Origin of the sequence: Halomonas saccharevitans (genome assembly GCF_900116405.1) — a bacterium.
Taxonomy (GTDB): domain Bacteria; phylum Pseudomonadota; class Gammaproteobacteria; order Pseudomonadales; family Halomonadaceae; genus Halomonas; species Halomonas saccharevitans.
On sequence record NZ_FPAQ01000008.1, the window covers coordinates 1 to 57671 of the forward strand.

At 65.6% G+C, this 57671-nt stretch carries 50 protein-coding genes and 1 pseudogene (1 of these 51 running past the window's edge); 27 read left to right on the forward strand and 24 right to left on the reverse strand.

Going from position 1 to position 57671, the window contains the following annotated elements; translation table 11 throughout:
• Window positions 1-337, forward strand: a pseudogene (locus BM388_RS05335) (integrase core domain-containing protein); the annotation flags it as partial.
• Window positions 338-834: 497 nt separating this feature from the next.
• On the opposite strand, the gene BM388_RS05340 reads toward BM388_RS05335, so the two are convergent.
• The 8 genes from BM388_RS05340 to BM388_RS05375 form a co-directional block, all read right to left on the reverse strand.
• Window positions 835-1347 (reverse strand): peptidase associated/transthyretin-like domain-containing protein, encoded by a 513-nt coding sequence (locus BM388_RS05340; protein ID WP_089847963.1) that lies wholly within the window; start codon window positions 1345-1347, stop codon window positions 835-837.
• Between the two features lie 285 nt (window positions 1348-1632).
• Window positions 1633-3600 (reverse strand): diguanylate cyclase domain-containing protein, encoded by a 1968-nt coding sequence (locus tag BM388_RS17975; RefSeq protein WP_089847965.1) that lies wholly within the window; start codon window positions 3598-3600, stop codon window positions 1633-1635.
• Window positions 3597-4562, reverse strand: coding sequence for an ABC transporter substrate-binding protein (locus tag BM388_RS05350; RefSeq protein ID WP_089847967.1), 966 nt, complete (start codon window positions 4560-4562; stop codon window positions 3597-3599). Before BM388_RS05350 ends, BM388_RS17975 begins: the two co-directional genes overlap by 4 nt.
• 51 nt (window positions 4563-4613) lie before the next feature.
• On the reverse strand, window positions 4614-8363 hold the full coding sequence (locus tag BM388_RS05355) for an FkbM family methyltransferase (protein ID WP_089847969.1): 3750 nt from the start codon (window positions 8361-8363) through the stop codon (window positions 4614-4616).
• Window positions 8364-8572: 209 nt separating this feature from the next.
• Window positions 8573-9766 (reverse strand): FliC/FljB family flagellin, encoded by a 1194-nt coding sequence (locus BM388_RS05360; protein ID WP_089847971.1) that lies wholly within the window; start codon window positions 9764-9766, stop codon window positions 8573-8575.
• A gap of 270 nt (window positions 9767-10036) precedes the next feature.
• Entirely contained in the window at window positions 10037-11431 is a 1395-nt protein-coding gene (gene fliD, locus BM388_RS05365; RefSeq protein WP_089847972.1) for a flagellar filament capping protein FliD, read from the reverse strand.
• A 333-nt stretch (window positions 11432-11764) separates the two neighbouring features.
• Window positions 11765-13630: a methyl-accepting chemotaxis protein gene (locus BM388_RS05370; RefSeq protein ID WP_089847974.1), complete on the reverse strand. Its 1866-nt coding sequence runs from the start codon at window positions 13628-13630 to the stop codon at window positions 11765-11767.
• 437 nt (window positions 13631-14067) lie between these two features.
• Window positions 14068-15933, reverse strand: a complete 1866-nt coding sequence (locus BM388_RS05375) for a methyl-accepting chemotaxis protein (protein WP_089847977.1) — start codon at window positions 15931-15933, stop codon at window positions 14068-14070.
• A 247-nt stretch (window positions 15934-16180) separates the two neighbouring features.
• Between BM388_RS05375 and BM388_RS05380 the strand changes: the two genes are divergently transcribed.
• Entirely contained in the window at window positions 16181-18163 is a 1983-nt protein-coding gene (locus BM388_RS05380; protein WP_245781463.1) for a sensor domain-containing diguanylate cyclase, read from the forward strand.
• Here BM388_RS05380 and BM388_RS05385 read toward each other — a convergent pair.
• The 4 genes from BM388_RS05385 to fliE form a co-directional block, all read right to left on the reverse strand.
• Window positions 18153-19934, reverse strand: coding sequence for a bifunctional diguanylate cyclase/phosphodiesterase (locus BM388_RS05385; RefSeq protein ID WP_245781464.1), 1782 nt, complete (start codon window positions 19932-19934; stop codon window positions 18153-18155). The two genes, BM388_RS05380 and BM388_RS05385, sit on opposite strands and share 11 nt — an antisense overlap.
• 14 nt (window positions 19935-19948) lie before the next feature.
• On the reverse strand, window positions 19949-21655 hold the full coding sequence (locus BM388_RS05390; RefSeq protein WP_089847979.1) for a methyl-accepting chemotaxis protein: 1707 nt from the start codon (window positions 21653-21655) through the stop codon (window positions 19949-19951).
• Window positions 21656-21768: 113 nt separating this feature from the next.
• On the reverse strand, window positions 21769-24246 hold the full coding sequence (locus BM388_RS05395; RefSeq protein ID WP_245781465.1) for an EAL domain-containing protein: 2478 nt from the start codon (window positions 24244-24246) through the stop codon (window positions 21769-21771).
• Between the two features lie 241 nt (window positions 24247-24487).
• Complete coding sequence (gene fliE, locus BM388_RS05400) at window positions 24488-24817, reverse strand: flagellar hook-basal body complex protein FliE (RefSeq protein ID WP_089847984.1); 330 nt, start codon at window positions 24815-24817, stop codon at window positions 24488-24490.
• Between the two features lie 252 nt (window positions 24818-25069).
• Here fliE and fliF point away from each other — a divergent pair, with 252 nt between their 5' ends.
• From fliF to fliR, 13 genes are all read left to right on the forward strand, one after another.
• Complete coding sequence (fliF, locus tag BM388_RS05405) at window positions 25070-26788, forward strand: flagellar basal-body MS-ring/collar protein FliF (RefSeq protein WP_089847986.1); 1719 nt, start codon at window positions 25070-25072, stop codon at window positions 26786-26788.
• Window positions 26781-27785: a flagellar motor switch protein FliG gene (gene fliG / locus BM388_RS05410; RefSeq protein WP_089847988.1), complete on the forward strand. Its 1005-nt coding sequence runs from the start codon at window positions 26781-26783 to the stop codon at window positions 27783-27785. The genes fliF and fliG overlap by 8 nt, the downstream gene beginning before the upstream one ends.
• Complete coding sequence (locus tag BM388_RS05415; RefSeq protein WP_089847990.1) at window positions 27778-28536, forward strand: flagellar assembly protein FliH; 759 nt, start codon at window positions 27778-27780, stop codon at window positions 28534-28536. The genes fliG and BM388_RS05415 overlap by 8 nt, the downstream gene beginning before the upstream one ends.
• Window positions 28536-29927, forward strand: coding sequence for a flagellar protein export ATPase FliI (gene fliI / locus BM388_RS05420; protein WP_281245176.1), 1392 nt, complete (start codon window positions 28536-28538; stop codon window positions 29925-29927). Before BM388_RS05415 ends, fliI begins: the two co-directional genes overlap by 1 nt.
• Window positions 29924-30385 carry a flagellar export protein FliJ gene (fliJ, locus tag BM388_RS05425; protein ID WP_089847992.1) on the forward strand — a complete coding sequence of 154 codons (462 nt, stop codon included), beginning with the start codon at window positions 29924-29926 and terminating at the stop codon, window positions 30383-30385. Before fliI ends, fliJ begins: the two co-directional genes overlap by 4 nt.
• Window positions 30386-30403: 18 nt before the next feature.
• A complete protein-coding gene (locus tag BM388_RS05430; RefSeq protein WP_089847994.1) occupies window positions 30404-31825 on the forward strand; it encodes a flagellar hook-length control protein FliK in 1422 nt (473 codons plus the stop codon).
• 131 nt (window positions 31826-31956) lie between these two features.
• A complete protein-coding gene (gene fliL, locus BM388_RS05435; protein ID WP_089847996.1) occupies window positions 31957-32436 on the forward strand; it encodes a flagellar basal body-associated protein FliL in 480 nt (159 codons plus the stop codon).
• 22 nt (window positions 32437-32458) lie between these two features.
• Window positions 32459-33505: a flagellar motor switch protein FliM gene (gene fliM / locus BM388_RS05440; RefSeq protein WP_089847998.1), complete on the forward strand. Its 1047-nt coding sequence runs from the start codon at window positions 32459-32461 to the stop codon at window positions 33503-33505.
• Window positions 33498-34010 (forward strand): flagellar motor switch protein FliN, encoded by a 513-nt coding sequence (gene fliN, locus BM388_RS05445; protein ID WP_089848000.1) that lies wholly within the window; start codon window positions 33498-33500, stop codon window positions 34008-34010. Before fliM ends, fliN begins: the two co-directional genes overlap by 8 nt.
• On the forward strand, window positions 34007-34447 hold the full coding sequence (gene fliO, locus BM388_RS05450) for a flagellar biosynthetic protein FliO (protein ID WP_089848002.1): 441 nt from the start codon (window positions 34007-34009) through the stop codon (window positions 34445-34447). Before fliN ends, fliO begins: the two co-directional genes overlap by 4 nt.
• 65 nt (window positions 34448-34512) lie before the next feature.
• Window positions 34513-35202 (forward strand): flagellar type III secretion system pore protein FliP, encoded by a 690-nt coding sequence (gene fliP, locus BM388_RS05455; protein WP_089848118.1) that lies wholly within the window; start codon window positions 34513-34515, stop codon window positions 35200-35202.
• Window positions 35203-35269: 67 nt separating this feature from the next.
• Complete coding sequence (gene fliQ, locus BM388_RS05460; protein WP_089848004.1) at window positions 35270-35539, forward strand: flagellar biosynthesis protein FliQ; 270 nt, start codon at window positions 35270-35272, stop codon at window positions 35537-35539.
• 52 nt (window positions 35540-35591) lie between these two features.
• Window positions 35592-36392 carry a flagellar biosynthetic protein FliR gene (gene fliR, locus BM388_RS05465; RefSeq protein ID WP_089848006.1) on the forward strand — a complete coding sequence of 267 codons (801 nt, stop codon included), beginning with the start codon at window positions 35592-35594 and terminating at the stop codon, window positions 36390-36392.
• A gap of 119 nt (window positions 36393-36511) precedes the next feature.
• Here fliR and flgL read toward each other — a convergent pair whose 3' ends face one another.
• The 11 genes from flgL to flgB all read right to left on the reverse strand — a co-directional run bounded on the left by flgL (window position 36512) and on the right by flgB (window position 47255).
• The gene (gene flgL / locus BM388_RS05470) at window positions 36512-37732 is read right to left on the reverse strand and encodes a flagellar hook-associated protein FlgL (RefSeq protein WP_089848008.1); all 1221 of its coding nucleotides are present in this window, start codon (window positions 37730-37732) and stop codon (window positions 36512-36514) included.
• A 17-nt stretch (window positions 37733-37749) separates the two neighbouring features.
• Complete coding sequence (gene flgK / locus BM388_RS05475) at window positions 37750-39684, reverse strand: flagellar hook-associated protein FlgK (RefSeq protein ID WP_089848010.1); 1935 nt, start codon at window positions 39682-39684, stop codon at window positions 37750-37752.
• Between the two features lie 64 nt (window positions 39685-39748).
• Complete coding sequence (gene flgJ, locus BM388_RS05480) at window positions 39749-40810, reverse strand: flagellar assembly peptidoglycan hydrolase FlgJ (RefSeq protein WP_089848120.1); 1062 nt, start codon at window positions 40808-40810, stop codon at window positions 39749-39751.
• Window positions 40811-40815: 5 nt separating this feature from the next.
• Window positions 40816-41937, reverse strand: coding sequence for a flagellar basal body P-ring protein FlgI (locus BM388_RS05485; protein ID WP_281245177.1), 1122 nt, complete (start codon window positions 41935-41937; stop codon window positions 40816-40818).
• Between the two features lie 11 nt (window positions 41938-41948).
• On the reverse strand, window positions 41949-42647 hold the full coding sequence (locus BM388_RS05490; protein ID WP_425431907.1) for a flagellar basal body L-ring protein FlgH: 699 nt from the start codon (window positions 42645-42647) through the stop codon (window positions 41949-41951).
• A 29-nt stretch (window positions 42648-42676) separates the two neighbouring features.
• Entirely contained in the window at window positions 42677-43459 is a 783-nt protein-coding gene (gene flgG, locus BM388_RS05495; protein WP_089848016.1) for a flagellar basal-body rod protein FlgG, read from the reverse strand.
• 27 nt (window positions 43460-43486) lie between these two features.
• Window positions 43487-44230, reverse strand: coding sequence for a flagellar basal-body rod protein FlgF (gene flgF, locus BM388_RS05500; protein WP_089848018.1), 744 nt, complete (start codon window positions 44228-44230; stop codon window positions 43487-43489).
• A gap of 15 nt (window positions 44231-44245) precedes the next feature.
• Entirely contained in the window at window positions 44246-45643 is a 1398-nt protein-coding gene (gene flgE / locus BM388_RS05505) for a flagellar hook protein FlgE (protein WP_089848020.1), read from the reverse strand.
• 63 nt (window positions 45644-45706) lie between these two features.
• Window positions 45707-46420: a flagellar hook assembly protein FlgD gene (locus BM388_RS05510; protein ID WP_089848022.1), complete on the reverse strand. Its 714-nt coding sequence runs from the start codon at window positions 46418-46420 to the stop codon at window positions 45707-45709.
• A gap of 4 nt (window positions 46421-46424) precedes the next feature.
• A complete protein-coding gene (flgC, locus tag BM388_RS05515) occupies window positions 46425-46832 on the reverse strand; it encodes a flagellar basal body rod protein FlgC (protein WP_089848024.1) in 408 nt (135 codons plus the stop codon).
• Window positions 46833-46847: 15 nt separating this feature from the next.
• The gene (gene flgB / locus BM388_RS05520) at window positions 46848-47255 is read right to left on the reverse strand and encodes a flagellar basal body rod protein FlgB (RefSeq protein ID WP_089848027.1); all 408 of its coding nucleotides are present in this window, start codon (window positions 47253-47255) and stop codon (window positions 46848-46850) included.
• A 262-nt stretch (window positions 47256-47517) separates the two neighbouring features.
• Between flgB and flgA the strand changes: the two genes are divergently transcribed.
• The 3 genes from flgA to BM388_RS05535 all read left to right on the forward strand — a co-directional run bounded on the left by flgA (window position 47518) and on the right by BM388_RS05535 (window position 48973).
• Window positions 47518-48117, forward strand: coding sequence for a flagellar basal body P-ring formation chaperone FlgA (gene flgA, locus BM388_RS05525; protein ID WP_245781466.1), 600 nt, complete (start codon window positions 47518-47520; stop codon window positions 48115-48117).
• A gap of 116 nt (window positions 48118-48233) precedes the next feature.
• The gene (gene flgM, locus BM388_RS05530; RefSeq protein ID WP_089848031.1) at window positions 48234-48527 is read left to right on the forward strand and encodes a flagellar biosynthesis anti-sigma factor FlgM; all 294 of its coding nucleotides are present in this window, start codon (window positions 48234-48236) and stop codon (window positions 48525-48527) included.
• Window positions 48524-48973: a flagella synthesis protein FlgN gene (locus BM388_RS05535; protein WP_089848033.1), complete on the forward strand. Its 450-nt coding sequence runs from the start codon at window positions 48524-48526 to the stop codon at window positions 48971-48973. Before flgM ends, BM388_RS05535 begins: the two co-directional genes overlap by 4 nt.
• A 70-nt stretch (window positions 48974-49043) precedes the next feature.
• Here the strand turns inward: BM388_RS05535 and BM388_RS05540 are convergent, their stop codons facing one another.
• Window positions 49044-50732 carry an EAL domain-containing protein gene (locus tag BM388_RS05540; RefSeq protein ID WP_175535037.1) on the reverse strand — a complete coding sequence of 563 codons (1689 nt, stop codon included), beginning with the start codon at window positions 50730-50732 and terminating at the stop codon, window positions 49044-49046.
• Between the two features lie 264 nt (window positions 50733-50996).
• Here BM388_RS05540 and BM388_RS05545 point away from each other — a divergent pair, with 264 nt between their 5' ends.
• The 9 genes from BM388_RS05545 to motB form a co-directional block, all read left to right on the forward strand.
• Window positions 50997-52679, forward strand: a complete 1683-nt coding sequence (locus tag BM388_RS05545) for an HD domain-containing phosphohydrolase (protein WP_089848038.1) — start codon at window positions 50997-50999, stop codon at window positions 52677-52679.
• A 194-nt stretch (window positions 52680-52873) separates the two neighbouring features.
• Window positions 52874-53293: a flagellar export chaperone FliS gene (fliS, locus tag BM388_RS05550; protein WP_089848040.1), complete on the forward strand. Its 420-nt coding sequence runs from the start codon at window positions 52874-52876 to the stop codon at window positions 53291-53293.
• A gap of 2 nt (window positions 53294-53295) precedes the next feature.
• Window positions 53296-53676, forward strand: coding sequence for a flagellar protein FliT (locus BM388_RS05555; protein WP_089848042.1), 381 nt, complete (start codon window positions 53296-53298; stop codon window positions 53674-53676).
• Window positions 53673-54899 carry a flagellar hook-length control protein FliK gene (gene fliK, locus BM388_RS18165; RefSeq protein ID WP_089848044.1) on the forward strand — a complete coding sequence of 409 codons (1227 nt, stop codon included), beginning with the start codon at window positions 53673-53675 and terminating at the stop codon, window positions 54897-54899. Before BM388_RS05555 ends, fliK begins: the two co-directional genes overlap by 4 nt.
• On the forward strand, window positions 54896-55186 hold the full coding sequence (locus BM388_RS05565) for an EscU/YscU/HrcU family type III secretion system export apparatus switch protein (RefSeq protein WP_089848046.1): 291 nt from the start codon (window positions 54896-54898) through the stop codon (window positions 55184-55186). The genes fliK and BM388_RS05565 overlap by 4 nt, the downstream gene beginning before the upstream one ends.
• A gap of 289 nt (window positions 55187-55475) precedes the next feature.
• Window positions 55476-55811 carry a flagellar transcriptional regulator FlhD gene (gene flhD, locus BM388_RS05570; RefSeq protein WP_089848048.1) on the forward strand — a complete coding sequence of 112 codons (336 nt, stop codon included), beginning with the start codon at window positions 55476-55478 and terminating at the stop codon, window positions 55809-55811.
• 3 nt (window positions 55812-55814) lie between these two features.
• The gene (gene flhC / locus BM388_RS05575; RefSeq protein WP_089848050.1) at window positions 55815-56399 is read left to right on the forward strand and encodes a flagellar transcriptional regulator FlhC; all 585 of its coding nucleotides are present in this window, start codon (window positions 55815-55817) and stop codon (window positions 56397-56399) included.
• 143 nt (window positions 56400-56542) lie between these two features.
• Entirely contained in the window at window positions 56543-57415 is an 873-nt protein-coding gene (gene motA / locus BM388_RS05580; protein WP_089848052.1) for a flagellar motor stator protein MotA, read from the forward strand.
• On the forward strand, window positions 57412-57671 hold the 5' portion of the coding sequence (motB, locus tag BM388_RS05585; RefSeq protein WP_089848054.1) for a flagellar motor protein MotB. 697 nt of this gene lie beyond the right edge of the window; only the first 260 of its 957 coding nucleotides appear in the window; the start codon lies at window positions 57412-57414; the stop codon falls past the right edge of the window. Before motA ends, motB begins: the two co-directional genes overlap by 4 nt.

Sequence of the window (57671 nt, forward strand, 5' to 3'; positions counted from 1 at the left end):
CACTCGGGCCGGTGAGCGAAAGCCCAGCGGGAACCATGCATTTGACCAAGAGTGCCAGGCCGATGGTATCGAACATCGTCTGATCAAGCCGGGAAGGCCGCAGACGAACGGCATGGTGGAGCGCTTCAATGGCCGCATCAGCGATGTGCTAGCGACAAGGCGCTATACCTCAGGAGAAGATCTGGAGCAGACGCTGAAACGCTATACGTGGCTATACAATCACCACATTCCCCAGAAGGCGCTGCACCATCAATCACCGATTGCGGTGATGAAGGAATGGCAGGCCAAGCGACCTGAGTTATTTACCAAGCGGGTGGTCAATCACACGGGACCCGACACCTACCGGCGCTTCCTTGATATGCCCAGTGTTCGGGTTTTCCATAACCAACTTTGTGTACGCCACAACGTTCTCCTAGCGCCCCTGGTTTTAATTAACACCTGCGATAACCCAGAGGCATACTTATCGCAGGATGCTCAGCCTACCTGATGATAAACCACCACCACTCATCAAACTCTTTACCTAAGGAAGCTTATCGGCATAAATGGTCGATACTTGAGGCGGCGTCGATAACCATCGATGGGCCACGAATCGCCTCACCACATCCGTCCGGCAACGTGAAAGGCAGATCACGGCAGAGGCGCGCTGAGCACAGACAGGTTGGTCACGTGGAAAATCTCGAGGCAATTCAACCACGGCCCCTCGTCGGTGAGGTCGAGCTCGGTGCGGCACATCTAGAGCCTGGAGCCAGGCTGGACGTGCTTCGTCGAGAGGGGACATGAGAGTAGCGCTACCCAAGAAGACGCAAGGTAGCGCTCAACTCTTCTAGAAAACGATCAGATCTTGCCCAGGTATTCCATCTTATCGACCATGTAAACCGGTACATCCTCAACCAGCACCAGGGTGATTTCAGAGTCGCTTCCGGAGGTGGCCACGACACTCTCACCAAGGGAAGCATTGAGGGTGTCCGGGGAGAGGTTATACATCGCGCCAGTCAGCGGGTCCACGATCAACCAACCGATCAAGCCACCGAAGATCAGGTTGCCACCGATGTACCATCCATTAGGCGTGGAGTTGATCATCATGGTACGGCTCTCATAGCCGTCCTTGGCCAGCTCGACGGTGTAGGTCTTGCCGCCAAAGTAGCTACCATCCGCCTTACGCAGCTGAACGGTGGTAGGCGTGGTGCCCGAGTGCACCTCCATGCTGCGCTCATCGGTAATCAGAACGCTTGCGTTACTCGGGCTGCTGTTGATGGTGACCGTTTGATCCTTCTCCCCCACGATAGAGGCACAGCCTGCCAGCAGCGACAGGGAGGCAACGGCGGCGGTGATCTTCAACTTCTTCATTTCAGTTCCCTTGTTTCCAGATGACCGGCCTTGTTCTTTTATTGCCTATCGGAGGGCCGGCTGCTCCCGATAATCGGTGATGTCGCACTGGAAGCGCCCGCCGTCGACGGATGGCCCCTACCGGGCCAGACGGTGAGTTCAAGCTCCTTTTGGATGGGCACAATTCTATACATCTGCATACACTAAATAAACAAAAACAGCCCTGACACGGCTCGACGATCGTCGCATTCCGTGCAGGCAAGGCGGCACTCAATGCGCCCACGCCACGGGCTCAGGCTGCCACTTTCATCGCGTCTCTTCCGAAATGATCGAGGCTGGCGCCCGGATAGGCCGCTCCTCTTGCTGGCTGGTCACTCCATGGACCCGAAAGCAGTGCTTGCCGGCTTCCTTGGCGCGGTACATGGCCTGGTCGGCATGGCGCAGAAGTTGGTCTTCATCGCCACCGTCGGCCGCGTCGTAGTAGGCCACGCCCAGGCTCGCGGAAACCTGCAGGCGGCGCCCGGCCACCTCCACGGGCGCGGCGGTGGCCGCCAGTAATCGCTCGAGCACCCGCTCGCCCTCCTCGCCGCTCGCCAGATCCAGCAGCACGGCCACGAACTCGTCGCCACCCAGGCGGGCCAGGGTGTCGCTGGCACGCAACTCGCCCTGCATGCGCTCGGCAAGCGCCACCAGCAGGCGGTCGCCCATCTCATGGCCGTGGGTATCGTTGATCGCCTTGAAGCCGTCCAGATCGATGAACACCACGGCGAGGCGCTCAGCGCTGCGGTTGGCCTGGGCCATGGCCATGCGCAGCCGATCGGCGAGCAGGGCGCGGTTGGGCAGGCCGGTGAGGGCATCGTGCTGGGCGGCATGGGTCAGCGCACGCTGGTGCTCCTTGAGACGGGTGATATCGGAGAGCAGGCCCACGTAACGCTGCACCGCCCCCGCGCTATCGGTGACGGCGCTGATGGTGAGCCGCTGGGGATATATCTCGCCGTTCTTGCGCCGATTCCAGACCTCGCCGTCCCAGTGGCCGGTGAGCTTCAGCTGCTGCCAGAAGTCCGCGTAAAACGACGCGGCGTGCCGGCCGGCGCCCAGCAGGCTCGCATTGCACCCCAGCGCCTCGTCGCGGGCATAGCCGGTAATCTGGCTGAAGGCGTCATTGACCTCCAGTAGCTCGCCATTGGGCGAGGTGATCATTACGCCCTCATGAGAGTGGGTAAAAACGCCGGCGAGCAGGCTCAGGCGCTCCCGCTGCTGGCGCAGCAGCCGGTTACGACGGGCCAGCATCACCAGCAGCACCGCCACTAGAAGGCCGGCGGCGGCGAAGCCGAGCAGGACTCCTGCATAGCGCTGCCAGATGTCGCGCCAGGTGAAGTCGGGCATGGCATCGAAAGGGGGCAGGCGCAGGCGACGCGCCAGGTTTTCCACCGGCAGGTAGTCCTGAGGCGGGGCGAAACCGGCGATTTGCGCCGCCCGGGCGGCGGGATGCTCGGGTTCGAGGGTGAAGAGCGCCACGGCGATCTGGCGCACCCTCGACGGCGCCACCTGAGGCATGACGACGAAGGGCCACTCGGGGTAGAGGCGCGTCGAGACGGCGAACGGAAAGCTCGCCAACCGCTGTGGGTTGATCACCTCCAGTCGCCCGGGAGTGAGCTCCTTTTCCCCCATTAGCCGCTCGAGGATGCCGGTGCGCACGAAGCCGGCCTCCGCCTCGCCGGCCAGCACCGCCGCCACTACGGCGTCGTGACTGCCGGTGATCATCGGCGTGATGCCGCGCCGCGGATCGATGCCCGCGTCCATCAGCTCCAGGGCGTGGGTCTGGTAGCCGCCCAGGAAGCGCCGCCCCGGCATGGCGATGCGCCGCCCCTCGAGATCCTCCAGGCGCTGGATCTCATCGTTGCCCGCCGCCTTGATCATGGTGCCGCCCAGGCTGCTGACAGGCTGGCCGTGCTGCACATTGATGACGGTGGCCAGGGCTCCGGTCAGGCTGTTGCGGCTGCGAATCTCGAGGTAGTGGCTGGGGTTGGTCATCAGCAGGTCGAGGCGCCGATGGGCGATCGCCTCCTCGATCTCGTCCAGGCTCATCACCTCGAGCTCGACGCGGTGCTCCGGCAGTTGCGCGCCGAGGTACTCGGCCAGTGGGCGATAGCGCGCCTCCATCACCGCCTCGGGGCGATAGGCGAAGACGCCCAGCGTCAGGGTCTCCTCCGCCAGCAGCGGGGTGGGCAGCAGCAACAGGGCCCCGAAAAGCAGTCGACGGCCGAGGCTCATGCGCGCTCACCAATGTCTGGCAGGTAGCGCGGGGTCGAGAGCGCCTCCAAAGGGTCCGGCCGCACCAGCTGGCCGTTGGCCACCATGACCTCGTTGAGCAGTCGCGCCGCCCTCACCAGATCGCCCTGCGGGCCGAAATAGTCGCGGTTGCCGGCGCGCCCCGGCAGCTCCAGTCCGGCGTAGGAAGCACGCACCTCCTCGAAGCCGAGCCCCCGCCAGGCACCGATGCGACGCATGGCGTCCTGGGGGCTGACTCGCAGATGGTCGAGCCCGTGAAAGTGGCCGGCCACCAGCGCGCTCAGCGCAGCCTTCCGCCCAGTGAGGCGATCCTGGCGCACCGCCAGCACATCGAGGATGACGTCCGGGAACTGACTGCTATCAAAGAGGCGCACCGCCCCCTCCCGCAGTAGTCGGCTGGCGGTGGGCTCATAGGTGATGGCCGCCTCGATGGTTCCCGTCCGCCAGGCCGCGAGCTGCTCGTTGGGCGCCATGTCGATCACCTCCAGATCGTCGCGAGTCAGGCCGGCGGCCGCGAGGAATTGCGACAGCATCAGGTTGCCCACCGCCGTCTGCTCCACGGCGATGCGATGCCCGGCAAGCTCCGTTAACGCAGTGATGCCTGGCCGGGCCAGCACCATATCGGCCCCTACCGAGTCGTCACACACCGCGACCACCGTCAACGGGATGCCCTCCGAGCGCGCCACCAGCACCTCGTCAAGAGTCAGCGCGGCGCCATCGAACTCGCCGCGGCGAAGCCCGGCCAGGGAATCCCCGGCGTTGCCTCCCTCTTGGAGCATGATCTCGTCCGGCAGCCAGCCGAAGGCCCGCGCCAGGTAGAGCGGCTCGTAGCCCGGCCAGGGGTGAAGGCCGATGGTAAGCGGCTCGGCGGGCGTACACCCCGCCAGGCTCAGCGGGGCGGCCGCCAGGGCGGCCAAGGTTATCAGGAGGTCACGTCGGTGCATGGAAGGTCATCCGCGGAGTGTTGTGGTGCTAATGGTGACGAACCAATTTTCTCAACTACCCATATGCGAGATCGGTGGCTTCGATGCCGAAGAATTCGATCCCTCCCCCTCCATGCCCATGATACTAGCGGCAGACCCACCGAACTTCTTCTCAAAAAGCACCGCGATCTTCATTGCCAGATCATGGGATTGATAGACTTCTCCCACGATCACGCCTAATTTTTTCAGCGCATTGCAGCCGAGCGTCTCCATCCTTTCAAAAGTCGGGATATAGACGGCATCAGCCGTCGTCAGCTGATTGATCCCTTGATGAATCTGCCCTCCCAATACCATTGGAGCATACAACCGCTTACGTTCCTCCAGAAGAGTGTGAAGCATGAAGCCGTGATCACGCATCCATTGATCAGTCTCTGCAAAAAGCGGCTGATTTTCATATAAATGAATGAAGTTAACCTCGGTCTGTATCACCAGAGTATCCTTAAGTTTCTTCTCGGCATTCTGGAAAACCGTAAGCTCACCCCCCTGAATATCAATCTTTAGCCAGTCGATCTGTCCCACTTCACCGAGGTCATCCAGCCGCACAGTATCAACGACCTCTACCTGATTGACCTTCCCCCACAGGGGATAGCCCTGAAAATGATTGAGTAGAGTGGTGTTAGGCTTCAAGGTAGATGTCATACCAGGAGCCTGACATAAATACAGACGCGTCGGCTTTCCATCGCCTACCGCATAGGGCAAGTAGAGCTCGTTCGGGCCTTTCATAGCATTGAGCTTGGCTAGCGCCTGTCGCTGGGGCTCAAACCCAACTAGCGACACCATGCCTCGATCAAGGTGTGCCTTATATGGCGGCTCACCATCGATAGGATTCGCCCCAATATCGACGACATGGATCTTCTCATTGAGTCGCCAGTCGTACGAAACATTCAACCTGGGCGTCGCACTGGCTGCGTGCCGATGCCCTCCCCCCGTCACCGATTGGTCAGAACTTTTTTCCGAACGCGATGCCTGGTGAAGCTTATCTTGCGTGCTATACGCCATATAACGTTTGGCAGTTTCCGGGCTAACCGCATGCAACACATCATGCGCCACATCCTTGGCACGAAAGACGACATCCAGGATGAAGGCCAGCTTCGTGCGTTGGTTTTCACTCAGAGTGGTCATCCGTTCATAACTGGGCAGGAAGAGTGCATCGGCGCTTTCCAGCTCGGTAGCCTGGCGATGGTTTGCGGGCACATCGTCGGACAGCTGGCTACGGTGATGCTCATCGTTGAAGCGGTAGAAGCGGAAGCCATGACGACTGGCCCAATGACTGACCTGAGCAAAATCCGGCTGGTGCTGGTGGGTTGGCTGGAAGGCCAGCCGCACCTGCAGCAAAAGGGTATCTTTCAGGGCTTGCTCACCGTGTTCGAGAATCGCCATCGCATCGTGGCGGTCATCCAGAACCAGCCAGTCGAGGCTATCTAGCCCTTCGATGCTATCCAGTGTGACAGTATTAACCGGAAGCGTTGTCACCACCCGGGTTGACTGGGCCTGCTCGGGGCTAAGGCGCTCCGCCGGCAGAGGCTCTAGCGTCGCACTGGCCGCCGGATCCAGGGTGGCATAGAGCGTCGCCGGCTGGCCGTCGCCCAGGGCGGCATGGGGCAGCAGCTGCACATCCTCACTGGTGGCAAAACGCTCGGGATTGGTCACACGGCTGGCCGAGTCAAAGGCGACCACACCAAAAGCACCCAGCTTCAGTAGCCCATAGATGCCGGCACTGCGTTGCATCAGCTTGGCGCCGTTGTCCAGCACGATCACCTTCCCGGTAAAGCTCCAACGGAAGCGGCCCTCATCACTTTCCATCACCTCCGGCTCAACGAGCGCTACCGGCTGGCTGTCGCCGTCGAAGGTAGCCTGCCCTGCCTCATCGAAGGTCAGCGCGGCGGGCGATTTGCCTTCACAGTAGCGCTGCCAGATGGCCCGCATCGCGGTCGTGAAGTGCCGTGCAAAGCGCGGCGCATCGCAAACCGGCGACTCCAGTAGTATCTGCCTCAGGTGCTGGCGGATGATCGACAGGCTCTCGAGATCCGAAGCCAGTTCCAGCGCACGCTCACGGTACTCCTCCCAGCTATGGACAACGAGCTCCGGCATGCCGGCGTTGGCCAGGTGGGTCGCACTGTGCCGACCGGCAAAGGTAGGACCGGGCAAGGTGACGACCGGCACCCCCATCAGGAAGGCTTCGCAGGTGGTCAAGCCACCTGAGTACGGCCAGGGGTCCAAGGCGATATCGACTCGATTGTAAGCGTCCAGCAGATCGACGTGGGAGGACGGCCCCTCGATGATCAGTCGCTCATGATCAACACCATGACTCGCCATGGTGTCCCGAATCTGACGACACCGCTCCTGGCTTTGATACTGCATGCTCTTGAGAAAGAGGCGTGATCCGGGCAGTGCATGCATGATGCCGGCCCACTGCTCCAGCACGACGTCATTCAGCTTGGTGGCATTATTGAAACAGCCTAGGGTGATGTAGCCATTTTCCAGCGCCGGGAGAGGCTGAACACTCGGTTCATAGCCATTCGGTGGCACGTAGCAGATATAGTCATCGGGCAACCGGATCAGCTTCTCGACATAGTCACCGTCCACGCCTGCAGGCGTTTCGATGGCATCACTGATCAGGTAGTCGATGGCTTCCACCCCGGTGGTATTGATCAACCCGCCTACCCATTTGACCTGCAGAGGCGCCAGCCGATCGGCGACGGCCATGACCCGATTGCCGGCATTGTGGCCCGCCAGGTCGATCAAGATATCGATCTCGTCGTGGCGTACCTGTTCGGTGACCTGGGCATCCTTCATCGGCTGAACGCTCATCCAGCGCTCGGCAATGGCTTTCAGCCGCTCGGTGATGCCATCGCTGACATTGTTGGTGCTGTAAAAGAAAAGTGCCATTTGCTCTGGCGCGACCTGCTCGAGTGCCGAGGTGATCATGCGCCCCACGGGATGGCCACGGAAACCGTCGGAGATCAATCCGATTCGCAGCCGTTTATCGGCAACTCGCTCGATGTTGAAAGTGCTTTTTGGCCTAGCCGGGGGGAAAGTGTCATGCCACTGCTTGCAGAGTGCCGTGATTTCGACGGCGCTTTTCGATGGGTGATAGTGGCAGGTTGTAATCAGATTGGAAAACGGGCCGGGTGCGGAGGGTGCCGCACGATGTGCACGGTGGTAGCTGTCGAGCCCGGCGTCCAGGTTGCCCAGCGCATTGTGCACGTTGCCCAGGTTATTCCAGGAGAGATAGTTATCGGGCGCCAGGTTCGCGGCTTTCTCCAGGACATCTCGGGCACGCTCATATTCGAATCGCTGGAGCAAAACATTGCCCAGCGTGTTGAGCATGTCCACATCATCTTGCACCAGCTCGCAGGCACGCTCGGCATGCTCAAGCGCCTGATCGAAGCGTGACTGCGTATAGTAAATATAGCCGACATAGTGATGGGCCTTGGCATAGCCCGGCGACAGCTCCAGCGCTTGTTTCAACCGCACCAGCGCCTGATCAGGATCACCCAGCTGGTGCGTAATGCGCCCCTGCAACGCCAAGACTTCAGCATCTTCTGGTGCTCGTGCCTGCGCTTCCATCAACGCCTCAAGCGCCTCGTCGAGTCGACCGACTTCGGACAGCTTCGCGCTCAACTGCTTCCACGCGGCAGGGCTCTCTGGCTGCTGCCTGGTCAAGGTGATCGCCTGCTTCACGTCACGCGGTCGGCTCGCATCGGCTGCGGCACGTTGAGGAGTGTGGCGACGGGCGCGATGAGACTTGGCACGAGACATGACAGACTTCCTGCAGGTGGCAAAGAGAGTTCGTGGGCAGCCTGAAGCCTACCCGAGAAACCGGCAGGGCAAAGTGTGGAAAAGCGCCGCTATCCCCCTCGACTGCTGGCGATAGCCGCTTGACGCCGAGCACCCATCAAAGAAAACGGGCTCCCCGGAGGGAGCCCGTGCAACGCACCTAATGCGTCGTTGGCCTGAAGCGATATCGCTTAGCCCAGCAGCGAGAGCACGTTCTGCGGCAGCTGGTTGGCCTGGGCCAGCACTGAGGTGCCGGCCTGCTGCAGGATCTGCGAGCGGGTCATGTTGGCCACTTCGGTGGCGTAGTCGGCATCCTCGATGCGCGAGCGGGCCGCCGAGAGGTTGGTCTCGTTGGTCTGCAGGTTGGTGATTGCCGACTCGAAGCGGTTCTGGATGGCACCCAGGTCGGAGCGCAGCTCGTCGACCTGCTTGAGTGCACCGTCCAGCTGCTCCATCGGGTTGGCCGTCGCGGCGCTCAGCAGATCGCTAGCGTCCAGCTCGGCGCCATCGACGCTGAAGGTGGCAGTCGTTGCAGCAGTGGTGATGTCAGCTTCGGATGGGTCCAGCGCGACCTGGAAGGTCACGCCGGTACCGGACGTCGCCTCGATGCCCTGCAGACCCAGCGCTTTGGCTTCGGAGTCTGAAGCGGCGGTGATGGTCACGTCGACGTACCAGTTGCCGCTGTCATCCACCTGAGCAGTACCGGCAGTCGCCACGGAACCGGTTGCCACGCCCAGGTTGGTCGCCAGCTCGTTCTTGAAGCCGGTCGCTTCCACGGCATTGTTAGCAATGCCGGTTGCGGTGCCGTAGGCATCTTCGTAGTCAGCAGTGGCAGTCGCCCCAAGGTTGGCACCCGGGCCGTTGACGTTGAAGCTGTCGAGACTCAGGGTGCTGGCGGTGATCTTTTCCAGGTTGACGTCGATCGACTCGCCGTCGTTCGCCCCTACCTGGATGGAGAGAGTCTGGTTCTCACCCAGCACCTTGACGCCGTTGAAGTCGGTCTGCTCGGAGATGCGATCGATCTCGGTCAGACGCTGATCGATCTCGGCTTGGATGGAGGCGCGGTCGTCGGCGGAGTTGGTGTCGTTGGAAGCCTGAACGGTCAGCTCACGCACGCGCTGCAGGTTGTCATTGACCTGGTTCAGGGCGCCTTCGGCGGTCTGGGCGACGGAGATACCGTCGTTGGCGTTACGCTGCGCCTGGCTGAGGCCGGTGATCTGGCTTGACATGCGGTTGGCGATAGCCTGGCCGGCGGCGTCGTCCTTGGCGCTGTTGATCCGCAGGCCAGAGGAGAGACGCTCCATGGCGGTGGACAAGGAGTTCTGGGACTCCTTGAGGTTCTGCTGGCCGATCATCGCGGTGATGTTGGTATTGATCACGGACATGGTGTGATTCCTTCCCGGTAGTTGAGGGCTCCATTAGCGGGCCCGCTGCGAGTTACCCGAGGCCCAGCGGGCCTGCCACAACGGCGCCGTTGGCCGTTATTTCATTTAACGACCGCCCCGCGCTGAACTTTAGGATTTCATCACTTTTTTTTGGCCAGGTCTGCTTGACATGCCCCATGCCGGAACAGACCTCACTCATGACAGCGCCCCAACCGCAAGGGCAGGGGCGCTGAACAAACAGGCTCGAGCAGGACAAGCGGAGCTGCAGGGTCATCCGCGACCGAGCTGGGCATCCAAGGAGGCGAACTGCTGCGTGAGATAGCTGCTGGTCTGGTTCATGTTAGCGATCATGGCATCAAGCTGGCCAAACTGGGCGCGGTAGCGCTCGACGGTGCGCTCCACACTCGCTTCCATGCGGGTATAGCGACGGCTTAGGCTCTCCACCTGGCTCTCCGAGCCCTCGATCGCACTGGCGATCAACCCCTCCTCGCCCAGAAAGCGCCCCAGGGTAGCCTCCATGCGTCCAGCCAGCCCGCCCGCCTCGTCGGCACCGGCGAAGAAGCTGGCCAGCTGCTCGGGATCTGCCGCGGCAACCTCGTCGAACGTGTCCTCATCCAGCTCCAGGCGCCCCTCTTCATTAAGCGATACGCCGAACTGCGACATGACAGAGATCTCCCCGCCCGCCACCCTGCCGGTCAGGTCGCGCACCATGTCCGATTCGATGTTGCGCACGGTGCGATCTCCGATCAGCTCGCCGGAGGCACCCTCACCGCCGCCATACGCCGTCATGCGGCCGATGGTGGACTGCAGCTCGTTATAGGAGGAGACCAACGTATTCACGGCCTTCTTGAGCCCGCCGGTATCGCGCGATACCTCCAGGCTGAGCGTCTCTCCGGCGGAGGAGGGATTCAGCTCCAGGGTGACGCCCTCGATGGCGCCCTCCACGGTGTTGGTGGGGCTGGTGATAGTGATGCCGTTGATCCCCAGCTCGGCATCATGGCCCGGGCGCAGGGTGACGGCATCTTCGTTCAGCGGACCGCTATCGAAGGAGAGCCCCACGACGGAGGCCGCGGCACCGGTCTCTCTCGAGCTTAACGCCAGTCGGTAGCCGCTGCCGTCATTGACGATGGAGGCGTCCACGCCGGCCTCTTCATTGGCGTTGATCGCATCGCGCACGTCTTCCAGGCTGCTGCCGGCGGCGATATCGATATTCAGGCTGCTCTTGGCCGCGGCGGTATCATCGAAGTTGCCATCGGCGTCATAGGTGGCGCCGAACTCCAGGGTCAGGGTGGAGGCGCTAGCGAAGAGCTCCTCATCCTGAGTGGCAGCAGACGTGGTCGCCAGCGTACCAGCAGTGGCGGTCCGGTTGACGCTGACCTCGTAGCGCCCCGGACTGGCCTCGGCGCTGGCAGTCGCGCTCAGGCCATCGCCCTGCACCTTGGCGGAGAGCCCCTCGAAGAGAGAGGTATCGTTGAGCGCCGCCACCGCGTCCTGAAACTTGTCCAGACCGGATTGCAGGCGACCGTAGGCAGAGATCTTCGACTCCTCCTGACTTTTCTGAACAATCAACGGCTGCAGCTTCTCGCGCTCGGCAGAGCGCAGCTGATCGAGCAGGCCATTGAGATCCAGGCCGGAACCGATGCCGAGAGATGAGATGCTGGCCATGTAAAAGCCCCTCCGTGAGCGCCTATGAGATGTCTGCCATGAAGTATCGACCGCGACAGGGCAAACTTTAACAAGAAAGGCGCCCCACCGACGCGGTCGAGCAAGCGCGACGGGGTAGAGCCGAAGATCGAGTTCGAGCTTGAGTTCTCTACGCTCTGCATAAACCTCGAACATCTGATGCGGCGCTAAGCGCGCCAGCTGGAGGAAGCCGACAGGGATGGCACGTCGCGCCAGGTCGATGGCGATACGACGGCCGAGTCAACGACGAAGCCCGCGGCGGACGCCGCGGGCTTCTTCCATGAGCCGGCCTCATACTCAGGCCGGCGGCTTGCCTCAGGCCGGCGTGGCCTCGCGAGCCGGCGATGCCGACGCGCTCTCCATGCCCTCCGCGTAGCGCTGGCTCAGGGTAAAGCCGCCTACCGTCTGGGCGAGGCGGTTGGCCTGCTCCTTCAACTGCTCGGCGGCGGTGGTGGACTCCTCCACCAGGGCGGCGTTCTGCTGGGTCATGCGGTCGAGCTCGGAGACCGCCACGTTGACCTGGCCGATGCCGTCGCTCTGCTCGCCGGTGGCGGCGGTGATCTCGCCCAGCACGTCGGCGACACGAGTCACGCTCGCCACCAGCTCGGTCATGGTCTCGCCGGCCTGGCGCACCTGGCTGGCGCCCTGCTCGGTGCGCTCCGCGGAGGTATCGATCAGCGCCTTGATCTGCTTGGCGGCGTCGGCCGAGCGGCTGGCCAGCTGGCGCACCTCGCCGGCCACCACCGCGAAACCGCGGCCCTGCTCGCCGGCCCGGGCGGCTTCCACCGAGGCGTTGAGCGCCAGCAGGTTGGTCTGGAAGGCGATGCCGTCCATCACGCCGACGATCTCGCTGATCTCACGGGAGGAGTCGGTGATGCCCTGCATGGTGGTCACCACCTGCTCGACGGCCTCGCCGCCGCGCTTGGCCGTACCGGCGGCCGTCTCGGCCAGGCCGTTGGCCTGGCGGGAGGACTCGGCGGTGTGCTCCACGGTGCTGGTGATCTCCTCCATGGAAGCGGAGGTCTGCTGCAGGCTGGAGGCGGCGTTCTCGGTGCGCCGCGACAGATCCTGGCCGCCCTGGGCGATCTCAGTGGCGGCCACGTGCACCGATTCGCTGCTGTCGCGAATGGTCAGCATCACCGTCTCCATGCGCGAGACGAAGCGGTTGAAGGCATTGGCGATCTGCGCCACCTCGTCGCGGCCGTCCTCGGGCAGGCGCTGGGTCAGGTCGCCGCTGCCGCTGGCCACGCTCTCCATGGCGTCGCGCGCCGCCAGCAGCCGGCTAAATACCACCTTCAGCAGCGCCCCTAGCAGCAGCGCCGCCAGCAGGCCGACGACGACAAGAGTAATCGCGGAGGCGCTCACCACGTCGCGCAGCCCGGCGGTAGCCTCGTGCTCGTCGAGCACGACGCCCAGCTCCCAGTCGCTGCCGGCAATGGGCGTCACGGCGAGACGCTTGTCGGCCTCTTCGACGACCACCCGCTGCCAGGCCTCCTCGGTACGGCCCAGCTCCGCGATGAAGGAGGGCACCATCGTCTCGCTCACCCGGGTCAGCGGCTCGAGGATCAGATCGGCATCGGGGTGGGCGATCAGGGTCTCGCCCTGGCTGCTCAGGAAGGCGAAGCTGGCGGGCGTGGGGCGAATCGCGGCGACCTGTTCGACCAGCTGGTCGATCACCACATCGCCGCCGACCACCCCCATCAGCCGACCGTCGCGCTCGACCGGCGTAGCGACGGTGACCACCATGCCGCCGGTGTTGGCATCAACGTAGGGCAGCGAGACGATGGTCTCATCGCGCTCAGTGGCGTCGAGGTACCAGCCGCGCTGGCGCGGGTCGTAGTCGTCAGGCGGGACCCAGCCGTCGGAGGAGACCAGGGTGCCGTCGGGCCTGCCAAAGTAGGCCGACAGGAAGCCGCCGGACTCGGCCAGCTGGACCAGCGCCTGGGCCGTGGCGTCGCCCGTGACCGGATCGCGAGCCGCCTCGACCATGCGGGTGCGGGCGGCGATCCACTCCTCGATCGCCTGAGCATTGCCGCCGGCCACGGCATCGAGCTGCTGGGCGATCTGGAGATCGTTGTGAGATTTGACGGTGAAATAGCTGGCCGCGCTGTTGGCGATCAGCGCCACGGCAATAACGACCAGGGTGGCAAGGAGGATGCGCAGTCTCAGAGAAGTCAGCATGATCACTCTCGTGGAGGGGTTGTTATTGTGCCGGCCCCGGGTGCCAGATGCCGGCGTCCTCCACGCTATCGGCATGGGCCACCAGGACTTGAATATCACGGCAGCGTTAAACGCCCCTCCGTTGGCGCCTAGAGAGTGACTGCCATGCGATATCGACCGCGACAGGCCAACTGGTCACCAGAAAAGACGCCGCACTAATTCGCATCGAGCAGCCGATGCGGCGCTACTCATGCCAGCTGAAGGAAGCCGCCAGGGCGCGGTGCTGACACTGGACGCCCACGAGATTGTGGCCATCGAGAGTGCGCGCACGCTCTACCAGCGCGCCCAGGCGCTGGCCACCTGACGGCCCCATGAACGACAAAGCCCGCGGCGATGTGAATGAACTGCGCCGCGGGCTTTGTGCTTGAAGCCGACCTGCTTCAGGCCGGTTTCAAGCCTCAGGCCCGCTCGGTCTCGAGACCCGATTGAGAGGGCGAGCCGCTAAACCCCGTCGCGTAGCGCTGGCTCAGCGTAAAGCCGCCCACCGTCTGGGCGAGGCGGTTGGCCTGCTCCTTGAGCTGCTCGGCGGCGGTGGTGGACTCCTCCACCAGGGCGGCGTTCTGTTGGGTCATGCGGTCGAGCTCGGAGACCGCCACGTTGACCTGGCCGATGCCGTCGCTCTGCTCGCCGGTGGCGGCGGTGATCTCGCCCAGCACGTCGGCGACACGAGTCACGCTCGCCACCAGCTCGGTCATGGTCTCACCGGCCTGGCGCACCTGGCTGGCGCCCTGCTCGGTGCGCTCCGCGGAGGTATCGATCAGCGCCTTGATCTGCTTGGCGGCGTCGGCCGAGCGGCTGGCCAGCTGGCGCACCTCGCCGGCGACCACCGCGAAACCGCGGCCCTGCTCGCCGGCCCGGGCGGCCTCTACCGAGGCATTGAGCGCCAGCAGGTTGGTCTGGAAAGCGATGCCGTCCATCACGCCGACGATCTCGCTGATCTCCCGGGAGGAGTCGGTGATGCCCTGCATGGTGGTCACCACCTGCTCAACGGCCTCGCCGCCGCGCTTGGCCGTACCGGCGGCCGTCTCGGCCAGGCCGTTGGCCTGGCGAGAGGACTCGGCGGTGTGCTCCACGGTGCTGGTGATCTCCTCCATGGAAGCGGAGGTCTGCTGCAGGCTGGAGGCGGCGTTCTCGGTGCGCCGCGACAGATCCTGGCCGCCCTGGGCGATCTCAGTGGCGGCCACGTGCACCGATTCGCTGCTGTCGCGAATGGTCAGCATCACTGTCTCCATGCGCGAGACGAAGCGGTTGAAGGCATTGGCGATCTGCGCCACCTCGTCGTTGCCGTCCTCGGGCAGGCGCCGGGTCAGATCGCCGCTGCCGCTGGCCACGCTCTCCATGGCATCGCGCGCCGCCAGCAGCCGGCGGAAGGCCATCTTGAGCAGCAGTCCAAGCAGCACCGATGCGGCCAACCCAACCACCACCAGGGTAATCGCCGAGACGCCCATCACGCCGCGCAGCCCGGCGCTGGCCTCGTATTCGTCCAGTGCCACACCAAGTTCCCAATCGGTGCCGGCGATGGGGCTTACGGCGAGCAGCGTGTCGGCCTCGCCGATGACGACCGGCTCCACGGCATGCGCTTCACTCCGCACGTTCTCAATGAGGGTCGGCGTCAGCTGCGCGCCGACCCGCGTCAAGGGTTCGAGGGTCAGGTCGCGGTCGGGATGGGCGATCAGGGTCTCGCCCTGGCTGCTCAGGAAGGCGAAGCTTGACGGTGTGGGGCGAATCGCACCCACCTGCTCGATCAACGCATCGATGGCCACGTCTCCGGCGACGACGCCTTGCAAGCGCCCGTCGCGCTTCACCGGCGTCGAGAAGGTGACCACCACCTTACCGGAATTGGCATCTTCGTAAGGCAGAGAAACGATGGTGCGATCCTGCTGGGCGGCAGCGAGATACCAGCCGCGCTGCCGTGGATCGTAGTCGTCGGACGGAATCCATCCGTCAGAAGAAAGGTGGCTGCCGTCGGCCTGGCCGTAAAAGGCCGTCAAAAAGCCGCCAGACTCGGCCAGCTGGATCAGTGCTTGCATCTGAGCCTCGCCCTGAACCGGCTCACGGGCCGCTTCAACCATGCCGACACGGGCCGCGACCCACTCCTCGATCGCCAAGGCGTTACCCCCGGTGAACGAGTCGAGCTGCTTCGCGTTCTGCTGATCGCCGTGGGATTTCACGGTGAAATAGCTAGCCGCACCGTTAATGATCAGGGCTACGACGATCACCGCCAGGGTGGCTACGAGGATTCGCAGTCTCAGAGAACTCAGCATGGGCACTCTCATGGGTAGGGGAGTTTTTAATGGCCGACCCCGGGTGCCAGGTGCCGACGAACCGACCTATCGGCCTGCGTCGCCAAGACTTGAGCGAGAACAACAAACTCGACGCCACCGAAAAAAGCACAAACGAAGCCTAATAAATCGTGACACCGGGGATTGGAGCCCGCGCCTCAGGCTGGCAACATACTTTCTTGTATACGTGAACGATGCCTTCCCGCTCGTAAAAACGACTGCAACCTGAGTGGTAGCCAGCCTGACGATCCTCGAGCCCCTGACAGCCGCCCTGCGGCGACACCTGCTTTCCCTACGCGGACGCCTGCTACTGGGCGTCGCGGCGGTGTGGGGCCTGCTGTGCGTGATGCTGCTGGCTTTCGGCTGGCAGTCTGGAACCCTGCTGGTCGAGGAGTCCAACCGCGTGCACCTGCGCTACGAGGCGGAGCTGGTGCGCAATGCCATCACTCAGAAGATCGAGCAGCGCCTGGAGGCACTGGAGCGCATGGCCGACCGGCTGCCGCATGCCGCCGCCGGCACCCTGGCCGAGGGCAACCACGAGGCGCTACTCACCCTCTTCGAGGGCCTGGTGCTGGTCGATGCCCAGAACACCGTCGTCGATAACTGGCCAAGACTGGCGGGGCGCAACGGCCTCGACATCAGTCATCGGGCCTACGCCCGCTTCATGCGCCACGTGCAACGCCCCCACGTCAGCGACCCCTTCATCGGCATCGTCTCCGGCAAGCCGATGGTGATGATGCTGGTGCCCCGCCGGGACGCCCAGGGCCGCTACGCCGGTTTCCTCGGCGGGCTGGTGGAAATCGACCGCAGCGAGCTGTTCGAGGACTTCAAGCGCCTGCGCCTCGGCGATGCCGGCCACGTGGTAGTGGCCACAGCCTCGGGCCAGCTGCTCTATCACCCCGGGCAGCGCGATGACCGGCCGGATTCCGCCGCCGCGTTGAACGACCCCGGGATGAATCTCGCCCTGCTGGGCTGGGAGGGCGAGACCCTCGGGGAGACCGGCCAGGGCCACGAGGCCCTCAAGGCCTATCGTCAGATCTGGCCCGCCGACTGGGTGGTGGGTATCTATCTGCCCATGGAGCAGGCCTATGCGCCCCTGGCCAGCGTGATGAAGCGCATCACGCAACGGGCCTGGTGGGCTCTTGGCCTGCTGCTGCCGCTGATGGGCGCGCTGATCTGGCTGACCCTGCGACCGCTGACGCGCCTGGCGCAGCAGATCAAGGAGCTGAGCCTCGGTCGCCGACGCGAGCTGGTGATCCCCACCCGGATGACCGAGCTGCGCCGCGTCGTCGATATCTTCAACGAGCTGGAACAGCAGCGGCTGCAGAGCCTCGGTGACCTTCAGCAGCGCGAGGCCTTCCTGCGGGGGATCCTCGACGCCTCGCCCCAGGGCATGTTCGTGACCGACACTCGCGGACGGCTGACCTTCGTCAACGAGACGCTCAAGGAGCTGCTTAACATCACCCCGCCGATCCGCCTCACGGCCTGGGCGCAGCGCATCCATGAAGCGGATCGCACGCCGATGGTCGAGGCCTGGCGGGCCAGCCTCCTCGAGCACCAGGACGTCGTGCGCCAGTTCCGCTACATCGACGAGCACGGCGAGACGCTGTGGCTCGACGTGCATACCAATGCGATCCACGTGGAGGGCGAATTCATCGGCCTGGTGGGCGCCGTGCGCGACATCACCCAGCGTCAGCATGAGGACGCGCTGCGCCGCTGGGAGGCGGAGCACGACCCGCTGACCGGCCTGCTCAACCGCCGCGGCTTCGAGCGCCGCCTGGAGGAGGCCTTCGCCGCCTGGGAGAAGGCCGACACCCCCTCGGCGCTGCTGCTGTTCGACCTGGATCACTTCAAGCCCATCAACGACGAGGGCGGCCATGCCCTGGGCGACAGCATGCTGCGTCAGGTGGCCGACGCGATGGGGGCCGTGACGCGCAGCAGCGACCACGCCGCCCGCCAGGGTGGCGACGAGTTCGCCATGCTGCTGCCGGGCTGCGAGTGGCCCCGAGCCATGCGCATCGCCGAGGCGCTGCGGGCCCGGATCGAGGCCAACGGCCTCGAGCATCGCGGCAAGACCTGGCGGGTCACCGTCAGCATCGGCGTGAGCACCTTCCAGCGCGGCGACCAGGCCGTGGAGAACGCCGTGCGACGCGCCGATGCCGCGAGCTATCGCGCCAAGGCGCAGGGACGCAACGCCGTGATCAGCGCATGATCCCGTCCCCGCGCCGATCGACAAACAGGCTATTGCCGGCCTGACGCTTGGCCTGCCCCTTGAGCTCGGCGAGGACGTTGGCGATTTCCATCGCGGTCAGTCCCGAGCCGCTCGCCACCGGGTAGGCGGCCATCGAGAGCGTCATCAGCGGCACCGTCACCTCGCAGTGGTCGCGATCACGCCCGGAGAGTCCACCGGCCCGGCGATGCGCCTGGTCATAGAAGGTTGGGATGAAGCGCGCGAAGCGCGCAAGGATCGCCTCGCAGCTCATCCGAGCGCCGTCGGGGTCGAGCACCAGCATGAAGTCGTCGCCGCCCACGTGGCCGACGAACCCCGCCTCGCCGACCGCCTCCTGCAACAGGCGCCCCACCGCCAGGATCACCTGATCCCCCTGGGCATAGCCGTAGGCGTCGTTATAGGCCTTGAAGCGATCCAGGTCGGCATAGACCGCGACAAAGGGCGCGTCGTCGGCCAGCCGCGCCGCCAGGGTGTCGTTTATCGCCTCGTTGCCGGGCAGCCCGGTGAGCGGGTTAGCCTGGCGGGCGCTGCGCACCTGCAGGGCGGTGATCTCGCGCAGCAGGTCGATGACCTGGCCCAGGCCGCGGTAGCGCCCGTCGGCATCGACGATGACGAAGTCGTCCTGGCTTCCCGAGGTCGAGCCGGTGATGTGGCGGCTGAGCGCCTCCAGCGGCATCGACTCCTCGGCGAGGCGCATGCGCCGATCCATCACCGCGTCGATGGGCCGCCTTGCGTGCAGGGAGTGGCTGAAGGGATTGGTGAACAGCGACAGGAAGGCGTGCTGGCGCACCAGCCCCACCGGTCGCTGCTCGGCGTCCAGCACGACCAGGCAGCGCAGCTCGGGGTCGTCGCGAAAGCGCGCCACCACCTCGGGCACCGGCGTGCCCTGGGCCACCGGCGCCAGGTGGCGGCAGAGCATCGCGGCGCTGGCGCCGAAGGAGCCCGACACCGCCGCGGGCGTCGGCGCGGGCTGCTCGAGCCGGCGCGGCGGCTCGCGGGAAGGCCGCGCGAAGTGGTAGCCCTGCATCAGCGCGCAGTTCATGCCCCGCAGGCAGCGCTGCTCGCCGGGGGTCTCGATGCCTTCGGCGATGACCCGGCAGCCCAGGCTGCGCGACACCTCGAGCAGCGAGTGCAGGAACTGCGCCTTGCCGGGGTCGCGGTCGACCTCCTGGACGAAGTGGCGATCCACCTTGACGAAATCGGGGCGCAGCTCGGCCCAGTGGCGCAGGCTGGAGTAGCCGGCCCCCAGGTCGTCCAGCGCCACCTGGAAGCCCATGCGCCGATAGTGATCCACGGCCTGGCGCATCAGTGCGTAGTCGTGGATCGGCAGATGCTCGGTGAGCTCGATCACCACCCGCTCCGGCGACAGCCCGACGCCGGCGAGGAAAGCGCGGGTCAGCCCCTCGCGGAAATCCTCCTCGAGCAACGAGGTCGGCATGACGTTGAGGAACAGGCGCCCCGGCAGGTCCAGGGCAGCAAAGGCCTCGATGGCCAGGCGCCGACACAGCAGGTCGAGCTCCACCAGGCGGCCCGTCAGCCGGGCCGTGTCGAACAGCGTTACCGGCGAATGCAGCGGCGAGTCGGATGGCCCGCGCGACAGCGCCTCGTAGCCGAAGATGCCCTGGCAGCCGGCATCGACGATCGGCTGGAAGAGCGGCGTGATGGCCTCCTCGCGCAGGATGCGGTCGAGCTCCCAGGCCTCGCGATCGATCATCGCATCGGCGGCGCTGCCCGGGGCGGCGATATCGTGCATCGTGTTCTCTCCCATCAGGCCGTCTGCGCCGTCGGGGCCCGGACGGCACGCGCCTCACGCGCATCGCTCGCCGGTTGGGTATGCTCGGACGTCGACCCGGCGTCCGGGGCGGTCTCGTCATCGTCCGAAGTCGCCAGCACCGGCAGGCAGAAGCGCGCGGTGAAGGCCCGCATCTGCTCGGCCTCGTCCTCCAGGGCCAGCGCGGTGCGCTGGGCGTCGGCCACTCTCTCGCCATTACGCTGAGTGACGGTGCCCATCTGGTGCAGCGCCTGATTGATCTGGTCGAGCCCGCGGTGCTGCTCGGTGGCGGCGTGGGCGATCCCGCCGATGCGCTCGCCGAGGCCGTGTATGGCGGTGACGATGGCCTCCATCTCCTCGCCGGCCCGGCGCGACAGCCCGTCGCCCCGCGCGATGCTGGCCCAGGAGGCCTCGGTGAGCGCGCGAATCTCGCTGGCCGACTGGGCACTGCGCGAGGCGAGCTGGCGCACCTCGCTTGCCACCACCGCGAAGCCTCGGCCGTGCTCGCCGGCCCGAGCGGCCTCCACCGAGGCGTTGAGCGCCAGCAGGTTGGTCTGGAAGGCGATGTCGTCGATCAGGCCGACGATCTCGCCGATGCGGGTCGAGCGCTCGCGGATCTCGCCCATGGTCTCGATGAAGGCGCTCATCCCCTCGCTGCCTCGGTGGGCCCGATCGGTGGCGAGCTCGGCCAGCTCGTTGGCCTCGCGGACGTGACCCGCGGTATCGGCGATCGAGGCGGTCATCTCGTCCAGGCTGGCGGCGGTCTGCTCCAGCGACGCCGCCTGCTGCTGGGTGCGCGCCGAGAGCTCCTGGTTGCCCTCGTTCAGGCGCCCTGCCGTCTCCAGCACCGCACCGCCGCCGTCGCGGATGCGTTCGACGGTCTGTGCCAGGGCCCGGCGCATGCCGTCGAGCTCGGCGTATAGCTGGCCGATCTCGTTGCTGCCTCGCGCCTCCACCGGTGTCGAGAGGTCGCCGTCGGCGATGCGCCGGAAGTGCCCGGTGATGCGTGACAGCGGGCGGATAACGTTGGCCCGCACGCCCCAGACCACCACCAGCACCAGCGCCAGCGCGCTCGCCAGGGCGGCGGCCAGGGCCAGGTTGAGCCAGCTTGCCATGGCGGTGAAGCGCGCGGCCTGGGCGTCACCGCGTGCGACCGAGGCGGCGAAGAAGGCATCGGCGCCGTCCATGAAGGCCTGGCTCATCTGGGCCACCCGGGACTTGCCGGCGTCGTAGCCCTTAAGATCCTCTTCCTCCAGCAGCATCAGCTGCAGCGAGAGCCCCGTGCCGAGTAGGGAGTGGAAGCGCGAAGCCAGCGCTTCGACGGCTTCCTCGCCGGCCGCCGTTGTGGCCGCCGTTGTGGCTGCCTCTGTCGTTGGCAGTGCCTGGAAGCGTTCGAAGGCCGTCTTGGCCGCGTCCATGTCGGCACGTGCCTGGTCGATGACAGGCCCCGGACGATCGAAGGAGGGCGCCCTCAGCAGGTGAGCGGCGCGCTCCATGGCAACCTGGGCCCTCAGGGTGGCGATATAGGCCTGGTGGAGGGCCCTGGACTGCTGCCCCTGGCGCTCGCGGAGGTCGACGAAGGCGGTGCGGCCGTGATGATTGGCGTAGAGGCCGAGCGCGCCCGTGCCAAGGATGATCGCGCCGAAGGCGATCAGCACCAGGCTCCAGCTGAGCCGGATGGTCAGTCGATCGAGAAGTCGCATCGGGGGTCCTGTCGCTGGGAATCGGGCGGCCGGCAAGCGGCCTGATTCGCGTTATATCAGCGATTTATGACATTCCGATGGCGACAGGCCTGTGCCCTCGACGGCGCGGGCGCTCAGGCCGGGGCGCCGTCGCGGACGAGGTAGCGCTCGGCGAAGGTCGCGGCATCCGCCGGACGGCCGGTGAGAAACCCCTGGATCAGGTTGACGTGATAGCGGGAGAGCGCCTGCAGCTGCTCATCGGTCTCCACGCCCTCGGCCACGACCCGCAGGCCGAGCTCCTTGGCCAGGCCCGTCACCGCGGCGACGATGGCCGAGCTGCCGCGGCTCTCGCCGAGCTTCTGGATGAAGCTGCGGTCGATCTTGAGGGTGGTCACCGGCAGGTCCTGCAGGTAGCTCAGCGAGGAGTAGCCGGTGCCGAAGTCATCGATGGCGATGCGACAGCCGAGATCGCGCAGCGCCTGCAGGGTGTGGATCGCCTCCTGCTGCTTGTCGAGCAGGATGCTCTCGGTGAGCTCGAAGCCGATCTGCCCCGCCGGCAGGTCATAGGCGGCGTAGAGTTCGCGCACTTGGGCGACCAGGTCGCTCTGCCAGAACTGGCGCGCCGACAGGTTGACGGCGACGCGGGGGGGCGCGAGACCGGCGTCCAGCCAGTCACGCTGCTGGGCGGCCACCAGGTGCATCAGCCGCTCGCCGAGTGGCAGGATCAGCCCCGAGCGTTCGGCCAGGGGGATGAAGTCGCCGGGAGAGACATGGCCGAGGGTCGGATGATGCCAGCGCAGCAGCGCCTCGGCGCCGTGCACTTCGCCGCTATCGCGATCGAAGAGCGGCTGATAGTGCACGCCCAGCCCCTCGCCGGTCTCGGCGGTATCGCGCAGCGCGGTCTCCAGCTCCAGCCGCCCACGATCCTGGCGGTGCATGTCGGCGCGAAACAGCCGGTAGGTATTGCGGCCCTCCTGCTTGGCGCGGTACATGGCGGCATCGGCCTGGCGCACCAGCATCTCGACCTCTGCACCGTCGTCCGGGAAGAGACTGATGCCCAGGCTGCAGCCGACCCGGAACACTTGGCCACCCACCTCGAAGGGCGAGCTCACCGATTCGACGAGCCGGCGCGCCACGCGCGTGACCTCCTCGACCTCGCGAATCTCGTTGAGCAGCACGATGAATTCGTCACCGCCCTGGCGGGCCAGGGTGTCGTCCTCGCGCAGCTGGGCGCGCAGCCGCTGGGAGACCTTGAGCAGCAGCTCGTCGCCCACCGCGTGGCCCAGGGCATCATTGACCTGCTTGAAGTGATCCAGGTCGAGGAAGATCACGGCCAAGCGCTGCTGCTGGCGGCGGGCATGGCGGATCGCCAGCTCCAGGCGATCCTCCAGCAGGCGTCGGTTGGGCAGCCGGGTCAGAGGGTCGTAGTAGGCCAGGCGGCGCACCTGCTCCTCATTCTCGCGAACGTGGGTAATATCGCTGAACAGCGCCGCGTAATTGCTGACCTCGCCCTGATCGTTGCGGATGGCGGTAATGGTCAACAGCTCCAGATAGAGCTGACCGCTCTTGCGTCGGTTCCAGATCTCGCCGCGCCAGTAGCCGTGCTCCTGCAGGGCCTGCCACATGCCCTGATAGAAGTCGGCACCGTGGCGCCCCGAGGAGAGCAGCGCCGGCGTGCGTCCCGCCGCCTCCTCCAGGCTGTAGCCGGTCAGGTGCGTGAAGGCCGGATTGACGAACTCGATGCGCGTCTGGGCATCGGTGATGATGATGCCTTCCAGGGAAGACTCGATGACCCGCTCGGCCAGCTGCAGGTTACGGCGCGACTGGCCCAGGGCCTGATCGCGCTGCTCCAGCGCCTCGCGCAGATCCTCCAGATAGAGATGCTCGGCGCCGGCCAGCAGGTCCTGAAACCCCAGCAGGCCGACGACGTTGCCCTCCCCGTCGATCACACCCAGATGGCGCACCCGCTGATCGATCAACATGTCCCGAGCATGGATCAGCGCCTCATCGAGGCCTATCGTCAGCAGCGGCCGGCTGGCGAGTTCGCCGATGGCGGTGGCGCCCGGGTGGCGGGCCACGAATTTCACCAGGTCGCGCTCGGTGAGAATGCCGAGCTCCTCGCCGCTACACATCACCACGGCGGCGTTGCAACCCTCTCGGCGCATGCGCCTCGCGGCATCGTTCAACGACAGCTCGCCCTGCAGCAGCAGAGGCTGAAGGCGCATCGCACCGCCTACCTCGCGCAAACGCAGGTAGGGCTCCAGGCCCTGGTTCAGGGCCATGTCGGTCTGGGAGATAATGCCCCTGGGGCTGCCGGCATCGTCGACCACCAGCAGATGGCGGCGCTGCTCGGTACGGAAACGCACGGCGGCCTCTCCCACCGGCGTCGCCTGATCGATCGTGGCCACGGGATGGCTCATCACGCGCTCGATGGGCAGTCTCAGGGCCTCGGGACGGGTGAAGTCAACGGACAGGCTGTCGTGTTCTGTCCAGATACCGATCGCCTGCTCGTCCCGCACCACCAGCATCGCGCTGACACGCCGCTCGGCCATGCGGGCCGCGGCCTCACACAGCGGCGTCTCCGGCGGGCAGGTCAGAAGGCCGGTATTCATAATGCGCTCGACAGGGAGCTCTTGCGTCATGGTGTCTCGCTTTGAGAAGGCCCAATCGCAGGACGGATTGATCTATATCAAGAAAACACGATGCACTCTATGCGGACTGGCCGGCCGAGTGAACCATAAGAGCTGCCACTCTCTTGATGCAGATCAATGAAGTCGCGACCAGCGTCCGCGGCTGCCCCCGCGTCCGACCGGAGGGAGGCCACGTGGATGGGCCGGGGTTCCGGCCCAACGATCACACCTGCATGTTCATGATGTCCTTGTAGGCCGTGACCAGGCGATTGCGCACCTGGATGCCCATCTCGGTGGCCACGCTCGCCTTCTGCATGTCGACCATGACGTCATTGAGCTCCACGCCGGGCGTGCCGGCCTGGAAGGCCTCGGCCTGGGCGCCGGCCTCGAGCTTCAGCTCGTTGATGCGGTGGATGGCCGACTGCAGCTCGCCGGAGAAGCCGCCACCGCCCACCTGGGTATCGACCCGCTGGCCGCTGGAGGGCTGCGACGCCGCCTGGCTGGACAACGACTGCATCTGGGAGAGGATCGATTCAATCGCGGGCGCGCTCATCACAACCACCTTGACCTGTAGGACACGGGAATAGGACAGGCAGACTACCAGCCCGAGCCGCGCGGCCAAGCAGCCAAATGCCTCATAAAAACGGGGCTTTTCTGGCCTTTAGGGTGACAGCGGGGGCGGATAATGGCCGCCATCAGAGCTCCGCCCACTCCAGGGGCGGCAAACCGCGATGGACGGACAGCACTCGATGTCTTCTGCCTTGACGAACTTCGCTCACGCCTCCCGCCACGCCGGGAGGCCCATATGAGCAGTGGCGCCTCAGCCACCGAACGCCAGCCCTCACAAGGCTCGGCGGGACTCACGCGCTTGAAAGATCAGCTGCGCGGCAATCCTTTGGTTTTCCTGCTGGTCGCGGGCGCCGCCTCGATCGCGATCATCGCCGCGCTGCTGATGTGGGCCCAAAGCCCCGACTACCGCGTGCTCTACAGCAACCTGAGCCAGGCGGACGGCGGCAGCATCATCAACGAGCTGGATACCCGCGGCGTGCCCTATCGTTTCAGTCAGGGCGGCCAGGCACTGCTGGTGCCCGCCAACCGGGTGCATACGCTGCGCCTGCAGCTGGCCGAGCAGGGCCTGCCCGAGGGTGGCAACGTCGGCTTCGAGCTGATGGAGAACCAGGCCTTCGGTATCAGCCAGTTCGCCGAGCAGATCAACTACCAGCGCGGCCTGGAGGGTGAGCTGTCGCGCTCCATGGAATCGCTGGGACCGGTCAATGCCGCCCGCGTGCATCTCGCCCTGGCCAAGGATTCGGTGTTCGTGCGCGACCGCGAGCCGGCCAAGGCCTCGGTAGTACTCTCTCTGCATGCCGGTCGCGTACTCGGCGAGGGGCAGATCAACTCCATCGTGCACATGGTCTCCAGCAGCGTGCCGGACCTGGCCGCCGATGCGGTGACCGTGGTCGACCAGGATGGCCGCCTGCTGACCGCCCCAGAGAGCAACGGCCTGGGGCTGGACGGCACCCAGCTGGACTACGTCGCCGAGGTGGAGCGCTCCTACCAGCGGCGCATCGAATCCATCCTGGCGCCGATTCTGGGCAGCAAAAACGTCAAGGCTCAGGTGACTGCCCAGGTGGACTTCTCCCGCAGGGAAGAGACCTCGGAGCGCTACGCGCCCAACCAGCCGCCCAACGAGGCCGCCGTGCGCAGCCGCCAGAGCAGCATCAACTATAGTGGCAGCGACGACCTGGCCGGCGGCATCCCCGGCGCCTTGAGCAACACGCCGCCCGGCGCCGCGCCCTCCCCGGTGGCGAATCCGCCCGAAGGGGAAGAGGACGGCGAGGGCGAGCAGGCCGGCGAGGACACCCCCCAGGCGACGAGCAACCTCAACCGCGATGACGTGATCAACTACGAGGTCGATCGGCGCATCGCCCATGTTCAGCACCGCAGTGGACAGGTGGAGCGGCTGTCGGCCGCCGTCGTGGTCAACTATCGCCCGACGCCGGACGAGCAGGGCGTGATGCAGCCGACTCCGCTCAGCGAAGCCGAGATCGAGCAGATCGAGCGCCTGGTGCGCCAGGCCATGGGGTTCTCCCAGGCACGCGGCGACGAGATCGCCGTGGTCAACAGCCCCTTCACGCAGTCGGGTCCGGAGATCGAGCCCCTCGAGTGGTGGCAGCAGCCCGATGTCCAGCAGCTGGCCCTCAATCTGGGACGCTACCTGCTGGTGGGCCTGGCGATCCTGCTGCTGTACCTGCTGATTCTGCGGCCGCTGATCAAGCGCGCGACCCAGGCCCCGCAGCCGGCCACGCAGCCCGCTCCCACCTTCCAGACCAGGGTCGGCGGAGAAGACGAGCAGAGCGCGCCCGCCGACGGCCGGGAAGACGAGACCACCTACGACAAGCCGCGACGCGCGCGCAAGGCCTCGGGTTACGAGGACAACCTCAAGGACCTGCGCGAGATGGCCGAAGAGGATCCGCGCATGGTGGCGATGATCGTTCGCAGCTGGATGAACAAGCATGAGTAAGCCACAAGAGATGAGCAGCGCGCGTCGCAGCGCGATCCTGCTGCTGGCCCTGGACGAGGACAGCGCGGCCGAGGTGTTCAAGTATCTCGCTCCCGGCGAGATCCAGCAGATCAGCACGGAGATGGCCCACCTGGATCAGGTCTCCCATGACGAGATGCGCCAGGTGCTGCAGGAATTCCACAACGAGACCGAAGAGTTCATCGCGCTCAATCTCAACTCCAGCGAGCACATCCGCTCGGTGTTGACCAAGGCGCTGGGCAGCGACCGCGCCTCCAGCCTGATCGAGGACGTGCTGGAAACCAGCGGCTCGGGTACCGGTATCGATGCCCTGAACCTGATGGAAGCCTCGATGGTGGCGGAGCTGATCCGCGACGAACACCCGCAGATCATCGCCACCGTGCTGATCCATCTGGATCGCCACCAGGCGGCGGACGTGATGGCGCTGTTCGACGACAAGCTGCGCAACGACGTGGTGCTGCGCATCGCGACCTTCAGCGGCGTGCAGCCCGCCGCCCTGCAGGAGCTCACCGAGGTGCTGACCAACATGCTCGACGGCCAGAACCTCAAGCGCAGCAAGATGGGCGGTGCCCGCACCGCGGCGGAGATCCTCAACCTGATGAACTCCAACCAGGAAGAGGCCGCCATCGAGACGGTGCGCTCCCACAGCGAGGACCTGGCGCAGAAGATCATCGACGAGATGTTCCTGTTCGAGAACCTCATCGATCTGGACGACCGCAGCATCCAGATGATCCTCAAGGAGATCGACACCAACTCGCTGGTGGTGGCTCTCAAGGGGGCGCCGGAGACGCTCATGGACAAGTTCATGCGCAACATGTCCCAGCGCGCCGCCGATCTGATGCGCGAGGACATGGAGGCCCGCGGCCCGATCCGCGTCTCCCAGGTGGAGACCGAGCAGAAGGCCATCCTGCAGGTGGTGCGACGCCTCGCCGACGGCGGCGAGATCGTGCTGAGCGGCGGAGACGACACCTATGTCTGAGCCCGGTTCAGCGGACCGGGACGACGGCCGCTCCCCCTGGCGCCGCTGGCAGATGGGCGAGCTGCAGGCCCCGCCGAGCCATGCGCAGCGCCCTGACGAGGCCCAGCGCCCTCAGGAGTCGCAGCGCTCGGCCGAGCGGCGCGACGCCGTGCGCCGCCAGGCCGAGCTCGAGGCGTTGCGCGAGCGGATCCGCCGCGAGGCCCATGAGGAGGGCCTCGCGGCCGGCCGCGAACAGGGCCATGCCGAAGGTCTGGCTCAGGGTCTCGAGGAGGGACGCCGGCAGGCGAAGGACGAGATGGACGCGCGGCTCGCCGAGACGCTCATCCCCCTCACCGAGCTCGCCGGCGCCTTCGGCGAGGCACTCGAGACCCTCGACGAGCGCGTCGCCGAGGATCTGGTCGACCTGGCACTGGCCACCGGGCACCAGCTCGCCGGCGAGGCCCTCAAGGCAAGGCCCCGCCAGGTGCTGGAACTGGTGCGTGCGCTGCTGCACACCGAGCCGCCGCTGGTCGGCCAGCAGCGGCTCTGGCTGCACCCGCTCGACCATAAGCTGGTACAGACGCACCTGGGCGACGAGCTCTCGGCCGCCGGCTGGACGCTGCAGCCGGACGACCAGTTGAGCCGCGGCGGCTGTCGAGTCACCAGCGCCAACGGCGAACTCGATGCCACCTGGGAGAGCCGCTGGCAGGCCGTGAAGGCGCAGGTCCGCCACCGGGGCCCCACCACCCCTCGATCGGAGGATGATCAGTAGTGGCCGAGACGCTGTCCACCAATTCGCACCAGGCTCACTGGCAGCGCGCCCTGCGCGGCGTGCGCGGTCGTGTGGAACCGCTGCCGCCCTGCCGCACCAGCGGCCGGGTGGTGCGGGCCACGGGCCTGGTGATCGAGGTGGTCGGCCTTCAAGTGGCGCTGGGCAACGCCTGTCGCATCGAGCTCCCGGCCGGGCACAGCGGGCAGGAACGCTTCGCCGAGGCTGAGGTGGTGGGATTCTCCGGCGATCGGCTCTACCTGATGCCGCTGGCCGAGATCAGCGGCCTGATGCCGGGTGCCCGGGTCTTCGCGCTGACCGACGGCGCGAATGACAGCGCGCGACGCTTCCCCCTCGGCGAGGCTCTGTTGGGTCGCGTGGTCGACGGCAACGGCGTCCCCCTGGACGGCCTGGCGCCGCTGGCCGATGCGCCGCGCGCCCCGCTCTCCACGCCGCCGCTGAACCCCCTGGCGCGCGCCCCCATCGAGGAGCAGATCGACGTCGGCATCCGCGCCATCAACGCCCTGCTGAGCGTCGGCCGCGGCCAGCGCATGGGGCTGTTCGCCGGCTCCGGGGTCGGCAAGTCGGTGCTGCTCGGCATGATGGCGCGCTACACCCGCGCCGACGTGATCGTGGTCGGCCTGATCGGCGAGCGGGGGCGCGAGGTTCAGGACTTCATCGACAATATCCTCGGCGAGGAGGGGCTGCGCCGCTCCGTGGTGGTAGCGGCGCCCGCCGACACCTCGCCGCTACAGCGCCTGCAGGGCGCCTCCTACGCCACGCGGCTGGCCGAGGGTTTTCGCGACCAGGGACGCAACGTGCTGCTGATCATGGACTCCCTGACCCGCTACGCCATGGCCCAGCGCGAGATCGCCCTGGCCGTCGGCGAGCCGCCGGCGACCAAGGGCTACCCGCCCTCGGTCTTCGCCAAACTGCCGAACCTGGTCGAACGCGCCGGCAACGCCGAACGCGGCGGCGGCTCGATCACCGCCTTCTATACCGTGCTCACCGAGGGCGACGACCAGCAGGACCCCATCGCCGACTCGGCGCGCGCCATCCTCGACGGCCACATCGTGCTGTCGCGGACCCTGGCCGAGGCGGGCCACTATCCGGCAATCGATATCGAGGCCTCCATCAGCCGCGTGATGACCGCCGTCGTCGATGCCGGGCAACAGCGCCAGGCCCAGCAGTTCAAGGGACTCTTCTCGCGCTATCAGCGCAACCGCGACCTGATCAGCGTCGGCGCCTATCACCCGGGCAATGATCCGCAGCTCGACGAGGCCGTACGGCGCTACCCGCAGCTCGAGGGTTTCCTGCAGCAGCGCATCGAGGAAAACAGCAGCATGGACGACGCCCGCCAGGCCCTGGCCGGCGTCCTCGGAGGACCGTCATGAGCCGCGATCGCACCTCGCTCGACACCCTCGTCGAGCTCGCCCGAGAGGCCCGGGACCAGGCCGGGCAGACCCTGGCCGGTGAACAGCGCACCTCGAGCCAGGTCAGCCAGCAGCTGGATTCGCTGCACCGCTACCGCCAGGAGTATGCCGAGAAGCTGAACGCGGCCGTGCGCGACGGCATCGATCCGGCCACCATGCGCAACTACCAGCAGTTCCTCGCCTCCCTGGACGACGCCCTGGGGCGCGCTCGCCAGGCCCTGGCCGCCCAGCAGCAGCGGGTCGAACGAACTCGCCAGCACTGGCAACAACAACAGCAGCGCCTGTCGTCCTACGACACCCTGGCCGAACGCCGGGAGGCCGTCAGGCGCCGCGATGAACAACGCCGGGAACAGCACGTCAGTGATGACCTGGTCAATAACCGACTGGTCCGCCAGCGCTCGTCGCACTTCGAGCACTGAGCCGACAAGGAGACTGCGATGGATATCCAGCTGCTGGTCAGCGCCCCCGGAAATGGAGCCGGGAAACGCGCCGCCGACGGGGTCGCCAAGGCCCCGGGCAACGAGTTCGCCCGCCATCTGGCCGGCGCGAGCCAGGCCCGACCGAGCGCCAGCCGAGAGACCGCCGAGCCGTCGGCTCAGGCGCCATCCCGGCAGGCCACCTCCTCGCCGCTGGCCGCGACGCGAGGTCAGGGTCAGGATGAGGCGCCTGCCGACGCCGCCACGCCGGGCGATACGCTCAAGGCCCTGCTGGCCAAGGTCTCGGGTTCTGGTTCAGGTTCAGGTTCGGCGGGAGTCACCGGAGAGATGAGCGAGAACGCCGGCCCAGGCGCCCCCGAGGCGCTGGATCAGCGAGCCCAGGCGGTGTCTCAGCAGGGCCAAGCGGCCTTGCCCCACCTCTCGGCCGACGACATCGAGGCCGCCTTGCAGGTCCTGAAGCAGGCCGAGCAGCCATCGCAAGGTACCAATACGACGGGACACGGCGTCTGGGATGCCGTGCAGGAGCGCCTCGCCCTGATCGAACAGGCCGGCCGCCCCGAGGCGGACGACGCCCTCGCGCTGCTGCCCCTGGCCGCCCCCGGGGGTCCGGCCGTCACCAACGCGCCGAGCACCGCGAATGCCACCGGCCAGGCAGTTCGCACCAACCCGCTGCTCGAGGCGATCGCCGCCGACCGCCGCGCGCTTGCCGGCCCGCCTCAGTCGAACGCGGCGGCGCTCTCTGCCAACGCCGAGCGCCCGACCGAGCTTGTCGCCGGCAACGCGCAGACCACGGCGGCGGCCGACGAGGCGCTTCGTTTCTCGGCCGTCAGCGACGCCCTGCTGGCCCAGCGCGGCGAGAGCTCGCGGGCCCCGGGGGGGAGCGAACTGATCGGCCAGGGCGTGGCGAATGCCATGAACGGCACGACAGGAGGCAGCATGCCCGGTGCGACGGCCGGCGCGTCCGCCACGGCCCAGGCCAGCCTGACGGCACCGGTCGCGAGTCCCGCCTGGTCGCAGCAGCTGGGGCAGCAGATGGTGCGCCTCAGCCAGCAGGGCGGCGAGCAGCGCGTCGAGCTCAAGCTCCATCCGGCGGAGCTCGGACCGCTATCGGTCTCGCTGAAGATGGGCGATCACGGCGCCCAGGCGCAGTTCGTCTCCGCCCATGCCCAGGTGCGCCAGGCGCTGGAGCAGGCGATCCCGCAGCTGCGCGAGGCGCTGGCCGAGCAGGGCATCAGCCTGGGCGAAACGTCGGTGGGCGAGCAGCGCCAGGGCGGCACCGAGGGTAACGGCACCTCAGGCCGGCCTGGCGAGATGCTGGCCTCGGGCGCAGACGACGCGGCGGATGCGGGCGCGCCGAGTGCCCTCGACGATCGGGCCGCTCGCGAACAGCCCCTGGACGGCCGCGTCGATCTCTACGCCTGAGCCGCCCCTGACCGAGCACCAAACGCGAAAGATAGGCGCCATCTTCGGGCCTGTTCGGATCATCATGATCCCGTCACTGCCCGCATACTGCGCCGTCAGCGTGGGCAATCTACTGCAATCTAGGAATGAGAATGGCGAAATCCAGCGGCGGCTCCCGCAAGCTTCTGTGGTCGATGATGGTGCTGCTGATCCTGTCGAGCTCGGCGGCGGCAGTGGCGCTCTACATGGTGCTCAGCCAGCCCGAGAACGAGGCGCAGTCGGCGCTAAGCGCCCAGGAGGTGCCCGAACCGCCAGCGCCGATCTTCCTGCCGATCGAGCCCTTCACCGTCAATCTGGCCGACGACCAGTATGGGCCCCGCCTGCTCTATACCGGCCTGTCGCTGAAGCTCGGTGATGAGCAGAGCCAGGCCCTGCTCGAGCAGCACATGCCTCAGGTACGCAGCCGCCTGCTGATGCTGTTCTCCGGCAAGCAGGCCGGCGAGCTGACCTCGCCCGGCGGCAAGCAGCGCCTGGCCGAGCAGGTCATCGCCGCCCTCGAGGCGCCCATGTCAGACAACCAGCCGGAACTGGCCATCGATGACGTGCTCTTCACCGAGTTCATCGTGCAATAGGCTGGGGGGTAGCCAACACACCATGTCCCAAGATGATCTGCTGTCCCAGGATGAGATCGATGCCCTGCTCAAGGGCGTGAGCGGTGATGACGAGCCGGAAGCGACCCAAGGCAGCGGGACAGCACGCGTGCGTCCCTACGACCCGGCCTCCCAGCACCGCATCATCCGCGAGCGCCTGCATGCGCTGGACATCATCAATGAGCGCTTCGCACGGCACTTCCGCATGGGGCTGTTCAACCTGATTCGCCGCAGCGCCGACCTCACCGTGGAATCGGTCCGTTATCAGAGCTATAGCGAGTTCTCGCGCAACGTGCCGGTGCCGACCAACATCAACATGATCGCCATGAAGCCTCTGCGTGGCTCTGCCCTGATCGTGTTCCCCCCAAGCCTGGTATTCATGGTGGTGGACAACCTGTTCGGCGGTGACGGTCGCTTCGTGACCAAGTCCGAAGGTCGCGAGTTCACCAACACCGAACAGCGCATCATCCAGCGCCTGCTGAACCTCGCCATCGACGCCTACAGCGAGTCCTGGAAGTCCGTCTATCCCCTCGAGATCAGCTTCCTGCGCTCGGAAATGCAGTCGAAGTTCGCCAACATCACCAATTCGCCCAACGAGATCGTGGTCAACACCAGCTTCAACCTCGAGGTAGGCAACCTGGCTAGCAGTTTCCAGATCTGCATGCCCTACGCCATGATCGAGCCGCTGCGCGACCTGCTGACCAATCCCCTGAGCGACGGCAGCCAGGACCAGGATGGCACCTGGACCCGGCGCATGGCCGGCGAGATCCGTCACTCCGAGATCGAACTGGTCGCCAACTTCACCGACATCCCGAGTCGCATCGACCACGTCATGGCCCTCAAGGCCGGCGATGTGCTGCCCATGGAGCTTCCCGAGACGGTGACGGCAAGCGTGGACGGCGTACCCGTGATGGAGTGTGAATACGGCAGCCAGAATGAGCAGCATGCCCTGCGCGTGCTGCGCATCTTCGACCATGCCGCCGACCATGCGCCAGCCGACGCCTTCGTGAAAGGCTCCAGGCCGCAACCCAAGGAATCTTCCCATGACTGATCCCAACACCCCCGATCAGAACATCAGCGACGACGACTGGGCCGCCGCCATGTCGGAACAGCACGACGAGGCGCCCGCCGCCGAGGACGACCCCTGGGCGGAGGCGATGGCCGAGCAGGCAGCCGCGGAGCCGGAACCGGAACCAGAACCGCAGGCCGAGGCAACTGCCGCCCCGTCATCCGCCCAATCCGCCGGCAGCAGCGTCTTCCAGCCCCTCGAGGCGAGCCAGGGTACGGCCTCGGGCCGCGACCTGGAAATGATCATGGACATCCCGGTCAAGCTCACCGTGGAGCTCGGCCGCACCAAGCTGACCATCAAGCAGCTGCTGGAGCTCGCCCAGGGCTCGGTGATCGAACTGGATGGCCTGGCCGGTGAGCCCATGGACATCCTGATCAACGGCTATCTGATCGCCCAGGGCGAGGTGGTGGTCGTCGAGGACAAGTACGGCATCCGCATTACTGAGATCATCACCCCCTCCGAACGGGTCCAGAAACTCAACCGATGAGCGAGGGCGCGACCGACACGTCATCCGCCGGCCTGGACGCCGCCGTCAGCGGCGGCGAATCGCTGATCGGCATGGCCACGCTTGGCAAGACTGCCGCCGCCCTGGGGCTGATCCTGGTCATCATCCTGGTGGCCGCCGCCGTACTGCGCCGCTGGGGCCTGCCCCATCAGCGCCATGGCCGCCATCTGCGGGTCGTCGGCAGCACGGCGGTGGGCACCAAGGAGCGCGTGGTGATCGTCGAGGTGGAAGACACCTGGCTGGTGCTCGGCGTCGGCGGCGGCCAGGTCAACAAGCTGCATGACCTGCCGGCCCCGGCCTCCCCTCAGGAATCCACTCCCTCGAAAGGGCCGAGTTTCGCACCGGGTGACGCCTTCGCCACCCGCCTGGCCAAGGCGATCCGGCACAACGCCGGCATCGACCGAGGGGGCAAGGCGTGAGCCATACCGTCTCGAAGCGAATACTGCTGACACTGGCCGTCACGTTGCTGCTGGCCTCACCCGCGATGGCGCTGGCCCAGGAGATCCCCGGCATCGTCAGCCGGCCGATGGAGGATGGTGGCCAGAAGTGGTCGCTGTCGCTGCAGACCCTGCTGCTGCTCAGCTCGCTGGCTTTCCTGCCGGCCGTGCTGCTCATGATGACCTGCTTCACGCGCATCATCATCGTGCTTAGCCTGCTGCGCACCGCCATGGGCACCCAGGCCACGCCGCCCACTCAGGTGCTGCTGGGGCTGGCGCTGTTTCTCACCCTGTTCATCATGTCGCCGGTGCTCGACCAGGTGCACGAACTGGCCTGGGTGCCGCTTTCCAACGACACGATAAGCTTCGATGAGTTTCTCACCCGCGCCCAGGGCCCCTTTCGGGAGTTCATGCTGGCCCAGACCCGCGAGCCCGACCTGGCAATGTTCGCCGGCCTAGCCGATATCGGCGAGCTCCAGGGGCCCGAGGACGTGCCGATGCGCATCCTGGTGCCCTCCTTCGTCACCAGCGAGTTGAAGACCGCCTTCCAGATCGGCTTCACTATCTTCATCCCCTTTTTGATCATCGACCTGGTGGTGGCGAGCGTGCTGATGTCGCTGGGCATGATGATGGTGCCGCCGATCACCATCTCGCTACCGTTCAAGCTGATGCTGTTCGTGCTGGTAGATGGCTGGCAGCTGATCATCGGCTCGCTGGCCGAGAGCTTCTATCTGTGAATCCATGTGCCGGTATTTCAGGTTCCCCGATGCCACGCGGCACGAACGCACTGACGAGGAGACCAGGATGACACCGGAAGAGGTGATGAACATCGCCTACCAAGGGATGCGCGTTACGCTGCTGCTGGCCGGCCCCTTGCTACTCACCGCCCTGACCACCGGCCTTCTGGTCAGCCTGTTCCAGGCCGCCACCCAGATCAACGAGATGACCCTGTCGTTCATCCCCAAGATCCTCGCCGTGTTCGCGGTGCTGGTACTGGCCGGTCCATGGCTGCTGACCCTGATCATGAACTTCACCCGCGAGCTGTTCGGCAACATACCCGCGATGATCTCGTGACCCCACATGATCTTGTGACCCCAGATGTTCTTGTAAAGAGAAGCGCACGCTGATGGTGGAGGTCACCTTCGCACAGCTGCATGGCTGGATCGTCGCCTTCCTGTGGCCCTTCGCGCGCATCACGGCGCTGATGCTCAGTGCCCCGCTATGGGGTCACTCCAGCGTCCCGCGCCGGGCCAAGCTGGGCCTGGCCGGCACCGTGGCGGTAGTGATCGCCCCGGTGCTGCCGCCGATGCCCGAGGTGCCGCTATTCTCCTGGGCAGGGTTCGGCATCCTCGTCGAGCAGCTGCTGATCGGTGCCGCCATCGGGCTCACGGTCAAGGTAATGCTCAGCGTGGTGCAAGCCTCGGGTGACTTCATTGGCCTGCAGATGGGCCTGGCCTTCGCCACCTTCTTCGACCCCTCCAGCGGCACCAACATGGTGGTGCTGTCACGCATCCTATACATGATCACGCTGCTGATATTCCTGGCCTTCAACGGCCACCTGATGGTGCTGCAGATCCTGATCGCCAGCTTCGAGACCCTGCCAATCGGTATCGGCCGCTTCAACCCTGAGGCCTTCATCATGCTGGCCCGCTATGGCGGCACCATCTATACCGCCGGCCTGCTGCTGGCCCTGCCGCTGGTGGCCTCACTGCTGATCATCAACCTGTCGCTCGGCATCCTCAACCGCTCGGCGCCGCAGCTCACCGTCTTCAACATCGGTTTCCCGACGTCGCTGACGGTCGGCCTGATCCTGCTGATGGTGCTGATGACCGACCTGGCGAGCTTCTTGGAGCGGCTGTTCAGCCAAGGGTTGGCCTTCCTGCAGAACCTGCTGGAGACCATGGCGCCGCTGCCGATCACTGGCTGACAAGAAAACGCCCCGGCCAGGACAGGCAGCGGGGCGGAGGGATCTGGAGGTCGCAGGCCTCGGGGAGCGCTACACCGGTTCTCTCAAAACGATCCGACAACGCTCCCTCTTACAGCGCTCTAAAGGTACTGGAAGAGCGACATGCCCTTCATATCGGCAAACGCCTGCTGAGAGGCCTGCAGGCCCACCTGACGCAGGCTGTACTCACCGATCGCCTCGGAATAATCGAGATCGACCAGGTCCGATAACGTCTGCTCGTAGTTGATCATGCGGTTGCCGCCGACGGAATCGACCACGTCCAGCTCGTTGAGGCGCGCGCCTACAGAGGCGCGGGTAGTCAGAACGTTGTCCAAGCTGTTGTCCAGCTCGCGCATCGAGGTGCTCAGGGTGTTGCGCAGGGCCGCCTTGTCGTTGGCATTCTCGGCTGGACTCTCGAGCACGGCGATAGCGTTCTCGAGGGTCGCGAAGAGATCGGTATTGCCCTGGTCGGCGGGGTTAACCGCGATGGCGTCGCCATCGGCGGGTTCACCCGACAACTCCATGGACAGGCCCTCGAATTCGACGCGCATCGACTCCTCGCCGTCGGCCTGGTAAACGCCATCGGCCACGACGTTGCCGTCGCTGTCCGTCACGCTATAGCGCATGTCACCGGAGGTGTCGTCGAAGTCGATGTCATAGGCCTGAGTGGGCTTGACGCGCTCCTGATCGACGATCTGCGGGCCCTTGAAGGTCATGCTACCGGTGTTGCCGGTATCCACGGTGGCCACGTGGCCGGCGCCGCTGGGCACGCTCTGAAAGATAGCCTGGCCGTTGTCGCTGACCTCCATCAGCCGCGAGGCATCGACGCGCTGCTCGCGATTGTTGCTGTCGCCTACGTACTCGACTCGGCCATCCTTCTTGACGAAGGGCTCGGTACTGTCCTGGTAGCCGCCGAACAGGTGGCGCCCGTTGCCGTCGGTGGCGTTGGCCTGGCCGATCAGCGTTTCGTAGACGCCGCGCAGCTCCGAGGCCACCGACTGACGATCAACGTCACTCAGGGTCTCGCTCGAGGCCTGGACCAGCAGCGTCTTGGCGCTGGTGACCGCATCGCTGACGCTATTGAGCACACTCTCGGTCTGGGACAGGGAGTTGCGCGCACTGACCCGGGCATCGGCATACTGCTGGGTGACCGCCCGGGCCTGGTCGACGCCCACGGCGCGGGAGGCGGCCTGGGGGTCGTCGGAGGGATTGACCACGCGACGGCCGCTGGCGATCTGCTGGCTGACCTTGAGGAAATCGCTCTGCTGGCGATTCATGGACGAGACGCTCTGCTCGAACATGGTGACGCTGCTGATACGCATCTAGGACTCTCCGGAAATCAGTTGCGCAGACCGAGAATGGTGTCGATAACCGTCTTGCCGGTATCGATGACCTTGGCATTCGCCTGGTAGAACTGCTGGTAGCGGATCAGGTTGGCCGCCTCCTCATCCAGGTTCACGCCGGACTCGGACTGCTGCACGGCCTTGAGCTGGTCGGTCAGGCCCTGCTGAGCATCCAGGTTGACCTGCACGATATTGGTGCGATTACCCACATCGCTGACCATGGCGCCGTAGGCGCCGCTCAGGCTGGCCGAGTCGCCCACGATGCTCTCGTCCTGCAGATCCTGCAGGGCCAGGGCATTGCGGTTATCGCCACTGCCAGTGGCGTTGGCATCCAGGGTCAGGGTCTGACCATCCTCGAGCTCTCCCAGGGTCAGGGTGATGCCGTCGACGGTAATTTCATCGCCGGGCTCCATGCCAGTGAAAGGCGCGCCCGTCGCCGCATTACCGGCGTCATCGGTGGCGACAATCTCGAAGCTACCGCCGCCGGTATCCGTGACGGATAGGCTCCAGGGTGCATTGCCGGAAGCAAGGGCCTGGCCTGGCTCCGCCTGATAATCCTTGATCGCATCGGTATCACCGTGCACCAGACTGCCGGCAGCGATCTTGTCCAGATCGGCGATGGCACTCTCCAGATTGCCAGCCGCGCGACGCACCGGCTGCACGTCGAACCGGTCGTTCTGCGCCATGCTGGCGGTATCGTCGAAGGTCAGCGTCACCCCGCCAAAGCTCAGCGTGGCGTCCGTGCCGTTGCCATTCGGATCCTCGAACGAGAGCTCAGAGATATCCAGCTTGCCGCCGCCGTCGAGACGCGTGACGTCGAAATCGGCGGGGCCAGAGGGCGGCGCACTGGTGACGCGAATCCGATAGTCGCTGGTCTTGAGCTGATCGATATTGGCCGTATCGAAGGCCGCACCGACCACCTCTGCGCTGCCATCGTTGCCCTTCGCCGAGAAGGCCCGAGGCTGACCGATGTCGAAGAAGGCGCCGCCGGGCTCTCCATCGAGGTCCACCCCGTTGGCATGCTGCTGATTGAACGCCACGGCCAGCGACACGGCCATCTGGCCGATCTGGTTCTGCGTCTTGTCCAGGGTCTCGGCGCGGAAGTCCATCAGCCCGCCCAGGGTGCCGCCGGTGACGGTGTCCTCATCCAGCGCCACCAGGCTGCCGGCGGAGTCGCGATAGCCCAGCACGGTGCGCTGGGGATCGACAGGGGAGTCCATGGCCTCGAGCTTGAACTGCTGGGTGCCGGCGACCAGGGGCTGACCGTTGGGCAGGCTGACGTTGTAGGTCTTGCCGTCCTGGATGTTGAGGCGCACGTCCATGCGCTCGCTGAGCTCGTTGACCAGCTGATCACGCTGATTGAGCAGCCCGTTGGGCGCCTCGCCGCTGCGCGCCCGGGCCAGGGCGATCTCGCGGTTGAGGCCGGCGAGCTGCTCGGTGGTGTTGTTGATCTGGGTGACTTCGTCGGCGATCTGGCCGTTGATGCCCTGCTGCATGTCCTGCAGGTAGCCGTCGAAGGAGCGGAACTGCGCGCTTAAGCTATCGGCCGAGCCGAGCACGCCCTGTCGGGCCGCCGGATCGGAGGGCGCGCTGGCCAGATCTTCCAGGGAGGAGAAGAAGTTCTGCATCAGCGGCGCCAAGCCGGCCTCGCGATCCGCCAGCAGGCTGTCGATCTGGCCAACCTGGTTGGCGTACGTCTCCAGAGCGCTGGACTTGCTGGTGGCGGCGTTGAGCTGTGCGGCCACGTAGTCGTTGAACTGGCGCTGGATGTCGTTGACCTGCACCCCCCCGCCACCGGTCGAGGTCTGACCGAGAATCGTCACCTCGCGGTTATAGCCCGGGGTGAAGACGTTGCTGATGTTGTTGCTGGTGGTCGCCAGGGCGTTCTGGGCCGCATTGAGGCCACTCAGTCCGGTGGAGAAGATACTCATGGCGTGGTTTCCTTAGGCCGATAAGAGAGTCATCGGCAGTGCAACGGCAATCTTGAGAGTCGTGTCAGTAGGAGGAACCGAAACCGCTGGCCGAACCGCGACTTGCCAGGGTCGTGTCACCGGCCAGCGGCCCTAGGGTATCCATCACGGCGATCAGCTTGTCGGCATAGGCCGGGTCGGTGGCGTAGCCGCCCTGCTGCAGGGCACGGGCGGCCTGGTCGGCGCTGCCCGCCGCGACCACACCGGCGTAGCGCGGATTGTTGCCGATCAGTCGGGCATAGTCGGTGAAGGCCTCCTCGAAGGAGCCATAGACCCGGAAGCGATCGCGCACGGCCTGGCGCTGGCCGTCGATCACTTCGTGAGTCAGTATCTCGGTGGTCTCGCCCTGCCAGGCACTGCCGGCCTTGATGCCGAACAGGTTGTGGCTGTTGCCGCCACCGGCGGTGGCGATCTCGTGTCGGCCCCAGCCGGTCTCCAGTGCAGCCTGAGCCAGGATCAGCTCGGCCGGCACGCCGGAGGCGCGGCTGGCCGTCCGGGCGGGGGCCTCCAGGCGTTCGAGGAAGTCACGCACGTGGGCCGGTGATTCGCGATCCGCGTCGCGGCCCGAGGTGCGGTCAAGAGTCTCGCTTTCGGCGTTCGTCCCGCTGGCCGCCTGTGCAGTCGTCTGCAGCGCGTCGGTGAAGGAGCTCGGCATCGGCACCTCGTCGTCCGCAACGGGTGTCGTTTCCGGGCGCAACGCGTCCTCGAGGGGACGTGGCGTGCCACGGGGAATACCGGCGATCAGCGCCTCGATCTCGCCATTGCGAGCCTGCGGCGCGCTGGCGCCGCGCCCGTCGAGCTGCTCCATCAGACGGTCTGCCAGGCCCACGCCGCGCTCGGCTATGCCCTGCGACCACTGCTTGTCGAGCAGTTCCTGGAAGAACTCCGTCTGGCGATTGTCGAGCAGCCCCGAAGAGGGCACGGCGTCGCGCATGCTCTTCATCATCATCTGCACGAACAGCGCCTCGAACTGCTTGGCGGCGGCGTCCAACCCCTCACCCGGCGTCTCGCGGGCGCTGTGCTTGAGCCGCTCGAGGCCCTGAACATCGAGGGCGAACTGGCCGCTCATGGTATCTGGCGCGCTCATGCTCATCAGATGATCTCCAGCTCGGCGCGCAGCGATCCCGCGGCCTTGAGCGCCTCGAGGATCGACATCAGGTCATTGGGCGTGGCGCCCAGCGAGTTGAGTGCGTTCACCACCTCGAGCAGATCGGCGCCTTCCACGACCTTGAGGGTGCCGGGCTGCTGTTCGATGCGGATCTCGGTATCTTCGACGATCACCGTCTCGCCGCCGCCGAAGGGGTTGGGCTGGCTCACCCCGACGTCGGTATCGATGACGATGGAGAGATTGCCGTGGGCGACGGCCGCCTGACCCAGTGTGACGTTGCCGTTGAGCACGATGGAGCCGGTGCGCGAGTTGAGCACCACCCGCGCCGGCGCCTCGGTGGGCGTGACCCGTATGTTCTCGACCCGCGCCATGAAGTTGACCCGTGAGTTGGCGTTGCGGGGGCCATCGAGGGCGATGACGCGCCCATTGCGGGCCGCCGCCACCGGCCGGGCGAACTCGGCGTTGATCGCGCTGACCACTCGCTGAGCGGTGCCGAAATCGGCCTCCTTGAGCTCGAGCTCGAGCAGCCCGCCGTTGGCTCCGAGGTCAACGGGCACCTCGCGCTCGACCATGGCGCCGCCGGCGATGCGACCGCTGGCCTGCTGGTTGATCTGCACGCTGGCGCCGCCGGCCTGGGCCCCGGCCCCGCCGATCAGCAGGTTGCCCTGGGCGATGGCGTAGGTATCGCCGTCGGCACCCTTGAGGGGCGTCATCAGTAGGGTGCCGCCGCGCAGGCTGCGCGCATTGCCGACGGAGGAGACCGTCACGTCCATGCGCTGCCCGGGCCGCGAAAACGGCGGCAGGTCGGCGGTGACCATCACCGCCGCCACGTTGCGCAGCTGCATGTTGGTACCCGGCGGCACGGTGATGCCCAACTGCGACAGCATGTTGGAGAGGCTCTGACCGGTAAACGGCGCCTGGGTCGTCTGGTCGCCTGAGTTGTCCAGACCGACCACTAGGCCATAGCCCACCAGCACGTTATCGCGGACGCCACCGAAGTTGGCCAGCTCGCGGATGCGCTCGGCCTGGGCCGGCAGGGCCATCAGCGCGACCGCGACCAGCAGCAGGAGTCTGAGCAGAGTGCTCGCCATTCGTTCAACACGCATCATGCCACCACCTAGAAGGGCGAGACGTTGAGGAAGAAGCGCTGCAGCCAGCCCATGTGCTGCGCCTCGTTGATATAGCCATCGCCGACGTACTCGATCCGCGCGTCGGCGACCGAGGTCGACGGTACGGTGTTCTGGGCGGTGATGGTGCGTGGATTGACCACGCCCGAGAAGCGGATGAATTCGGTGCCCTGGTTGATGGCGATCTGCTTCTCGCCACGCACGCGCAGGTTGCCGTTGTTCATCACCTCGACCACCGAGACGGTGATGGTGCCGGTGAAGGAGTTGTTGGCCTCGGACCCGCCGCCACCGCTGAAGTCACTGTCGCCGGCAATATCGAAGCCGTACTCGGCCAGCGTGTCCAGCGCGTCCGGCAGCTGGGCCAGCTCGAGGCTGGAGGAGCCGCTGCGATCGGCGTTGGACTGACTGTTCTTGCTGGCGCTGACCTCCTCGTCCAGCACGATGGTCAGGATATCGCCCATCATCCGCGGCCGACGATCCTCGAACAGCGGATGATAGCCCCGCTCGGCCTGATAGATGGAGCCGTTGGCACGCGGCGCGGGACGCTCAGCGATTTCGATACGCTCCTGCTCGCCGACCACCGAGGCGTGCGGAATCTGAGCACACCCCCCCAGCACCAGCAGCACCAGGGCGATAACCGCCAGTCGGCCAGCGGCGCTCCTTCCTTGCCTACGTCGCGCGTCATTCATCGGATCCACCATGGCGGCCGCCTCCCTGATTACAGCTGAGCCAGACGCGCCAGCATCTCGTCACTGGTCTTCACGGCCTTGCTGTTGATCTCATAGGCCCGCTGGGTCTGGATCATGCTGACCATCTCTTCCACCACGTTGACGTTGGAGGTCTCGACATAGCCCTGATAGAGGCTGCCGGCGCCGTTCATGCCGGGCATGGACTCGTTACGCGGCCCGGAGGAGGTGGTCTCGGCATAGAGATTGCCGCCCATGCTCTCGAGTCCGGTCGGGTTGACGAAGGTGGAGAGGGTGATCTGGCCCACCTGATTGTCCTGGCTGCTGCCCGGCTCTTTCACGGTCACCACCCCCCCCTCACCCACCGACACCGAGAGGGCATTGGCGGGCAGGATGATCGCCGGCTCCAGCGGATAGCCGTTGGCGGTGACCATCTGGCCGTTCTCGTTGAGCTGAAAGCTGCCGTCACGGGTATAGGCGGTGGAGCCGTCCGGCAGCAGCACCTGGAAGAAACCCTGACCGTTGATGGCGAGATCCCGGGAGTTGCTGGTCTGCTCCAGCCCGCCCTGGGTGTGCAGGCGCTCGGTGGCCACCGGACGCACCCCGGTGCCGACCTGCATGCCCGACGGCAGCCGGTCCTGAATGTTGTTCTGGGCGCCGGGCTGGCGCATGTTCTGATACAGCAGGTCCTCGAACACCGCCCGCGACTGCTTGAAGCCGTTGGTGCTGACGTTGGCCAGGTTGTTGGAGATGACGTCCAGTTTGACCTGCTGGGACTCGAGGCCGGTCTTGGCCGTCCACAGTGACTTGATCATCTAAGCATTCCTCGTGTTCGTAGCAGCTCAGCTCAGGGAGAGCAGACTGTTGGCGCGCTGGGCGTTCTCATCGGCGGTACTGATGACCTTGGTCTGCATCTCGTAGCGGCGGGCCACGTCGATCATCGACACCATGGCATCCACGGCGCTGACGTTGCTGCCCTCCAGAGCGCCGCTGGCCAGGCGCACGGTCTCATCGCCCGGCAGGGCGGCCGGCGCATCGCCCATGGGGCGGAAGAGCCCGTCGTCGCTACGGGTCAGCTGCCCCGCCGGCGGATTGACCAGCTTGAGACGCCCCATCGGCACCAGCGCATCGGGATCCTCTCCCTGACCGATGGTGCTGATGGTGCCGTCCGATCCGATGGAGACCTGGGCGCCCAGCGGCACCTGGATGGGGCCGCCCTCGCCGATCACCGGACGCCCGGCGCTGGTCAGCAGGCCATCGCCGTCCACCTGCAGGTCGCCGCGGCGCGTATAGGCTTCGCCATCGGCAGCCTGCACGGCGAGCCAGCCCGGCCCGTCGATGGCCACGTCCAGGGAGCGACCGGTCTGGTTGATCGTGCCGGTCGTGAGGTCCGCTCCCGGGGTCGAGGCGGCCGCCGATACGCGGGTCGGCAAGACGCCGTCGCCTTGCACCGGCACGGCGCGCATGGCGTGAAGCTGGGCGCGGAAGCCGGCGGTGTCCACGTTGGCGAGGTTGTGGCTGACCACCGCCTGCTGCTCCATGCTCTGCCGGGCGCCACTCATGGCGGTGTAGAGGATGCGATCCATGGCTCGACTCCCGCCTTAGCGACTCAGGTTGATCGAGGCCTGCAGGACCTCGTCCTGGGTCTTGATGGTCTGGGAGTTGGCCTGATAGGCGCGCTGGGTGACGATCATGTCCACCAGCTGCTTGGCCAGATCCACGTTGGAGGTCTCGATGGCGCCGGACTGGATGCTGCCCAACACGCCGGTGCCGGCTTCGCCCAGCAGCTCCTGACCGGAGGCTGCGGTAGAGGCCCAGGCGTTATCGCCGACCGACTGGAGACCCTCCGGGTTGCGGAAGTTGGCCAGGGCGATCTGGCCCGCGGGGCGCGACTGCTCGTTGGTATAATTGCGCATCACGGTACCGTCGTCCTCGATGGTGATGCCGACCAGGGCGCCGGAGGTATAGCCGTCCTGGGTCAGGTCGCTGGCCCGGGAGTTGTTGCCGAACTGAGTGGAACCGGCCAGGTTCATGTCGAAGGTCAGATCCTGCGGCCCTCCGCCCAGGAAGTCGCCGGTGGGGAAGTTGAAGGTCTGGTTGCCGCCAGCGGTCAGCTGGCCGTTGCCGTCGAAGGTCAGCTGCGACTGCTGGGGCATCGAAGCACCGTTCGTTAGCAGCTTGCCATCCATGGCGATACGCGACGTCCAGGTATTGGGCGTATCGTTCATCACCGCCGAGAGGTTGGCTGAATCCGGTTGTGTACCCAAGACGGCTCCGCCCAGATCTTCATAGTCGGTGCCATTAAAGTAAACGTTGCTGCCACTGCTGGCATCGTAATAGACGTCTCGTCCACCATCTTGCTGTTGCGCCCCCTTCTCATAATAGACGGTGACGTTGCGGGGGTTGCCCAGGGAGTCGTAGACGGTGAAGTTGTTGGAATAGTGGTAGTTGACGGTGGTCTCATCGTTGGGCGCCGCACCGCCGGTGTCGAGGGTGCTCTGCCTGCGATCCTCGCCGACGATCTCCCGGGCATCCAGGTTGAGGGTGGTGGACACATCGGTGGTAGCGCTGGCGGGCATCTCCTCGGACGGCACCTGCAGCACCTGGGGCTGGCCGCCGATCTCGACGTTGCCCGCCGCGTTGATGCCGTAGCCCATGATCCGGGCGCCCTGGGCGTTCTGCAGATAGCCGTCCGGGGTCATGGAGAGCTGGCCGTTGCGCGAGTAGACCACCTCGCCGTTCTGCTGAAAACGATAGAAGCCCTGGCCGCTGACCGCCAGGTCGAGCTCGCGCCCGGTCGCCTCGATGTTGCCGGCGCCGAAGTCCTGCAGGACCGCCGACACCTTGGTGCCGAGACCCGTGGAACCGGCGAAGACGTCGGCGAACTGGGCCCCGGCGCTCTTGTAGCCGACCGTCTGGGAGTTGGCGATGTTGTTGCCCAGCACGTCGAGGCTGGAGGAGGCGGCGTTCAGGCCGCTGAGTGCTTGTGAGAAACCCATGTCACTGTCCCTGTAATTAGCTGATTATCGAACGAAAACGGCACGTGATCGCGCGGCCCGTCATCAAAGGATCTGCTTGATATCCGCGAGCCCGACCCGGCCGTAGATGGCGCCCAGGTCGAGTTGAACATCTCCGCCATTGGTGGGCGGCGTGACGCTGCCGACCACGGCGTAGTTGAGAGCATCGACCGAGACCGCCTCGCCGCCCCGGGTGGCCTCGACGCTGACGCTGTAGGCGCCGTCGGCGGCGGTCTGGCCGTCGCTGGTCTGGCCATCCCAGCTGAAGGACTCCACTCCGGCCTTCGCCGACCCCAGGTCGTAGCTGTTCACGACCTCGCCGGACTGGTTGGTGATGGTGACGACGACGCTATCGGCGGGCTCGTCCAGCTCGATGCCGAACGGCGTGGTGGTCACCTTGGCCTCCTCTCCCTCGGCCGCCTCGCCCTGACTCAGCAGCACGCGATCGCCGGGCACCAGTACGCCCTTGCCGATCAGTCCGGTGGCCTGCAGGGTCTGGCCGGCGTCGATCTGGCCGGTGATCGCCGCCATCGACTCGTTGAGCTCCTCGATGCCGCTGACGGTGTTGATCTGCGCCAGCTGGGCGGTCATGTCCTCGTTCTTCATCGGGCTGAGCGGATCCTGGTTCTGCAGCTGCGTCACCAGCATCGTCATGAAGTTGTTGCGCAGCTCGTCCGACTGCTTGGCACTCAGGCTCGCACCGCCTGCGGCTCCGCCGTTCATGGCGTTGATCACGCCGCTATCGATGGAAGTCGCCATCTGTTTATCCCTCGCCCAGGGTGAGTGTCTTGAGCATCAGCTGCTTGTTGGTATTCATCACCTCGACGTTGGCCTGGTAGGAGCGCGAGGCGGAGATCAAGTTGACCATCTCACCCGCCGGATCGACGTTGGGCATGGTCACGTAGCCCGCGTCGTCGGCCAGGGGGTGCCCGGGGCGGTACTCCATGCGCATGGGCGAGGGGTCCTCGACTACCTCGCGCACGCCGACGCCGCCGATGCCGTCGCGCGACTGGGCGCGCGTCTCGAACATCACCTGCTTGGCCCGGTAGGCCTCGCCGTCAGGTCCGGCAACGCTGTCCGCGTTGGCCAGGTTGCTGGCGGTGACGTTCATGCGCTGTGACTGGGCACTCATGGCCGAGCCGGAGATATCGAAGATGGAGAACATCGACATACGGTCGCTCCTGGATTATTCGGGCTGCATGGCCTTCTTGAGGCCCTGGATACGGCTGTTGAGCATCGTCAGCGCCGCCTGATAGCGCACCGAGTTGTCGGCGAACTGGGTGCGCTCGCGGTCCATGTCCACGGTGTTGCCATCCAGGCTCGGCTGGGCGGGTACCCGATAGAGCAGGTCGCGAGAGGCCGACATCGGCCCCTGGCTCTCGAGATGGCGCGAGGAGGTCCTCGATAGCGCCAGCCCGCCATCGCCGCCCTGCTGAACGGCCTTGTTGAGCTCGCTGGCGAAATCCATGTCCCGGGCCTTGTAGCCCGGCGTGTCCGCGTTGGCGATGTTGCTGGCCAGCACCTTCTGGCGCTCCTGGCGCAGCCCCAGGGCCTGCTGGTGGAAGTTCAAAGAGGCTTCGAGCCGATCGATCATCTCGGCGCTCCCCGCAAAAGGTATGAGTCGACGGTGGAGAATAGCCAAGCCCCTGTCATGACAAAGGCTCGAACAGCCCGCATTCGGATAGCCAATTCACGATTTCCGCCGGAAGAGCGACCGCTAGAATCATGGCATCCGCTCACATCATGGCCTCGACATGCTCCGCCACCGCCCATCGCCTCGCCTTACGAGACATGCCGCCTGCCTGCTGGCGGCAATTCTGCTGCCGGCAGGACCAAGCCACGCCGACGAGGGCGCCATGCTGGCGAAGGTGCACGACTTTCTTCTCGAGCGCGCCTCGGGGTCGGGCGACGACGTCAGCGTCGAGGTACACCCGCCTCGAGCCGACCTGCCCACCTGCCCTCGGCCGGACATCTCTCTGACCCGTGCCGCCGACCGGCCGGCCGGTCGCGTCTCGGTAGGCGTACGCTGCGGCAACGACAGCCGGACTCGCTACCTGCAGGCTGAAATCCATATCACCGGGCACTATGTGGAACTGGCACGCGACGTACGAGCCGGCGATTCCATCCGTCCGGAAGACCTGACCGAGGTCACTGGCCGCCTGGATCGCCTGCCCCGCCAGGCCTTGCTCGACCCCGATCGAGCGATCGGCCAGCAGGCCACCCGTCATCTGGCGGCCGGCACCACCCTGCAGCGTCACCACCTGCGCGCTCGCCCGCTGGTCAGGCGGGGACAGCAGGTGGTGATCGAGGCGCGCGGATCAGGCTTTCGCGTGACGAGAAGCGCCGAGGCGCTGGAGCCGGGCGGCCGAGGGGACCGGATACGCGTACGCCTGGTCGATCGCGAGATCCTCGAGGCGAGAGTCGTGGGGGAGGGGCGCACCAGCGTGGACTTTTAAACGGCTTGACCGCACACTCGTCGCCACACCAGCACTGCAAAGCGATACGCCGCGCTAAAGTTAGCGGATCGACGGCCGATACCCTTCATCAACACATCGGTCACGAGGCCTTCACCGTGAAAATCGACAACCATCACTCCCTGCCACGCGCTGGCCAAGCGGAGCCGCGTGACGGGAGCCGCAAGGCTCAAGGCGCCGACAGCGCCCTTCGCCAGGACGCCGGGCCGTCGGCCACGACTCACCTGAGCCAGAGCGCCACAGACGCCGGCCAGGACATCGACACCGCGCGCGTAGAAGAGCTTCGCAAGGCCATTCGCGAGGGCAAACTGGACGTGCGAGCCGAGCGCATCGCCGACGGCCTGATCGCTAGCGTGCGAGACCTGCTGGGGGGAGAGGACGCCAGTCAATGAGCCTATATCGCCTGCTCGAGGAACAACGCTCTCGACTCACGACCCTGATTCAGCTCCTCGAGCACGAACAGGAGCAGCTGTTGGACGGCACGATCGATGGCGCACGGCTCGAGAAGATCGCCCAAGATAAGTTTCGCCTGCTGCTCAGCCTCGAAGAGACCGAAGGAAACCGGGCGAGAGTGCAACGCAAGCTCGGCTACTCCGATGACGCCAGCGGCGCGCGCCAGGCGGCCGAAGAGGCTGGCTGCCTCAAGCAGTGGCAGGCCACTCTCGACATGGCGGCAGACACCGCCCGCCTGAACGAGCGCAATGGCCGCCTGATCGGCCTGCGCATGACGCATAACCAGCAGATGCTGAACTATATCCATCGCATCGCCGAAAAATCCGTCTATGCCCCTGATGGCCGCACCACCACCGGGCAGCGCCGGCTGAACACCTCAGCCTGACGCCCCCCCTCCACGGCAGCCCCTACCTCTCAACGGCAGCCCGCTCAGCCGCCGTTTCTCCTTCACCACGTCAAGGCTCCAGACACTCCCGCGGGTCGAAGCCGCCCTCCAGCCGCTCGACCAGTGCCTCGGCCATCATCGGCGCGCCCAGCAGGTTTCCCTGCACCTGATCGATCCCCTTGCGGCGAGCCGCTGCCAGCTCTTCGTCCGTCTCTATGCCTACCATGATGCTGCCCAGCTGCAGCGCCTTCAGACACTGGGCCAGCGCGCTGATCGCCTGACGCGCGAACGGGCTGCTATCCATCAGGCCGTGCACCAGCTCACGGCCGATCTTCCCCTGAGAGATCGGCAACATCGCCAGGCGTATGAGATCCACGGGGGCACTGCCCAGGTTGTCGACCACCAGCCTTACGCCCATGCGGGAGAGGCGGCGCAGCAGCAAGCTGTGCGTGTCGGCCTGGCGGGAGAGCACCCTTCCATCGATCTCCAGCACCAGCCAGTCAAGCTCGCTGCAGTGCTGACGCAAAAAGCGATCCAGGGGCCGCCCATCGAAGACGCTCTGCTCGAGCAGGCTGGCATCGAGATTGACCGCTATCGTCAGGTCCGACAGCGGCGCACCGACTGCCTGCCAACGCTGACGCTGAAGGACGACCTGCTCGATGACCCAGCGGTCGAGCCTGACCATCTGCCCCATCTCGGCCACCATCGGCAGGAACTCATCGGGCGACACCATTCCCCGCCGGGGATCTCGCCACCGCACCAGGGCCTCGATACCGACGCAGCCGCCGGTGGCCAGATCGAATTGGGGCTGGTAAGCCACGGCGAAGTGGCGATCGGGACTGAGCAAGGCCTCCTGAAGGCGATGCCTCAGCGCCATGCGCTGCGAGAGCATTTTCTTCAGGCGCCGATCGAAGAAGACATGGCCGGCCGGACGAGCCTGATCCAATGCCTGGCCGGCACGATCCATCAGCTGCTCGGAGGAACTGCCATCGTCTGGGTAGAGGGCGATACCGACGGACAGCGTCAGCAGCAGCGGCGGGCGCCCGAGGGTGAAGGGGGCCTCCATGGCCTCGAGACAGCGCAGCGCGGCAGCCTGCAGACTCTCCGGAGAGACCGGATGCTCAATCAGCACCGCCCAGCGATCGCCGCCCAGGTAGGCGACGCTGTCCTCACCGCGCAGGGTCCCCGTCAGTCGACGGCTGATCTGGGCCAACAGGGTCTGCATGATCGGCTCGCCACAGGAGAGGCGCAGCTCATCGGCACGATCCAGCCGAACCAGCATCACGGCCAACTGCTGATCCTGACGATCTGCGCGTTCCATGGCATGACGCAAGCGGTCCTCGAAGACCCATTGACTGGCCAGGCCGGTATGCGGGTCCGAGAAGGGCGGCACCTTATCGGCCTGATCGCCCTGAAGGTCCACGAAGGCCAGCAGCTTGGCTACGCCCCCCGGGGCGCCCTCCGGGATCGTTTCGGCCATCAGCACCATCCTCGACGCATCGAGCCGCTCGCTTGCCAACCAGACGCGCTGCCAGCGGTGGCCAGCGGCGGATACTGCAACTTCGTTCTGCACCGGTGACCAGCAGACCATGCGCACGATGTCGGTCAGGCGCTTGCCGACGAGGTCACCCTCCTCCATGCCGAGCAACTCCAGCAGTCCCGCACTCACCCACAGCACCTCATCCTGGACATCGAGCATGGCCAGGGCCAAGGGTACGTGCTCACTGAGCAGTCGAGACAGCAGGGCCGGCTGCTGCATCAGCGCCACCACTCCTTGCTCTCCCGCTCTGGAAGGTGCCTGTGGCGGTGATCCAGCACCGTCGTGCGACATGGGAAACTCCGAAAGGATAGTGAGCCTCGACGACTCGTAGACTATAGAAGGTAAGGACCACCGTCAGGGCCATTACCACCAAATATCGACCGCGCGCCTCCAGACTTGAGAGACCGAACGGCATCCGGGCTCAAGATGTGCGTCAGACGGTCGATAGAGGATTCAGGAAAAATCGGCAATCAAGAGGCAAGGATGTCGCAGCAACAGGATGGCTATACCCGCGTAGAGAGCCCCAGCGAGATCGAGACGCTGCTGGAGATGCTGACCGAGCCCGGTGGCGCATCGCTGCAGGTGACTACCTCGGGTAGCAAGCCACTCCCCGTTCTGGTCGTGGAACAGCGACCAGGCAACTTGCTGGCACTGGACATCAGCGCCATTCGAGAAATCGCCGGCGAATTGAAGCGCGGACAGGCATTCCGCCTGCTGGGCCAGACCCAGGGCAAGATGCTGAGAAGCCCGTCTCTGATGATGACAGAGTGTCACGAGGCCGAGGGTCGCCTGATATGCACCTGCCCCTACCCCCATCATCTGGAGGTTCTGCAGCGCCGCGCGTCCTTTCGTGCCCGGCTGCGCCTTGGCATGGAGGTGGGCGCCATCCTGCGCGACGACAAGGACGGATCGGCCCAGGGAGATCTGAAAGACCTCTCGCTCGAGGGCTGCCAGCTGGAACTGGCACTATCCGCCGGCGCCCTGCTGGCAAATGCCGATCGCTCGCTTGAGGTGGAGCTTTGCTTTCCCAACGAGACTCGATTCGTGGTTCGCGCCTCACCGCGCCACCAGACAGTGGACACCGAACGTCAGATCATCCTGGCCGGATTTCGCTTCGACGCTATCAGCGGCGATCAGGAGCGCCAGCTCTGGTACTTCGTGCGCGAGATCGAGCGCGAGTCCGCCCGTTACGCCGAGGGCAGTGAGGCGTCGCGCCTCCCGTCACTGCTCTTCCAGACACAGGCCGCCACGCCCCCCACCGTGGGTCGGCGCACCAGTCAAACTTACCCCACCCCCATGGCCAAGCGGCTGGCCCGCATCGCCGGCTATCTGGATGCCCAGCTGCTCGAACTACAGCAGGGCGGAGAAGTAGATCCGGTACAGCTGTCGCGGCACGCCGACCGCTTGTTGACACTCCATGACGAGGATCGCGAGGGACTGCTCTTCGCCACCCGCTGCCTGCAACACGAGCCGCGACTGGTGCGTCACTGTCTCGGCGCGAGCGTTCACCTGCTGGACCTGGCAGGCCTGCCTCCCATTCCTCGAGAACTGAGCAAGGCCATGGTGGCCAGCGCCATGGTGCACGATCTGGGCAAGGCCGAGTGGGACGCCGAACTCTGGCAGGCCCCCCATCCCGATGCGCGCCAACGCCAACAGATGCACGGCCACGTGGAGGAGCTGATGCGCCGCATGGAGCGCTGCCAGTGGCTCTCCGCCAACATCTTCGAATCGGTCGCGCGCAACGTCAACGAGCGCCTGGACGGCAGCGGCTACCCGCGCGGCCTGACTGCCGATGCCCTGCACGAGCTGGCGCGCGCCGCCGCCGTGGTGGACGCCGTCGATGCCATGCGGCGAGACCGCCCGGATCGCCCCGCCTGGCGATTCGACGCCATCTACCGCCACCTGCTGAACCACCCCGACCAGTTCGATCAGCGCTGGGTCAAGCGCTACATCCAACGCTTCGGCCTTACCCCGATCGGTTCGCTGGTTCGCTTCGACGGCGGTCAGCTGGCCTGGATCCAGGCCCTCGACGCACAGGGACATCCCGACCAGGTTCAGCTGACCGATGCCATCGAACCACCCGGTTCGCCACTCGGCGAAACCCTTCGAGGCAGCGCTATTCAGAATCTGGGCGGCATTCAGGAAGAGCTGCCGATCTCGAGCTAAAGTCCTTGTCGGCACAGCCGATATACCGAAATACCTCGTCTGACGGTGGCTGTTCATTGCCATGTTGGCGCCAGCTCTTGTCAGACTATCTGCATAGCAGGGGAGACATATGACGGTCGTTTCAGCATGGAACGAAGCCTGATTCTCCCTCTACGGCCATACACCGAGGCCTTAACGACAGGAGCAAGCAATCCATGAGCGCCATGCGAGGAGCCGCCGCCTACGGACGCGGGGCCAGTGCCTATGCCAAGGTCGGCGTGGAAAGTGCCGTGATGGCCGCAAGCCCCCATCAGCTGATCGTGATGCTGTTCGACGGCGCCCAGGCATCTATCCGCACCGCACGCATCCATCTCGAGGATGGCAACGCCGCCGAGAAGGGCAAGGCGATCTCCAAGGCGCTGGATATCGTCAACAACGGCCTGATGGCCGCCCTGGACGCCGAGCGTGGCGGCGAGATCGCCGAGCGCCTCGCCTCGCTCTATGATTATGTGGCGCGCCTGCTGTTGGCGGCCAACCGCCACGACGACATCGAGAGCCTGAACCAGGCGGAGAAGCTCTTGAACGACATCGCCTCGGCCTGGCGGGAGATCGACGGCCAGGCATCGGGGAGCTGATCATGGCACATGGCGGTGAGCCAAGCAGCCAGCAGGCGCTGGTCGATCAGTACGAAGCCTTACGCTCGCGAACCCGCCATATGCTGGCCTCGGCACGCGAGGCCGACTGGCCGAGGCTGATCGACCAACAGGAGAGCTATCTTGTACAGGTCGAACAGCTGGCCACGCTCGAAGCGGAATGCCCACTGGATGCCACACATCGGGCCCGCAAGGCGACGCTGCTCGAAGAGATCCTGGAAAACGATCTCGAGATCCGCGGGCGCCTGGTCGAGCGTCGCGACGAGCTAGGCGAGCTGATCGGCACCGCTCAGCGTCAGCGCAAGCTTCAGCATGCCTACGACGTCGGCGGGCAGTCGCCCGCGACGCCGAGCCGCGCTCAGTGAGCGGCATCACCCCGCTGCTGGATACCCTACTGCACCAGGTGCTGGGCAAACGGGTCGACACCCAGCCACCTCAGGATTTAAACCAGCCGGTCAAACCCACCTCCCCCGCCGACGCGGCGAAGGCCCTGCACAGCGACTCGCGACTCGACGCTCGGAGCCCGTCTTCTCCCCTGCCGGAACTGGGGCGCGCGTCGCGCGCCCAATCGGACAGCGCCGCGCGACCGCCGCCCGACTCCGGCCAGCCCCCCGCCTCGGCGCAGACCCACTTCAGCCGCTCGGCACTCACCATCGCCGACCTGCTGATGCGTTTTCCAGCCCCCCCTTCCTTCGTGCGGCCACCCACACCGCTGATGATGCCAGGGCAGGCGCCTGATCCGGCCAACGTCGCCGTCCGCCTGGAGGAGAGCATCCGCCATAGCGGCCTCTTCTATGAATCCCACCTGGCTCGCTGGTTCAAGGGAGAGATTCCCCGCCAGCAGCTCGAGCGGGAACCCCAGATGTGGCGCTCCCTGCAGTTCACGCTCCCGACCACGCGCCTCGGTAACGCTCTGCCAGGCGGCCTGGCCGGTCCCCGCGATGCCCCCTTCCTTCCAGGGGCACCCCTACCTCAAGCAGGCCGCTCTCCGGCCGCCCCCCAGGTGGCCAACGCCCAGCCCTCTGCAGCAGCGCCGACTCCCGCCAGCCCGGCCTCCACATCGCCGACCTTGAGCCAGGCCGCCACGACGCCCTCGCCCCTCGTCGTGGACGCCAGCGCGCCCAATACTCGCGAACCGCCTGCCGAGCCCCTCCTGCGCGCGCCCTCCAGCCAGGCCGTTCAGGAGAGTCTGCAGGGCATCGTCCGCCACCAGCTCGAGATGCTGGTGACCCCGACGCTGCGCTGGGAGGGTGACGTATGGAGCGGCCTGTTCATGGCACTGATGGTACCGCCCCCCCCCGGACAGCAGGAGCGTTCGGGCAGCGAAGACGCCGAATCCCAGCGCCGCGACCGCGAGCGTCGCGGCTGGCGCTCGGAGATCGACCTGGACGTGGCCGGCCTGGGGCGCATGAAGGCCTCGCTGTGGATGGAAGCCGACCGCGTGGAGATCGATCTGCGCCTGGCGCGGGACTCGACCAGACAGCGCCTGGAGAGCGGAATCGATCATCTGCGAGCTCGACTGGCCGGCCACGGCTTCGAGACGATCCAGATCGATCTCGCCCGACTGGATGAGGGTCCAACACCATGAGCGGCAAGGATTCCGAGGGCCGTCGTCAGGCGGTGGCCCTGGCCTATCAGGACGCAAATGATGCGCCACGTGTCGTAGCTCAAGGCTATGGCGAGCTGGCCGAGCGTATCATTGCGGAGGCCACGCGCCAGGGCGTCCATGTCCACGACGCGCCGGAACTCGTCGGCCTGCTCATGCAGCTCGACCTGGATGAGGCGATCCCGCCACGGCTCTACGAGGTGATCGCGGAATTGCTGGTCTGGGTGTATGAGCTGGCCCCGGAGGAATCCAGGCCACCGCCAGCGTGATAGGCCATCGCTATGGGTATCATCGCGACACCTTATGTATACATTTGTTAAAACCTAATTATTATTTAATTACCGGGATACAACCCGAGAAGCATGATTTTTCTCATCTTTTTTATTAGCTAACGTCAATTATCTCGATCATCCCTGATACCTGCCTCGCGATGCCGATTGCATCCAACGCTCAGCTCCTGAAATTATGACGCACTAAAAGCAAGTCACACCGACTTCGAGTGCAAGCGGGAGGCCCGCCTCATGAGGGCCACAGCCTCGCCAGAGCAATGGAAAGCCGATGGGAAAAACAAATAGCAACAGCGCAATGGATGAGATCCACGAGCTGAACCTCACCTATCTCCTGCTCGCCCAGCGACTGATCAGCGAGGATCGTGTCGCCGCCAAGTTCCGCCTCAAGATCGACGACGAGATGGCGGACCTTCTGCAGGGGCTCAACGCACGTCAGCTGATGCAGCTATCGCGCGTCAATCAGTTGCTGTGTCACTTCGGTCATGACAGCGCCGAACAGCTGCGCCAGTTGACGCACAACCCTCGTGAGCAGGGTCTGACCCAGTTTCATGCTTCGCTGCTGATGGCATCTCGACCGGCGGCCTCGACCGCCACGGAGCAATAAGGGATGTCCAGCAAGAGTCTTCTCGCGGAAATGCGCCAGGTCCAGCTGGCGATCGATCTGATCGAACTCGGCGCACGCCTGCAGGTTCTCGAGACCGAGACCGACCTGAGTCGCGCTCGTCTGATTCGCCTGTTCAAGGAGATACGCGGCATGTCGCCGCCCAAGGGCATGCTGCCCTTCTCCACGGACTGGTTCATCACCTGGATGCCCAACATCCACTCCTCGCTGTTCTACAACACCTTCCTGCGCCTGCAGAAAGATCAAGGCTGCGAGCGCATGGAAGCATTCATCAGTGCCTATCGGCTCTACGCCGAGCAGGTGGAGATCGATGGCGCCGAAACCGTGCTGGGCTTGACGCGTGCCTGGACCCTGATTCGTTTCTTCGAGAGCGATCTGCTGCAGCTTTCGGCCTGCACTCGCTGTGCCGGCCACTTCGTGGCGCACGCCCACAGCCCGACTCACGACTATGTCTGCGGCATCTGTCAGCCCCCCTCTCGAGCCGGCAAGACACGCAAGCGCCAGCAGAGCGTGGCGGACCGAAAGCCCGCCAAGGCATCGCCGCTCCCCCTCGACCATCGCATGGCCTGATCGTCCACTCGCGCTTGATCACGCGAACCGGCGACGCCCGTCCCCTTTCAGCGACAAGTTTCACTCGAGGTCCTCAAGTCCCACCCGAGGCCGCCGATATTCGATAGAGACCATCATTCATCGTCTCGCTAGGAATACCGGCCGTGTTGATACCCATCGGATACCTTGTCGTACTCCTCTCCGTGTTCGGGGGCTTCGCCCTGGCGGGCGGCCACCTGGGCCCACTCTTTCAGCCGACGGAGTTCCTGATGATCGGCGGCGCCGGCATCGGCGCCTTCATCGCCGCCAACAACGGCAAGGCCATCAAGGCGACCTTTCGGATCTTCGGTCGGCTGCGCCGCTCTAACCAGTACGACAAGGCGCTCTACATGGAGCTGCTGGCGCTGCAGTACAAGATGCTCTCGAAGATTCGCCGCGACGGCATGCTGGGCATCGAACGCGACATCGACAATCCTTCCGAAAGCACCCTGTTCAACGAACACCCCCGCGTACTTGCCGACCCGCTGATCATGGCCTTCCTTACCGATTACATGCGCCTGATGGTCAGCGGCAGCATGGATCCCATGGAGCTCGACGAGCTGATGCTTCACGAGATCGAGGCCTTCGAGCAGGAGGCGCATATTCCCATCGACGCCATCTCCAAGGTGGGCGATGCCATGCCGGCCTTCGGCATCGTGGCCGCGGTAATGGGCGTGGTAAAGGCCCTGAGCGCTGCCGATGCCGCGCCCGATGTCATGGGACAGATGATCGCCCACGCCCTGGTCGGCACCTTCCTCGGCATCCTCGCCGGCTACGGCTTCATCAATCCGCTGGCGAGCCGCGTGGAGCGCCAGGCCAAGGAAGTGGAAAAAATCCTCCAGTGCATGCGGGTCACCCTGCTGGCCAGCCTGCACGGTTACGCCCCCCAGCTCGCCGTGGAGTTCGGCCGCAAGGCGCTGCATACCGAGGAGCGTCCCGGCTTCACCGAGCTGGAAGAGTACGTCCGTAATGCCAAGGAAGGCGCAGGCGGCGCATGAGTTCGAACCACAGACCCATCATCATCCGCCGCAAGAAGGTCGTTCATCGACACCACGGCGGCAGCTGGAAGATCGCCCTGGCGGACTTCATGACCGCCCTGATGGCGCTGTTTCTGGTCATGTGGATCCTGTCACAGTCTGATCCAAAGCAGCGCGAGGCCGTCTCGGAGTACTTTCGCACCCCCCTGCTGACCGCCATCACCGGCGGCGACGGCGCGGCCAGAAGCCCCAATGTGATTCCCGGCGGCGGACCCGA

Bases quoted from the DNA above. Each gene is read 5' to 3' on its own strand.
- BM388_RS05340 (WP_089847963.1), bottom strand. From the start codon at position 1,347: ATGAAGAAGTTGAAGATCACCGCCGCCGTTGCCTCCCTGTCGCTGCTG.
- BM388_RS17975 (WP_089847965.1), bottom strand. From the start codon at position 3,600: ATGAGCCTCGGCCGTCGACTGCTTTTCGGGGCCCTGTTGCTGCTGCCC.
- BM388_RS05350 (WP_089847967.1), bottom strand. From the start codon at position 4,562: ATGCACCGACGTGACCTCCTGATAACCTTGGCCGCCCTGGCGGCCGCC.
- BM388_RS05355 (WP_089847969.1), bottom strand. From the start codon at position 8,363: ATGTCTCGTGCCAAGTCTCATCGCGCCCGTCGCCACACTCCTCAACGT.
- BM388_RS05360 (WP_089847971.1), bottom strand. From the start codon at position 9,766: ATGTCCGTGATCAATACCAACATCACCGCGATGATCGGCCAGCAGAAC.
- fliD (WP_089847972.1), bottom strand. From the start codon at position 11,431: ATGGCCAGCATCTCATCTCTCGGCATCGGTTCCGGCCTGGATCTCAAT.
- BM388_RS05370 (WP_089847974.1), bottom strand. From the start codon at position 13,630: ATGCTGACTTCTCTGAGACTGCGCATCCTCCTTGCCACCCTGGTCGTT.
- BM388_RS05375 (WP_089847977.1), bottom strand. From the start codon at position 15,933: ATGCTGAGTTCTCTGAGACTGCGAATCCTCGTAGCCACCCTGGCGGTG.
- BM388_RS05385 (WP_245781464.1), bottom strand. From the start codon at position 19,934: ATGCACGATATCGCCGCCCCGGGCAGCGCCGCCGATGCGATGATCGAT.
- BM388_RS05390 (WP_089847979.1), bottom strand. From the start codon at position 21,655: ATGCGACTTCTCGATCGACTGACCATCCGGCTCAGCTGGAGCCTGGTG.
- BM388_RS05395 (WP_245781465.1), bottom strand. From the start codon at position 24,246: ATGAATACCGGCCTTCTGACCTGCCCGCCGGAGACGCCGCTGTGTGAG.
- fliE (WP_089847984.1), bottom strand. From the start codon at position 24,817: ATGAGCGCGCCCGCGATTGAATCGATCCTCTCCCAGATGCAGTCGTTG.
- fliF (WP_089847986.1), top strand. From the start codon at position 25,070: ATGAGCAGTGGCGCCTCAGCCACCGAACGCCAGCCCTCACAAGGCTCG.
- fliG (WP_089847988.1), top strand. From the start codon at position 26,781: ATGAGTAAGCCACAAGAGATGAGCAGCGCGCGTCGCAGCGCGATCCTG.
- BM388_RS05415 (WP_089847990.1), top strand. From the start codon at position 27,778: ATGTCTGAGCCCGGTTCAGCGGACCGGGACGACGGCCGCTCCCCCTGG.
- fliJ (WP_089847992.1), top strand. From the start codon at position 29,924: ATGAGCCGCGATCGCACCTCGCTCGACACCCTCGTCGAGCTCGCCCGA.
- BM388_RS05430 (WP_089847994.1), top strand. From the start codon at position 30,404: ATGGATATCCAGCTGCTGGTCAGCGCCCCCGGAAATGGAGCCGGGAAA.
- fliL (WP_089847996.1), top strand. From the start codon at position 31,957: ATGGCGAAATCCAGCGGCGGCTCCCGCAAGCTTCTGTGGTCGATGATG.
- fliM (WP_089847998.1), top strand. From the start codon at position 32,459: ATGTCCCAAGATGATCTGCTGTCCCAGGATGAGATCGATGCCCTGCTC.
- fliN (WP_089848000.1), top strand. From the start codon at position 33,498: ATGACTGATCCCAACACCCCCGATCAGAACATCAGCGACGACGACTGG.
- fliO (WP_089848002.1), top strand. From the start codon at position 34,007: ATGAGCGAGGGCGCGACCGACACGTCATCCGCCGGCCTGGACGCCGCC.
- fliP (WP_089848118.1), top strand. From the start codon at position 34,513: ATGGCGCTGGCCCAGGAGATCCCCGGCATCGTCAGCCGGCCGATGGAG.
- fliQ (WP_089848004.1), top strand. From the start codon at position 35,270: ATGACACCGGAAGAGGTGATGAACATCGCCTACCAAGGGATGCGCGTT.
- fliR (WP_089848006.1), top strand. From the start codon at position 35,592: ATGGTGGAGGTCACCTTCGCACAGCTGCATGGCTGGATCGTCGCCTTC.
- flgL (WP_089848008.1), bottom strand. From the start codon at position 37,732: ATGCGTATCAGCAGCGTCACCATGTTCGAGCAGAGCGTCTCGTCCATG.
- flgK (WP_089848010.1), bottom strand. From the start codon at position 39,684: ATGAGTATCTTCTCCACCGGACTGAGTGGCCTCAATGCGGCCCAGAAC.
- flgJ (WP_089848120.1), bottom strand. From the start codon at position 40,810: ATGAGCGCGCCAGATACCATGAGCGGCCAGTTCGCCCTCGATGTTCAG.
- BM388_RS05485 (WP_281245177.1), bottom strand. From the start codon at position 41,937: ATGCGTGTTGAACGAATGGCGAGCACTCTGCTCAGACTCCTGCTGCTG.
- BM388_RS05490 (WP_425431907.1), bottom strand. From the start codon at position 42,647: ATGAATGACGCGCGACGTAGGCAAGGAAGGAGCGCCGCTGGCCGACTG.
- flgG (WP_089848016.1), bottom strand. From the start codon at position 43,459: ATGATCAAGTCACTGTGGACGGCCAAGACCGGCCTCGAGTCCCAGCAG.
- flgF (WP_089848018.1), bottom strand. From the start codon at position 44,230: ATGGATCGCATCCTCTACACCGCCATGAGTGGCGCCCGGCAGAGCATG.
- flgE (WP_089848020.1), bottom strand. From the start codon at position 45,643: ATGGGTTTCTCACAAGCACTCAGCGGCCTGAACGCCGCCTCCTCCAGC.
- BM388_RS05510 (WP_089848022.1), bottom strand. From the start codon at position 46,420: ATGGCGACTTCCATCGATAGCGGCGTGATCAACGCCATGAACGGCGGA.
- flgC (WP_089848024.1), bottom strand. From the start codon at position 46,832: ATGTCGATGTTCTCCATCTTCGATATCTCCGGCTCGGCCATGAGTGCC.
- flgB (WP_089848027.1), bottom strand. From the start codon at position 47,255: ATGATCGATCGGCTCGAAGCCTCTTTGAACTTCCACCAGCAGGCCCTG.
- flgA (WP_245781466.1), top strand. From the start codon at position 47,518: ATGCTGGCGAAGGTGCACGACTTTCTTCTCGAGCGCGCCTCGGGGTCG.
- BM388_RS05535 (WP_089848033.1), top strand. From the start codon at position 48,524: ATGAGCCTATATCGCCTGCTCGAGGAACAACGCTCTCGACTCACGACC.
- BM388_RS05540 (WP_175535037.1), bottom strand. From the start codon at position 50,732: ATGCAGCAGCCGGCCCTGCTGTCTCGACTGCTCAGTGAGCACGTACCC.
- BM388_RS05545 (WP_089848038.1), top strand. From the start codon at position 50,997: ATGTCGCAGCAACAGGATGGCTATACCCGCGTAGAGAGCCCCAGCGAG.
- fliS (WP_089848040.1), top strand. From the start codon at position 52,874: ATGAGCGCCATGCGAGGAGCCGCCGCCTACGGACGCGGGGCCAGTGCC.
- BM388_RS05555 (WP_089848042.1), top strand. From the start codon at position 53,296: ATGGCACATGGCGGTGAGCCAAGCAGCCAGCAGGCGCTGGTCGATCAG.
- BM388_RS05565 (WP_089848046.1), top strand. From the start codon at position 54,896: ATGAGCGGCAAGGATTCCGAGGGCCGTCGTCAGGCGGTGGCCCTGGCC.
- flhD (WP_089848048.1), top strand. From the start codon at position 55,476: ATGGGAAAAACAAATAGCAACAGCGCAATGGATGAGATCCACGAGCTG.
- flhC (WP_089848050.1), top strand. From the start codon at position 55,815: ATGTCCAGCAAGAGTCTTCTCGCGGAAATGCGCCAGGTCCAGCTGGCG.